The organism is Hymenobacter sp. YIM 151858-1 (assembly GCF_025979705.1).
Lineage (GTDB): Bacteria > Bacteroidota > Bacteroidia > Cytophagales > Hymenobacteraceae > Solirubrum.
Genome location: NZ_CP110136.1, coordinates 857,964 through 914,823, shown reverse-complemented (window position 1 = coordinate 914,823; position 56,860 = coordinate 857,964). Strand labels below are relative to the sequence as shown.

General features: G+C 62.3%; 51 protein-coding genes (2 of these 51 only partly in view). 37 read left to right on the top strand and 14 right to left on the bottom strand.

The window, feature by feature from the left end; genetic code table 11:
* On the top strand, positions 1-604 hold the 3' portion of the coding sequence (locus tag OIS50_RS03845; protein ID WP_264693010.1) for a cyanophycinase. It extends 320 nt beyond the left edge of the window; 604 of the gene's 924 nt are visible here — the last part of the coding sequence; its start codon lies beyond the left edge, outside the window; its stop codon occupies positions 602-604.
* 120 nt (positions 605-724) lie between these two features.
* Here the strand turns inward: OIS50_RS03845 and OIS50_RS03840 are convergent, their stop codons facing one another.
* Positions 725-1,696, bottom strand: coding sequence for an isoaspartyl peptidase/L-asparaginase family protein (locus OIS50_RS03840; protein WP_264693009.1), 972 nt, complete (start codon positions 1,694-1,696; stop codon positions 725-727).
* Positions 1,697-1,892: 196 nt separating this feature from the next.
* On the opposite strand from OIS50_RS03840, the gene OIS50_RS03835 reads away from it, so the two are divergent.
* The 5 genes from OIS50_RS03835 to OIS50_RS03815 all read left to right on the top strand — a co-directional run bounded on the left by OIS50_RS03835 (position 1,893) and on the right by OIS50_RS03815 (position 8,147).
* Positions 1,893-2,315: a DUF3127 domain-containing protein gene (locus OIS50_RS03835; RefSeq protein ID WP_264693008.1), complete on the top strand. Its 423-nt coding sequence runs from the start codon at positions 1,893-1,895 to the stop codon at positions 2,313-2,315.
* A gap of 107 nt (positions 2,316-2,422) precedes the next feature.
* Entirely contained in the window at positions 2,423-3,307 is an 885-nt protein-coding gene (locus OIS50_RS03830) for an SDR family NAD(P)-dependent oxidoreductase (protein ID WP_264693007.1), read from the top strand.
* A 268-nt stretch (positions 3,308-3,575) separates the two neighbouring features.
* Entirely contained in the window at positions 3,576-3,836 is a 261-nt protein-coding gene (locus tag OIS50_RS03825) for a hypothetical protein (protein WP_264693006.1), read from the top strand.
* Positions 3,837-4,279: 443 nt separating this feature from the next.
* Entirely contained in the window at positions 4,280-4,921 is a 642-nt protein-coding gene (locus OIS50_RS03820) for an AlbA family DNA-binding domain-containing protein (RefSeq protein WP_264693005.1), read from the top strand.
* 229 nt (positions 4,922-5,150) lie between these two features.
* A complete protein-coding gene (locus tag OIS50_RS03815) occupies positions 5,151-8,147 on the top strand; it encodes a T9SS type A sorting domain-containing protein (RefSeq protein ID WP_264693004.1) in 2,997 nt (998 codons plus the stop codon).
* A 64-nt stretch (positions 8,148-8,211) separates the two neighbouring features.
* Here the strand turns inward: OIS50_RS03815 and OIS50_RS03810 are convergent, their stop codons facing one another.
* Complete coding sequence (locus tag OIS50_RS03810; protein WP_264693003.1) at positions 8,212-8,634, bottom strand: hypothetical protein; 423 nt, start codon at positions 8,632-8,634, stop codon at positions 8,212-8,214.
* 355 nt (positions 8,635-8,989) lie between these two features.
* On the opposite strand from OIS50_RS03810, the gene OIS50_RS20580 reads away from it, so the two are divergent.
* The gene (locus tag OIS50_RS20580; RefSeq protein WP_413617039.1) at positions 8,990-9,505 is read left to right on the top strand and encodes a YkvA family protein; all 516 of its coding nucleotides are present in this window, start codon (positions 8,990-8,992) and stop codon (positions 9,503-9,505) included.
* On the opposite strand, the gene OIS50_RS03800 is transcribed toward OIS50_RS20580, so the two are convergent.
* Positions 9,456-10,298: a DUF4184 family protein gene (locus OIS50_RS03800; RefSeq protein WP_264693002.1), complete on the bottom strand. Its 843-nt coding sequence runs from the start codon at positions 10,296-10,298 to the stop codon at positions 9,456-9,458. The two genes, OIS50_RS20580 and OIS50_RS03800, sit on opposite strands and share 50 nt — an antisense overlap.
* Before the next feature lie 134 nt (positions 10,299-10,432).
* Between OIS50_RS03800 and OIS50_RS03795 the strand changes: the two genes are divergently transcribed.
* Both OIS50_RS03795 and OIS50_RS03790 read left to right on the top strand, forming a co-directional pair.
* A complete protein-coding gene (locus OIS50_RS03795; RefSeq protein ID WP_264693001.1) occupies positions 10,433-12,712 on the top strand; it encodes a S46 family peptidase in 2,280 nt (759 codons plus the stop codon).
* A gap of 82 nt (positions 12,713-12,794) precedes the next feature.
* Positions 12,795-13,640, top strand: coding sequence for a hypothetical protein (locus tag OIS50_RS03790; protein WP_264693000.1), 846 nt, complete (start codon positions 12,795-12,797; stop codon positions 13,638-13,640).
* A gap of 77 nt (positions 13,641-13,717) precedes the next feature.
* Here the strand turns inward: OIS50_RS03790 and OIS50_RS03785 are convergent, their stop codons facing one another.
* Positions 13,718-15,151 carry a metallophosphoesterase gene (locus OIS50_RS03785; RefSeq protein ID WP_264692999.1) on the bottom strand — a complete coding sequence of 478 codons (1,434 nt, stop codon included), beginning with the start codon at positions 15,149-15,151 and terminating at the stop codon, positions 13,718-13,720.
* 170 nt (positions 15,152-15,321) lie between these two features.
* Here OIS50_RS03785 and OIS50_RS03780 point away from each other — a divergent pair, with 170 nt between their 5' ends.
* Together OIS50_RS03780 and OIS50_RS03775 are read left to right on the top strand one after the other, a co-directional pair.
* On the top strand, positions 15,322-16,617 hold the full coding sequence (locus OIS50_RS03780) for a metal-dependent hydrolase family protein (RefSeq protein WP_264692997.1): 1,296 nt from the start codon (positions 15,322-15,324) through the stop codon (positions 16,615-16,617).
* Positions 16,618-16,686: 69 nt separating this feature from the next.
* Positions 16,687-17,535 carry a hypothetical protein gene (locus OIS50_RS03775; RefSeq protein ID WP_264692996.1) on the top strand — a complete coding sequence of 283 codons (849 nt, stop codon included), beginning with the start codon at positions 16,687-16,689 and terminating at the stop codon, positions 17,533-17,535.
* Positions 17,536-17,547: 12 nt separating this feature from the next.
* Here OIS50_RS03775 and OIS50_RS03770 read toward each other — a convergent pair whose 3' ends face one another.
* Positions 17,548-18,315, bottom strand: a complete 768-nt coding sequence (locus tag OIS50_RS03770; protein ID WP_264692995.1) for a glycosyltransferase family 2 protein — start codon at positions 18,313-18,315, stop codon at positions 17,548-17,550.
* A gap of 112 nt (positions 18,316-18,427) precedes the next feature.
* Between OIS50_RS03770 and OIS50_RS03765 the strand changes: the two genes are divergently transcribed.
* The gene (locus OIS50_RS03765) at positions 18,428-18,727 is read left to right on the top strand and encodes a YciI family protein (RefSeq protein ID WP_264692994.1); all 300 of its coding nucleotides are present in this window, start codon (positions 18,428-18,430) and stop codon (positions 18,725-18,727) included.
* Positions 18,728-18,792: 65 nt separating this feature from the next.
* The gene (locus tag OIS50_RS03760; RefSeq protein WP_264692993.1) at positions 18,793-19,665 is read left to right on the top strand and encodes a LysM peptidoglycan-binding domain-containing protein; all 873 of its coding nucleotides are present in this window, start codon (positions 18,793-18,795) and stop codon (positions 19,663-19,665) included.
* A 237-nt stretch (positions 19,666-19,902) separates the two neighbouring features.
* Here OIS50_RS03760 and OIS50_RS03755 read toward each other — a convergent pair whose 3' ends face one another.
* A complete protein-coding gene (locus tag OIS50_RS03755) occupies positions 19,903-20,775 on the bottom strand; it encodes an SDR family oxidoreductase (protein ID WP_264692992.1) in 873 nt (290 codons plus the stop codon).
* A gap of 134 nt (positions 20,776-20,909) precedes the next feature.
* On the opposite strand from OIS50_RS03755, the gene OIS50_RS03750 reads away from it, so the two are divergent.
* The 3 genes from OIS50_RS03750 to OIS50_RS03740 all read left to right on the top strand — a co-directional run bounded on the left by OIS50_RS03750 (position 20,910) and on the right by OIS50_RS03740 (position 23,680).
* Complete coding sequence (locus OIS50_RS03750) at positions 20,910-21,746, top strand: SDR family oxidoreductase (RefSeq protein ID WP_264692991.1); 837 nt, start codon at positions 20,910-20,912, stop codon at positions 21,744-21,746.
* 57 nt (positions 21,747-21,803) lie between these two features.
* Positions 21,804-23,045 carry a BaiN/RdsA family NAD(P)/FAD-dependent oxidoreductase gene (locus OIS50_RS03745; RefSeq protein ID WP_264692990.1) on the top strand — a complete coding sequence of 414 codons (1,242 nt, stop codon included), beginning with the start codon at positions 21,804-21,806 and terminating at the stop codon, positions 23,043-23,045.
* A 161-nt stretch (positions 23,046-23,206) separates the two neighbouring features.
* Positions 23,207-23,680: a PA2169 family four-helix-bundle protein gene (locus OIS50_RS03740; protein WP_264692989.1), complete on the top strand. Its 474-nt coding sequence runs from the start codon at positions 23,207-23,209 to the stop codon at positions 23,678-23,680.
* 122 nt (positions 23,681-23,802) lie between these two features.
* Here OIS50_RS03740 and OIS50_RS03735 read toward each other — a convergent pair whose 3' ends face one another.
* The 3 genes from OIS50_RS03735 to OIS50_RS03725 form a co-directional block, all read right to left on the bottom strand.
* Complete coding sequence (locus OIS50_RS03735) at positions 23,803-25,701, bottom strand: DEAD/DEAH box helicase (RefSeq protein WP_264692988.1); 1,899 nt, start codon at positions 25,699-25,701, stop codon at positions 23,803-23,805.
* Positions 25,702-26,041: 340 nt separating this feature from the next.
* Positions 26,042-26,233: a cold-shock protein gene (locus OIS50_RS03730; RefSeq protein ID WP_059070568.1), complete on the bottom strand. Its 192-nt coding sequence runs from the start codon at positions 26,231-26,233 to the stop codon at positions 26,042-26,044.
* Between the two features lie 530 nt (positions 26,234-26,763).
* The gene (locus OIS50_RS03725; RefSeq protein ID WP_264692987.1) at positions 26,764-27,504 is read right to left on the bottom strand and encodes a chromosomal replication initiator protein DnaA; all 741 of its coding nucleotides are present in this window, start codon (positions 27,502-27,504) and stop codon (positions 26,764-26,766) included.
* A gap of 89 nt (positions 27,505-27,593) precedes the next feature.
* Here OIS50_RS03725 and OIS50_RS03720 point away from each other — a divergent pair, with 89 nt between their 5' ends.
* From OIS50_RS03720 to OIS50_RS03710, 3 genes are read left to right on the top strand one after another with little or no spacing between them, the layout of a single operon-like run.
* Positions 27,594-28,022, top strand: a complete 429-nt coding sequence (locus tag OIS50_RS03720; protein WP_264692986.1) for an acyl-CoA thioesterase — start codon at positions 27,594-27,596, stop codon at positions 28,020-28,022.
* A 41-nt stretch (positions 28,023-28,063) separates the two neighbouring features.
* Positions 28,064-28,801 carry a hypothetical protein gene (locus tag OIS50_RS03715; RefSeq protein WP_264692985.1) on the top strand — a complete coding sequence of 246 codons (738 nt, stop codon included), beginning with the start codon at positions 28,064-28,066 and terminating at the stop codon, positions 28,799-28,801.
* 48 nt (positions 28,802-28,849) lie between these two features.
* Positions 28,850-32,809: a UvrD-helicase domain-containing protein gene (locus OIS50_RS03710; protein WP_264692984.1), complete on the top strand. Its 3,960-nt coding sequence runs from the start codon at positions 28,850-28,852 to the stop codon at positions 32,807-32,809.
* 196 nt (positions 32,810-33,005) lie between these two features.
* On the opposite strand, the gene OIS50_RS03705 is transcribed toward OIS50_RS03710, so the two are convergent.
* The 3 genes from OIS50_RS03705 to OIS50_RS03695 all read right to left on the bottom strand — a co-directional run bounded on the left by OIS50_RS03705 (position 33,006) and on the right by OIS50_RS03695 (position 35,216).
* The gene (locus OIS50_RS03705) at positions 33,006-33,533 is read right to left on the bottom strand and encodes a vitamin K epoxide reductase family protein (RefSeq protein ID WP_264692983.1); all 528 of its coding nucleotides are present in this window, start codon (positions 33,531-33,533) and stop codon (positions 33,006-33,008) included.
* Between the two features lie 196 nt (positions 33,534-33,729).
* A complete protein-coding gene (locus tag OIS50_RS03700) occupies positions 33,730-34,830 on the bottom strand; it encodes an outer membrane protein assembly factor (protein WP_264692982.1) in 1,101 nt (366 codons plus the stop codon).
* A gap of 11 nt (positions 34,831-34,841) precedes the next feature.
* Entirely contained in the window at positions 34,842-35,216 is a 375-nt protein-coding gene (locus OIS50_RS03695) for a transmembrane 220 family protein (RefSeq protein ID WP_264692981.1), read from the bottom strand.
* A gap of 142 nt (positions 35,217-35,358) precedes the next feature.
* Between OIS50_RS03695 and OIS50_RS03690 the strand changes: the two genes are divergently transcribed.
* The 11 genes from OIS50_RS03690 to OIS50_RS03640 all read left to right on the top strand — a co-directional run bounded on the left by OIS50_RS03690 (position 35,359) and on the right by OIS50_RS03640 (position 49,211).
* Positions 35,359-36,825, top strand: coding sequence for a PQQ-dependent sugar dehydrogenase (locus OIS50_RS03690; RefSeq protein ID WP_264692980.1), 1,467 nt, complete (start codon positions 35,359-35,361; stop codon positions 36,823-36,825).
* Positions 36,826-36,864: 39 nt separating this feature from the next.
* Positions 36,865-37,278 carry a c-type cytochrome gene (locus OIS50_RS03685; RefSeq protein ID WP_264692979.1) on the top strand — a complete coding sequence of 138 codons (414 nt, stop codon included), beginning with the start codon at positions 36,865-36,867 and terminating at the stop codon, positions 37,276-37,278.
* A gap of 35 nt (positions 37,279-37,313) precedes the next feature.
* Entirely contained in the window at positions 37,314-37,832 is a 519-nt protein-coding gene (locus tag OIS50_RS03680) for a GNAT family N-acetyltransferase (RefSeq protein WP_264692978.1), read from the top strand.
* 15 nt (positions 37,833-37,847) lie between these two features.
* Positions 37,848-38,168: a hypothetical protein gene (locus tag OIS50_RS03675; protein WP_264692977.1), complete on the top strand. Its 321-nt coding sequence runs from the start codon at positions 37,848-37,850 to the stop codon at positions 38,166-38,168.
* A gap of 11 nt (positions 38,169-38,179) precedes the next feature.
* Positions 38,180-38,719: a GNAT family N-acetyltransferase gene (locus OIS50_RS03670; RefSeq protein WP_264692976.1), complete on the top strand. Its 540-nt coding sequence runs from the start codon at positions 38,180-38,182 to the stop codon at positions 38,717-38,719.
* Positions 38,720-38,834: 115 nt separating this feature from the next.
* Positions 38,835-41,501 carry a gliding motility-associated C-terminal domain-containing protein gene (locus OIS50_RS03665; protein WP_264692975.1) on the top strand — a complete coding sequence of 889 codons (2,667 nt, stop codon included), beginning with the start codon at positions 38,835-38,837 and terminating at the stop codon, positions 41,499-41,501.
* 220 nt (positions 41,502-41,721) lie between these two features.
* On the top strand, positions 41,722-44,838 hold the full coding sequence (locus tag OIS50_RS03660) for a PD-(D/E)XK nuclease family protein (protein ID WP_264692974.1): 3,117 nt from the start codon (positions 41,722-41,724) through the stop codon (positions 44,836-44,838).
* 389 nt (positions 44,839-45,227) lie between these two features.
* Positions 45,228-45,596, top strand: coding sequence for a SpoIIAA family protein (locus tag OIS50_RS03655; protein WP_264692973.1), 369 nt, complete (start codon positions 45,228-45,230; stop codon positions 45,594-45,596).
* Positions 45,597-45,723: 127 nt separating this feature from the next.
* Positions 45,724-46,155: a nucleoside deaminase gene (locus tag OIS50_RS03650; protein WP_264692972.1), complete on the top strand. Its 432-nt coding sequence runs from the start codon at positions 45,724-45,726 to the stop codon at positions 46,153-46,155.
* Between the two features lie 191 nt (positions 46,156-46,346).
* Entirely contained in the window at positions 46,347-47,186 is an 840-nt protein-coding gene (locus OIS50_RS03645; protein ID WP_264692971.1) for a mechanosensitive ion channel family protein, read from the top strand.
* A 246-nt stretch (positions 47,187-47,432) separates the two neighbouring features.
* The gene (locus OIS50_RS03640) at positions 47,433-49,211 is read left to right on the top strand and encodes a chloride channel protein (RefSeq protein ID WP_264692970.1); all 1,779 of its coding nucleotides are present in this window, start codon (positions 47,433-47,435) and stop codon (positions 49,209-49,211) included.
* 359 nt (positions 49,212-49,570) lie between these two features.
* Here the strand turns inward: OIS50_RS03640 and OIS50_RS03635 are convergent, their stop codons facing one another.
* Positions 49,571-50,761, bottom strand: a complete 1,191-nt coding sequence (locus OIS50_RS03635) for a cation:proton antiporter (RefSeq protein ID WP_264692969.1) — start codon at positions 50,759-50,761, stop codon at positions 49,571-49,573.
* A gap of 51 nt (positions 50,762-50,812) precedes the next feature.
* Between OIS50_RS03635 and OIS50_RS03630 the strand changes: the two genes are divergently transcribed.
* Positions 50,813-52,078: a BaiN/RdsA family NAD(P)/FAD-dependent oxidoreductase gene (locus OIS50_RS03630; RefSeq protein ID WP_264692968.1), complete on the top strand. Its 1,266-nt coding sequence runs from the start codon at positions 50,813-50,815 to the stop codon at positions 52,076-52,078.
* Between the two features lie 40 nt (positions 52,079-52,118).
* On the opposite strand, the gene OIS50_RS03625 is transcribed toward OIS50_RS03630, so the two are convergent.
* The gene (locus OIS50_RS03625) at positions 52,119-52,370 is read right to left on the bottom strand and encodes a bacteriorhodopsin (protein ID WP_264692967.1); all 252 of its coding nucleotides are present in this window, start codon (positions 52,368-52,370) and stop codon (positions 52,119-52,121) included.
* Between the two features lie 199 nt (positions 52,371-52,569).
* Between OIS50_RS03625 and OIS50_RS03620 the strand changes: the two genes are divergently transcribed.
* The 6 genes from OIS50_RS03620 to OIS50_RS03595 form a co-directional block, all read left to right on the top strand.
* On the top strand, positions 52,570-54,075 hold the full coding sequence (locus OIS50_RS03620; protein WP_264692966.1) for a diadenylate cyclase: 1,506 nt from the start codon (positions 52,570-52,572) through the stop codon (positions 54,073-54,075).
* A gap of 375 nt (positions 54,076-54,450) precedes the next feature.
* On the top strand, positions 54,451-54,981 hold the full coding sequence (locus OIS50_RS03615; RefSeq protein WP_264692965.1) for a DUF4112 domain-containing protein: 531 nt from the start codon (positions 54,451-54,453) through the stop codon (positions 54,979-54,981).
* An 84-nt stretch (positions 54,982-55,065) separates the two neighbouring features.
* Positions 55,066-55,500 (top strand): hypothetical protein, encoded by a 435-nt coding sequence (locus tag OIS50_RS03610; protein WP_264692964.1) that lies wholly within the window; start codon positions 55,066-55,068, stop codon positions 55,498-55,500.
* Positions 55,500-56,177 carry an SCO family protein gene (locus tag OIS50_RS03605; protein ID WP_264692963.1) on the top strand — a complete coding sequence of 226 codons (678 nt, stop codon included), beginning with the start codon at positions 55,500-55,502 and terminating at the stop codon, positions 56,175-56,177. Before OIS50_RS03610 ends, OIS50_RS03605 begins: the two co-directional genes overlap by 1 nt.
* Positions 56,178-56,282: 105 nt before the next feature.
* Positions 56,283-56,714: a c-type cytochrome gene (locus OIS50_RS03600; protein WP_264692962.1), complete on the top strand. Its 432-nt coding sequence runs from the start codon at positions 56,283-56,285 to the stop codon at positions 56,712-56,714.
* A gap of 131 nt (positions 56,715-56,845) precedes the next feature.
* On the top strand, positions 56,846-56,860 hold the start of the coding sequence (locus OIS50_RS03595; protein ID WP_264692961.1) for an enhanced serine sensitivity protein SseB C-terminal domain-containing protein. 978 nt of this gene lie beyond the right edge of the window; only the first 15 of its 993 coding nucleotides appear in the window; it begins with the start codon at positions 56,846-56,848; the stop codon falls past the right edge of the window.

Sequence of the window (56,860 nt, the reverse complement as noted above, 5' to 3'; positions counted from 1 at the left end):
CGACCTGGTGATGTTTTCGGGCGGCGACCAGTCGCGGCTCAGGGAAATGTTTTGCGGCACGCGCTTTCTGGAAATCCTGACGCAGCGCTACTTTGCCGAGCCCGATTTTGTAATTGCGGGCACCAGCGCCGGCGCCATGGCCATGTCGCACATCATGATCCGGGGCGGCTCGGTACCGGAGTCGCTGATGAAGGGCGCCGTGAAAATGGGCACGGGCCTGAGCCTGATTCCGAACGTTATCATCGACTCGCACTTTGTAAAGCGCGGCCGTTTTGGTCGCCTGATTGAATCGGTGGGTTTGCATCCCACGTTCATCGGCATTGGCTTGGGCGAGGACACAGGCGTGCTTATCCGCAACGGCAACCTCATCGAAACCATCGGCTCCAATCTGGTCATCATTATCGATGGCCACCACATCCGGCACAACAACACGGCCGCTGCTCCCAAGGGCACGGCCCTCTCGATTGAGAACATTACCATGCACGTGCTGGCGAAAGGCAACGTGTACGATATTCAGGAACGCAGATTTTTTGTCGACAAGGCAACCCACGATGCTGCAGTGGAAGCGCATCGGCCAGCCGTTGAAGTACGCCCGGCGTCGTAAGCCTGCTACTCCTTAATATATATGGAGCGGCCCCGGTAGTCATGGCACTACCGGGGCCGCTGCTCTTTGCCACCTGCCTAGGTGCTGCCAGCGCCAAAGGCCCAGAACACCTAGGGGTTGTTATTCGTCGTGGTAGATGCCCACAAACAAGGGCGCGTAGCTGCTGATGCTGGCCCGGTACATGCCTTCGGAGTTGAAGGGCAAGGCGATGTTGCCGGCGGCATCCACGGCTACCAGTCCGCCTTCGCCGCCAACGGGGGCCAGTTTATCGTGCACCACCACGTGGCAGGCTTCGGCCAGGCTCAGGCCCCGGTACTCCATCAGGCAGGCAATATCATGCGCCACCACAGCCCGGATAAAAAACTCGCCGTGGCCGGTGCAGCTGATGGCGCACGTACGGTTGTCGGCCCAGGTGCCCGCCCCGATAATGGGCGAGTCGCCCACGCGCGAAAACCGCTTGTTCGTCATGCCGCCCGTGCTGGTGGCCGCCGCCAGGTTTCCGTATTGGTCGCAGGCCACGGCTCCAACCGTTCCCATCTTGCGCTTCGGGTCTTCGTCGAATTTATTGGGCTCGTCGAGCGGGGCGTCGTGGCTGTGGTCGAGACGGATGCGGCCGCTCGCCAGCGCCTCCTGCAGTTGCGCATAGCGGTGCTCGGTAAAGAAATACGCAGGCGGCTGCATGGCCAACCCTTGCTGGCGGGCAAACTCCTCGGCGCCGGGCCAGGCCAACAGCACGTGCTCGGAGCGCTCCATCACCAGGCGCGCCGCCCTGATGGGGTTTTGCACCGCCCGCACACCCGTTACGGCTCCGGCCTGCTTGGTGCGGCCGTCCATGATAGAAGCATCGAGCTCGTGGTGGCCCTCGTGGGTGAACACGGCACCGCGGCCGGCATTAAACAACGGGTTGTTTTCGAGCTGCACCACGGTGTGCTCCACCGCATCGAGGGCCGGCGCGCCCTGCCGCAGCAAATCGTAGCCGGCGAGCAAGGCATGCTGCAAAGCCTGGCGGTATTCGTATTCGGCCTCGGGGAGCAGCTGGTTGCGGGCAATGGTGCCGGCGCCGCCGTGCAGGGCAAGGGCAATGTGCGACATGCAGTAAGATTGAGTTGCTGAGCCACAAGTACGGCAACGGCGGTGGGCGGTTTGCCCACCGCCGCCGGGTGGGCTACTCCTTATTATATATAGGAGTGCAAAAGTGAGCCACCAACCACGGCCCGGCACCACCCATCCGGAATTATTTTTCGTAGATTTGGCTTATAAATTTTCAACATCCCTCCTTTCATTGACTATGGCTTACGAAGCTACCGGCCGCCTGCACGACATCATGGACGAGCAACAGGTGAGCGAGAAATTCCGCAAGCGCGAGTTCGTGCTGGAAGTCGTAGACGGCCAGTATCCCGAGCATATCAAATTTCAGCTGGTACAAGACAAAACCGCACTGATCGACCAATACAAAATCGGCGACGAGGTACGCGTTCAGTTCAACCTGCGTGGCCGCGGCTTCAACAAAAACGGCCAGATGCTGTACTTCACCAACCTCGAAGCCTGGCGCATTGAGCCGTCGGCGGGTGGTGGTGCCAGCGCGGGCGCTCAGCAGAGCGGCGGTTACTCGGCTCCGGCTGCCAACAACAACCCCGGCCTGCGCCGCGATGCCCAGCCGCAGCGCCCGGCCCCCATTGCTTCGGACGACGACAACGACCTGCCTTTCTAAGCAGCCGCTGCAAATGATACTGCAAATGCCGCTTCCGGTTACCGGAAGCGGCATTTTTGCGTATGCACCCAAGCCAGAGGCCTCCAGCTATTTCCGGCTTCTCCACCATGCCTACTACTACTGCCAAACGGCCGCTGCACGGCCGCACAATTTTACTCACGGGCGCATCGGCGGGCATTGGCCTTGCCGCCGCCAAACTCCTAGCCGCCCTAGGTGCGCACCTGCTGCTGGTGTGCCGCAACCAGGCCCGTGGCCAACAGGCCCTGGCCGAGGTGCAGGCCGCAGCCGCGCCCAACACGCCCGCCCCCGAGCTGTTGCTCTGCGACCTGGCCATACTGGCCGAGGTGCATCAGCTGTGCGATGAGATTCTGGACCGCTACCCCAAGCTCGATGTGCTGATTAACAACGCCGGCGTGTTGCCCGATAAGCTTATCGCAACCGACGAAGGCCACGAACTTTGCTGGGTTACCAACCACCTGGCTCCGTTTGTAATCACTAACCGTTTGCTGCCGCTGCTGGAGCAGGCCGGCGCTGGTGCCCGCATAATCACGGTGGCATCCGAGGCGCACTGGCTGGGCGAAATTGAAAGCACCATCGAGGCGCGCATCGACCCCAACCGCAGTAGCGCATTTACGGCTTATTGCGATTCGAAACTGGCTAATATTTTGTTTACCAAAGCACTGGCCGAGCGCTTGGAGCTCACCCCTATTACGGCCCACTGCTTACACCCCGGTTTGGTGCGTTCTAATTTGTGGTTGCACAGCTCGTGGTTAATGCGCGCCATGGTGTTGCTGGCGCTGCCGTTTGCCCGATCAAATGAAAAAGCAGCCGAAACAATTGTGTGCCTGGTAACCGAAACCGACCCGATGAAATTTAACGGTGCATACCTCAAAAATTGCCATCCGGCCCGGGTTTCGAGCAAGGCGGCAAGCCGCGCGGAGGCATTCCGGCTGTGGCGTATTTCGGCCGACGAAACGGGCGTTGGTGAATAAATATTCCGGTGCCAATAGCTGTATTACGAGCGTTTGCACCTAGGACAAGGCTATAAATACGGGCGGCAGGCTAGCAAAAACGGAGGAGTGCACCAAAGCCGAACTGCGGCCGAATTTCGCCTTTACCTCTGCACGTATTTCAAATTTACGCCGGCATGGTCAGGCATTATTTTGGTATTTCGCCAGAAAAAAAATACCTAGGCCGATACTTTATTTCTTTATTCTCGTTTCTTTGTTCAGAATTTGAACCATTAACCACTGATATAAAATGGCCGAACTAAACCTTCAGCACCTGCAGAAAGTATTGGAAGATGCGGGTCGCAACGAAAATTTGGTGCGGGAAATTCGTCGTGCTCACGGCAAGGTGCAATCTGCCCTGAACGAGCTGGCCGAATTGCTCGACCCTGCTTACGAGCCAACCCAGCGTAAGAAACCAGGCCGCAAACCCACCGCCGAAGGCGGGGAGGCCGGTGAAGGCCGCCGCCGCGGTCCGGGCCGTCCGCCCAAAAACGCTGCTAACAACGCATAAGCTTAGCACCGCTGATTTTGTAAGCCCAGTGGCCTAACGGCCGCTGGGCTTTTTTACTGCCTGATTTTTTACAGCGCCGCTTCAATTCGTAACAGCTTCCCCGAACAAGACTCTGCCATTTAAGCTTACAGCATATAAGCACGGTTGCGTATGGCCCGAACTGATTGTGAAATCCTTTCCTCCAATCATCACGCCCCTGCGAAAGGCAAACCAATGCACCTAATAATCTGCTCCCAAACCCTAACAGCCGGGAAGCTGTGCTTGATGCAAATGAAAGCGAAAACCTGAATTCCAAGGTGCTAAATCGAATATGACCTGCAGGATGTTTGGAAATTTTTCAGGCTCCCGACCTAGGCTACCGACTGGTAGGAAACTACTATGCTTGCAGCCTTTTTACCGAGTACTCGTATAGGTTAGATTTTTATGTAACTGCCTTTCGGAACATGGCATTTACGGCACAGCGGCTGCGCGAATTAATCGCACGCGGCGAGGGCGATACGCTCGAATTTAAAAAGCGCACTACGCACCCCACACGTATCTCGCGCACCCTGGCCTCGTTTGCCAATAGCCGGGGTGGCAGAATCCTGATTGGTGTGGAAGACAACGGCCGGATTGTGGGCGTGCGCGACGCCGAAGAAGAAATATATTTGCTTAGGCAGGCCGCGGAGCAATATGTAATGCCGCCGCTGCCATTTCGTGTGGAGGAAGTAGAAGACGACGAACGAATAATATTGGTGGTAACCGTAGCCGAAAGCCAACGCAAACCACACAAAGCACTAGTGGCCGACGACGATTGGCGGGGTTACGTACGGGTGGGGGCCGAAAGCGTGCAAACCAGCCAGCTCACGGAGAAGGTGCCAACCAACGAACAGCCCGAAAGCCGGTTCGAGAGAATACCGCTGAGCCGGCACGAAGAGGCAGCCCTGGATTACGTGCGGAAAAACCCGCGCATGACTCTGGATCAGTACACCAAGCTGATCAACGTTTCGAAGCGCCGCGCCCACCGCATGCTGATTAAGCTGGTGCTGCACGGCTACCTGCGCTACCACGACAAGGAAAAGGAACCCTACTACACAAAAGCGTAAGCAGCGCCGCAGCACGCGGAACTGCCCTAGGTAGATGGGCGAACCAGGAACAGAGCACCTGGCAAGCAAAGCGCCAGATGAGGGAGGTGTAGACAAATTTCTGCTGGCAGAATTTGGTAACATTCTGATAACATTGACTTTCTTGTAGGCGAGTACTTTTGCTTTCCACCACCACTTACGACATCTGTCGATGAAATCACCTTTACTTCTTGGTTTGTTAGGCGCCGGGATGCTCACGTTTGCATCGCCGCATGCTTGGGCACAGGTTACCCTAGGCACCAGCCCCTACATTCAAGACTTTAACGCGTTGGCCTCCGGCTTGCCCACGGGTTTTACCGTGCGCTCGGCCGCCACGGCTACTGCTCTTGGCACCACCCAAACGCTTACCACCACCCCTACGGAATGGAACTTCGCCACTTCCGTAGGCTTTAGAAACTACGCTTCGGCCACGGGCCTGACGGCAACCACCAGCACAGCCGATCAGGCCGCGGCTACCAACCGCGCCCTTGGCGTGCGCCAGACCAGCTCCACGGGATATGACCCCGGTTCGGCCTTTGTTTTCCAGGCCGCCAACACCACGGGCCGCTACGAGCTGCAGCTTAGCTTCAAGCTGCAGTCGCTCGATGCCAGCTCGCCGCGCACAACTACCTGGCGCGTCGACTACGCGGTAGGTGCCACTCCTACCTCCTTTACCGCCCTGCCTACTTCGGCCGTTACAGGCAACAGCACCTTCAGCAACACCACGGTTAACGTAGACTTCGGCAACGCCCTCGACGACAAGAACGAACCCGTATGGATTCGCATCGTGGCCTTGTCGGCTAGCGCGGGCTCGGGCAACCGCCCTACTTCGGCCATCGATGATTTTAACCTGTCGTGGAAAACTGCTTCGGATGCACGCCTGATCAGCAGCGTAACCGACCTAGGCTTCGGCACGCAGACCATCGGCGCAACGGGCAGCCAAACCTTTACCCTAGGTGGCGCCAACCTCACGGCCAATACCACCCTCACGGCTACGGGCCCTTACCAGCTTTCGAAGGACAACACCACGTTTGCCTCCTCGATTAGTTTTACGCCGGCCGAGCTGGCCACCAACCAAACCGTACACGTACGCTTTGCCCCAACGGCCGGCGGCCTGGCTACGGGCAGCATTGCCATTGCCAGCCAGGGCGCAGCCTCCAAAACGGTAAACCTGCGCGGCACCGGCTTCGACCCGGCAAATCCCACCTACTCGTTTAACGACTGCGGCACCAACCTGGCCGATGGCTGGACGCAGGTAAGCGTAACGGGCGCGCAGGTATGGGCCTGCACCGCGTTTGGCCGCGATGCTGCCGACGCTTCAGGCAAGGCCACATCGCCCAACGCCGTGCAAATCAACGGCTTTGCGGGCTCTGCGCAGACAAACGAAGACTGGCTGATTTCGCCGGCGCTCAATATTTCGTCGATGAATGTGCCGCTGCTCTCGTTCTGGTCGCGCACCCGTTTCAACGGGCCGGCCGTGCAGCTGCGGGTTTCAACGAATTACTCGGGCACCGGCTCCCCCACGGCTGCAGGCGTTACCTGGACGACCATTGACGTGGATTTGCCCGCCGCCAACTCCGATACCTGGACGCGCACCTCGAACGTAGACCTGAGCTCGTACAAAGCAAGCCCGGTATACGTAGCTTTCGTGTACACCTCGTCGGCAGCCAGCGGTGCCGCCCAGTGGACCGTAGACGACATTCAGGTTACGAACTCGAGCACCCCGGCTCCGGTAGCGGTGCGTGCCGTGCCCAGCCGCCTCAACTTCGACTATGTAAAGGAGAACGAGAAGGCTACGCGCAAGTTCCTGACCACCTCGCGCAACGTAACTGGCGACGTAACCATCACTTCGCCGAGCGCTGCTTTTAAGGTTTCGAAAGATGGCACCACCTTCAGCAACTCCGTAACCTTTACGGCGGCCGAAGCCCTGGCAGCCCCCAAGGAAGTAACGGTAGAGTTTGCCCCCACCGCGGCCAGCACCAACTATACCGCCTCGCTGAGCATTACTACCCCAGGTGCTACTGCCGTGCCGGTGGCGCTGGCCGGCAACACGTACGTGCCCAACGCTACGCTCGACGTAGTGAACTGGAACATTGAGTGGTTTGGCTCGACCGGCAACGGCCCCACCGACGAGGCCCTGCAGGAAACCAACGCCAGAAAAGTATTGACCGACCTGAACGCCGACGTGTATGGCCTGGCCGAAATTGTGGACACGGCTAAGCTAGGCGCCATTGTGCGGCAGCTGCCGGGTGGCTACCGCTATAGCGTATCCACGGGCGTATCGGGTTCGTCGTTCGGCTCGGCCCAGAAACTGGTATTCGTGTACCGCGCCACGTCGTTCAGCAACGCAACCTTCACTACTCTTTCTGCCTGCACCAGCTGCACCGACCCGAATAACTGGTCGACGAACTGGTCGACGGGCCGCGTGCCGTACATGATGGAGGCCGATGTGAAGCTGGTGAACGGCCAGACGCGCCGCGTTGCGTTCGTGCTGATTCATGCCAAGGCCAACGAAAGCAACGACGGCGGCGACTCGTACAACCGCCGCAAGGCCGGTGCCGAAGCGCTGAAGGCCGAGCTGGATGCCCGCTACGCCACCAGCAATGTGCTGATTATGGGCGACTTCAACGACGACCTCGACGTTACCATCGCCAACATTCCGAACGTAACGGCGTCGTCGTACCAGGCCTTTACGGCCGATGCTGCGCAGTACTCGGCCCTTACGCTGCCGCTGAGCCAGGCCGGCCTGAAATCGACGGTGGGCTTCAACGACGTGATTGACCACGTGGTGGTTTCGAACGAACTGAACACGCTTTACCTCGATGGTTCGGCGAACATTCGGACGGACATTGCCGGCACCATTGCCAACTACGGCAACACCACCTCCGACCACTACCCCATCCAGACGCGCTTTATCCTGGGTGCCAACGTGGTAACCAACAACAAGGCTGGCGTGGCCGCTGCCAAGCTGGGCCTCTACCCCAACCCGGTAAGCAAAACGGTGCGCGTAGAGGTGCCCGAGCGTGGCCAGCACCTGCAGCTGCAGGTACTCACCGCCGACGGCCGGGTAGCCATCAGCGCCAAGGGCTCGGTGGAGCAGCTCAACCAGCAGCTGAACCAGAAAGTAGGCAACCTGAACGCCGGTATGTACACCGTACGCATCGTGGGCGAGCAGCAAACCTACGTGGAGCGCTTCGTGAAGCAATAGCCCAGCACGCAGCCCGAATAAGAAAGCCCGGCCAGGTTGGCCGGGCTTTTTTTTGTGCGGCCGCCTAGGTGCCGGGGGGGTCTTCAATCACAAAGGAGCGGCCGGCATGTTCGCCTTCGAGGCGCAGCCAGTGCCGCTCGGCGGGGCGGCCGGTGGGCAGCCAACCCCGGCCCTGCTCCGTGAGGATAAGCAGCCCTTCGTCGGTACCCAGGGCGGCAAAATTGGGCAGCTTGGGCCCCCGGGCAAAATCGGGAATGCCGTACCGGGCAGCTAACTCGGCGGCCAGGGCCGGTACGTTGGCCGCCACAATACCCGCTTCGCTCAGCCCCAGAAACTGCTTGGCGCCAAAGGGCTCGGTGGTGGCATTGGGCAACTCGAAGCGGGCAATGCATTCGAGAATGTTGCCGGCCGGGTCGTGAAAGTAGAACGCCTGAGCGCGCCAGTTCGGGAAGTCGGCAATAGCCTCGCCGTGCACGAAGGGCAGCAAAGGCGTGCGGGCAGCCAGCCGTGCGCCGCAACCAGCTGGTTGTGCGGCACCGAAACGGCGAAGTGGTAAAAAGGCTCAGTACCCCCATCGGCCTGCCGAAACACCAGCCGCGAAAACCCTAGGTGCACCACCAGCTCGTGCGGCGTGGGCAGCTGCGCGGGCAGGCCCAGCACCTCGGCATAAAAATGCCGCTGCCGGGGCAAATCGGGGGCTAACAGGTGCAGGGTTTGCAGGAGCATGGCGGTTGGGGCTGGTGGCTGAATATGATACATTATCGGTGCGCCGCCCGCATGTGGGGCAACAACGCCTGCCCGGGCGTGTGCGTACACGGGGCACACTCAACTCATTTTTGCATATGTCTTCACTTGCTGATAAAGGCCTTCAGATTTCGAAAAACGCAATTTTTAGCTTGTTTATGAGCCGCGCCGGCAAGCTGCTGGGCAAGCCGTTTAAGGTGGTATTGGTGCTCAACGAAGTAGCCGATAAATTATCCAGCGCCGAAAGCAAAGACAACAAATTCAAGCAGTTGCTCGATGCCGGCCGTTCGCTGGTGCGCCTGGTGCAGGCCTACGTAAACGGCTCGTACCGGCAAATCGAAACCGGCACCATTGTATCGGGTTTGGCGGTGCTGCTCTACACGTTGTCGCCCATCGATTTGGTGCCCGACTTTATTCCGGTGCTGGGTTTCTTGGATGATTTGAGCCTGCTGAGCTGGTTTATCGGCAAGTTTCAGAGCGAAATCCGCCGTTTCCGCGAGTGGGAAGCTACTGGCGCTACCGCCACGGAAGCACCCGCTGCCGGTTTGCCTTTGGAAGCTTCGGCTACTTCGGCGCAGAATGCCGCGGCCGTTTCGGAGCTGGGCCACTCGTAGGCGCGGGCACCGGATGCCCTAGGTGCGGCTGGTACCGCCAACGGTACCAGCCGGCAAAGGCCAGCAGGCCCAGCCAAAAGGCCGTGCAGGTAGTAATGATGATGCGCAACGTAAACACGCGCAGCTCGGGGTAAGCCATCAGCGGCGCGGCGTGCGAGCGGGCGTAGAGCACGCCCGCGGCGGCAGCCGCAAGCACCAAACCAGCCAGCCATGCCCGCCGGTGCCGCAGCTTAGGCACCGCAATGCTGTGCGCGGGCTGCTGGCCTAGCCATTGCCGGGCCCACCACGCCAGCAAGGCCGCCCCCACCGCCGTGCTGAGCAGCTGCGCCAGCTTGTATACGGGCATGCTGCCAAACCCCGGGAACGGCAGCAACTGCTGAAACAAAGGCACGCGCTCGGCCACCCAGCCATCGACGTGCGTAAAGGCATCCCAGGCAATATGTGTAAGAGCACCTAGCAAAATGGCCGCGGCCACTTGCACCAGGCGCCGCCCCGGCCCAAACCGAAAGGGCTGATGCGCCACGTGCAGCGTGCGCGCCCGCACCCACGGCGGCAGCAACGCCACGGCCGCCAGCTTGGCTACCTCGTGCCACAGCCACAGCGCCGCCAGGCCCACGGGCAGGCAAAAAACGAACAGCCCCGGCAACGTGTGGCCGATGTTGCCGCTGGCTTTCAGCTGCATAAAGTAAATCAGATCGGGGCTGAGGCTGCCCACCACCAGGGCCGAGAGCGGCAAACGCACCCAACGCGCCAAGGGTACCACAGCGGCTGCATGACTGAAGGTGAAGGGCATAGCACAAGCAATTTGGTGCCACAACCAGGGCACCCAACCCCAACGTACGGCGTTTGCGGCCCTAGGTAGGGCAACGCGGGCTTTGGGCCGGGGCACCTACTTTTGCACCATCACTCACCTAAGGCTCCTGCTTAGTGGCAAAACGTTTCGTATCTGGTTCCTGGTTGCGCCGCCTGGCGGCGTTTTGGCTGTTGTTGTTGCCCGCCGCGGCCCGCGCCGACGAAGGCATGTGGCTGCCTATGCTGCTGAAGCAGCTTAACGAGGCCGACATGCAGCAAAAAGGGCTAAAGCTCTCGGCCGAAGATATTTACTCCGTCAACCGCGGCTCGCTGAAGGATGCCGTGGTGCAGTTTGGGGGCGGCTGCACCGGCGAAATCATCAGCAACGAAGGCCTGCTGCTCACCAACCACCACTGCGGCTACGGCCAGATTCAGCAGCACTCGTCGGTTGAGAAAGACTACCTCACCAACGGCTACTGGGCCATGTCGCGCGAGCAGGAGCTGCCCAACCCCGGCCTCACCGCCACTTTCATCGTGCGGATGGAGGACGTAACGGGGCCGATTTTGCAGGGCTTGCCGGCCAACATGCCCGAGGCCGAGCGCGAGCAGGCGGTGCAGCAGCGCAGCGCCCAGGTGGCGCACAAAGCCACCGAAGGCACGCACTACAAAGCCTTTGTGCGCCCCATGTTTGGCGGCGGCGAGTACTACTTGTTCGTAACGGAAGTATTTGAGGACGTGCGCCTCGTGGGGGCGCCGCCGAGCAGCATCGGCAAGTTTGGCGGCGACACCGACAACTGGATGTGGCCCCGCCACACCGGCGACTTCAGCATCTTCCGGATTTACGCCGGCCCCGACAACAAACCGGCCCCCTACTCGCCGCAGAACAAGCCCTTCCGGCCCCGCCACGCGCTGCCCATTTCGCTTAGCGGCGTACGACCCGGCGACTTTACGCTGGTGTTCGGCTTTCCGGGCCGTACCAACGAGTACCTCACCTCGTGGGGCGTTGATGAGGTCTATTCCGTATCGGACCCGGCGAGGGTGAAAATCCGCGACACGAAGCTGCGCCTGCTCGACCAGGACATGAAGGCCTCCGACAAGGTGCGCATTCAGTACGCGGCCAAGTACGCCTCGCTGGCCAACTACTGGAAAAAGTGGCAGGGCGAAATGCGCGGCCTGAAACGCCTCGATGCCGTGCGCCGCAAGCAGCAGCAGGAGCAGCAATTTGGCCAATGGGTGCAGCAAGGCGACGCTACGCGCCAAGCCGCCTACGGCCAGATCCTGAGCCAGCTGGAGCAACAGTACAAGTTGGCGCGGCCCTACGTGGTAGCCCGCGACTACGCCACCGAAGCCGCCCTGGGCATCGAACTGATTGCTTACGCTAACAGCCTGCAAAACCTCGTCGACCTGATCCAGGCCAAGGCCCCGCAAGCCGAGCTGCAGGCGGCCATCGAGAAGGCCCGCAAGGGCACCAGCAACTTCTTCCGGAACTACTCGGCCCCTACCGACCGCAAAGTGGCCGCTGCGCTGCTGCCGCTCTACGCCGAGGGCACGCCCACCGAGCTGCTGCCAGCTTACGTGAAGCAGCTGCGCGCGCAGCATACCTCGCCCGAGGCCTGGCAGCGTTACGTCGGCGCGTTGTTCGCCCGCAGCAAGCTGACCGCTGATTCCGACGCCCAACGCGTACTCGATGAGCTGGCCAAAGGCAATGCCGCCGCCTTGCTCACCGACCCCGCCTACCAGCTGGCCGCGCCCATTGTGGCTACGTACCGCCAGCAGGTGCTGCCCACCTACACCCAAACCCAGGACCAGATTACCCTGCTGCAGCGCACCTACATTGCCGGCTTGCGCCAGTGGCAGCCCGAGCGCAAGTTTTACCCCGATGCCAACTCCACCCTGCGCGTAGCCTACGGCCAGGTGGCCGGCTACCAACCCGCCGACGGCGTGCAGTACGAATACTACACCACCCTCGACGGCATCATGGAAAAAGCCGCCCCCCTGAACCCCGACTTTGAAGTGCCCAAGCGCCTGGCCGAGCTGTATCAGCAAAAAGACTACGGCCCCTACGCCGTAAATGGCACTGTGCCGGTGGCCTTTACGGCCACCAACCACACCACCGGCGGCAACAGCGGCTCGCCCGTCATCAACGGCCGCGGCGAGCTGATCGGCATCAACTTCGACCGCAACTGGGAGGGCACCATGTCGGACATCATGTACGACCCCGAGCGCGTGCGCAACATTACCTTGGATGTTCGCTACATGCTGTTCGTGGTGGATAAATACGCCGGAGCCTCGCACCTTATCAAGGAAATGAACCTGGTGGGCGGTGCCGACCAGAACCAGCCCGCCGAGGCCGGCTCCGACAAAAAAGCCAGGAAGCAGAAGGTGAAAGTTAAGCGCGAAAAAGCCACTTCCTGACTCTTGCTATACGAGTGACCACGACGCCCGCCGGAATACTTAACTTCCGGCGGGCGTCGATTTATACCCCCCCATTATTTGCATGAAGCATACTTTACTCCATGGCTGCTTGCTAACGGTGCTAGCGCAGTTTTCTGCCGAAGCCCAATCCCGCTTTGCTAAACAAGAAGAAGCCGTTCTGAAAGAAGGGCTTGCGCTTTACCAATCTGAACGCGCCTCGTGGGTTGCCACCGACTTGCTCGTGGCTCGGCAAACCGACATGTCAACCCTAGGTGGTTACATTACCTACGCCGACGGCGACTCTGTGCGCACCGTGTTCGTGGCCCGCGGAGCGGCCGCCGAACCACTGGCAGTCAGCCACGCCTTCAGCTTTCCGCGCAACTTCGAGATTACGCCAAGCTCCGGCCGAATATGCGCGGCGCGGCCAACCTCCGAGCGCGAACGGCGCTTGTTTGCCATTCGCAAGCAGGTGTTTGAAGAGTTGGTGCAGCCCACAAAGAGCAAAGCCTACACTTTTCCGGACCGAACCCGGCCTAATGTGATACTGCTCGACGATGGCCCCAAGCCGCGTGCTTACGTACTGGTTGGGCCGCAGGAAGAAGGCGTTTTGCCCATCGGCAACGATTTGCTAATGACGTTTTCGGCAAAGGGCCAGTTAGAAACGGTAGAGCGCCTGCACAACACGTACATCGCCATGCGCATGCCCGAAAAGGCGAAAACCGTTGAGGCCGCCATGCATTCGCATTTGCCCGCGCACCCCTACATCACCCCAACCGACATTTGCTCCCTGTTGCTCTACCGCAACACCTTGCCTGTTGACACCCATCTTGTGATTGGCCAGAAGTACGTTTCCATTTTCAATGTGGCCCAAAAACACGTGTTGATTATGGAAAAGAAGGCTTTCGACAAAATGATGGATAGCCGTTAATAGCGCGCTTGTTTCGCGCCTCTTAACCGCCTTTACTCCCTGCCGATGGCAACGGCCGTTCTTGTTGCCGAATTGTTTTACTGCTTCACCAGCCGCTGGCTCAGCACCTTGCCGTTGAGCAGCACGGTGGCCTGGTACAAGCCCTTGCTCAGCCCTGGCACCAGCTGCACGCGGTTGGCGCCGGGCTGCACCGCCCGGGCAGCCTGCCACACCACCCGCCCTAGGTTGTCGGTTAGGGTAATGGTGGCGGCAGCGGTGGTTTCGGCCAATATTTCCAGGGTTAGCTCTTCCTCGAAAGGATTTGGGTAGGTGCTCAGGGCCACGGCCATGGGGTCGAAGCGCACGGGCACGGGGCCAAAGTAGTTTTGTTTGCCGTCTTCGTCTTCCTGCCGCAAGCGGTAGTAGCGCATGTCGCTTTTGTTGGGCTCGGTGTCGCGGTAGGTGTAGTGCTGGGGCTGTTGCGTGGTACGGCCAGTAGCCGGCACAAACGCCAGCGTGCGGTAGGCGGTACCGTCGGTCGAGACTTCGATGCCGAAACCGCGGTTGCGCAGTTCGTTGGCCGTCGACCAGGCCAGTACGGCCTCGGAGCCGCGCCGCGTGGCCTGAAACGCGGTGAGCGTAACGGGCAGGGGCGCACCCACGCGCACCAGCGTGGCCGCGTCAATCTCAATGCCCGTGCGGGTTATAAATTTCATGCTCAGGGTATTGGCTGAGGCTTCCAGCAGCATGGCGCCGTAGTCGCCGGCGTACAACGCCTGCGTAAAGCTTTTTTTGGCCCCGATGCCGTACAGGCTTCGGCCGCCCAGGCCGTTCACGATGTACGTGAGGCCGTCCACCGTAAGCCGCTCGTAGTGGTGGTTGTGCCCGGCCATCACCAACGAAGCCCCCCACGCCTTAAACGGCCACTGCATGTACTCGATGTTGCCGTAGTGGCCCGAGGAGTACGGCGCGTGGTGAAAGTACACCACCTTCCAGGGCTTGTTTGAGGCGGCCAGTTGTTGCTTCAGCCACTGGGCCTGCACCGAGCTGCTGCTGGTGCCGTCCGGTTCGCTCGGGTCGCTGTTGACGACGAAGAAATGCAGGTTGCCGCGCGTAAACTCGTAGTACCGCTCGTTGCCGGGCAGGGAAAAAAAATCCCGGTAGGGTTTGCCGCTTTCGGTATACACATCGTGGTTGCCGATGCTCGGGAAAAAGCGGTTTTCGGCTTTGGGCGACGCCGCGCCGTAGGTTCCGGAGTACGGGTAGATGTAATCGTGGAAGTACTGGCCGATGTTCCGGTCGATGGTTTCCTTCGCTCCGAAATCGTAGTTGTTGTCGCCCGTCGTGATGATGAACTCGGGGTTCCAGGTTTTAATCAGCCCCGCTACCTGCTGCAAATTCGGCCCCTCGAAGCCGTAGTCGCCGATGCACGCAAAACGTTGGCCGCAACTGATGGGCGATGTAATCACCCAAAGCAACAAGGCCAACCCGGTGCCCCGGCAAAGGGGGCGCAAAGCGTGTGCATCGTCCATGATCCAGAGCGATAGGGTGCGCTGTATAAGTTATAATATTTTGATTATTTCTTATCCTTATCCACGAAGAACCAGCAAATAAATCCGTGCGCTATCAGTTTGCCCGAACCGGCATAACTTTCCGGGCCGGCTCCGCCACTGAAGCCTGCTGCTGAGTTCCGATCTGATTGATGACGCTTTTATCGCGCGTGGGTAAGCTGGCCCTGGCCGGTGCCCTGTTGTGGCGCAGCGGCCAGCTCGCTGCCCAAACGCCCGCCCCTGCCCCGGCTGCCATGCTGCTGCAACCGGCAGCCGTTTTCGATGGCGAAACGCTGCACCCCGGCTGGGCCGTGCTGGTTGAAGGCGACCGAATAAAGTCGGTGGGCCCGGCCAGCCAGCTGCAAGCTCCGGCGGCAGCGCGCACGGTGCCGCTGCCCGGCCTCACCTTGCTGCCTGGCCTGATCGAAGGGCACTCGCACCTGCTGCTGCACCCCTACAACGAAACCTCCTGGAACGACCAGGTGCTGCTCGAATCGCAGGCCCTGCGCGTGGCCCGCGCTACCGTGCACGCCCGCCAAACCTTGCAAGCCGGCTTTACCACCGCCCGCGACCTGGGCACCGAAGGCGCCGGGTACGCCGATGTGGGCCTGAAGCAAGCCATCGACCAGGGCCTGATACCCGGCCCTAGGTTGCTGATTGCCACCCGAGCCCTGGTGGCCACGGGTTGCTACGGCCCCAAGCTTTCGGCCGATGTGGAGGTGCCCCAAGGAGCGCAGGAAGTTAGCGGCGCCGATGAAATTGTGCGGGCCGTGCGCGAGCAAATCGGCAAGGGCGCCGACGTAGTAAAGGTGTATGCCGATTACCGCCTTTCGGCCGCCGGCCCTTCGGTACCCACGTTCTCGCAGGACGAGCTGAACCTGCTGGTAACCACGGCCCGCTCCCTGGGCCGGCCGGTGGTGGCGCACGCCTCCACGCCCGAGGGCATGCGCCGCGCCACGCTGGCCGGCGTCGAAACCATTGAGCACGGCGACGGCGGCACCGCCGAGGTGTTTAAGCTGATGCGGCAGCGCGGGGTAGCCTTATGCCCCACCGTAGCCGCCGGCGACGCCATTTCGCAGTACCGCGGGTGGCGCCGGGGCCAAAAGCCCGAGCCCGAGCGCATTGTGCAAAAGCGCCAGAGCATGCAAGCCGCCCGCAAAGCCGGCGTAACCCTGGCCATTGGCGGCGACGTAGGCGTATTTACCCACGGCGACAACGTGCGCGAGCTGGAGTTGCTGGTGCAAGAGTTTGGCTTGACGCCGTTGGAGGTGCTGCGCGGTGCTACCAGCGGCAACGCCCGGCTGTTTCACCTGCCCGATAGGGGCCGCGTGGCGCCCAACCTGCTGGCCGACCTGGTAGCCGTGCAAGGCGACCCCACCACCGATGTGCAGGCCCTAAGGCACGTGCAATGGGTGATGAAGGGCGGCGCCGTATACCGGCAGCCCTAGGTGCGGCCGGCCGCTCAGCCACAAGGCAGCCGTTTACGTACCGCGCTTTAGCCAACCACCTGTTGCCTTATGCTACTGTTTCGCCCTTTGTTTTCGGGTTTCATGGCCCTGGCGGGCTTGCTCGTTCCTGCCCACGTGGGTTTACCTCCCGATGCCGAAGCGGCGCGTCAGCAAGCACTGCGCGATGGGCTGGCGCTTTACGAGGTAGAGCGGGCCTCCTGGGTTTCGGATGACGTGCTGCGCGCGCAGCCCAGCCTGCCGCTGCAGCCCGTCACGTTTCTCTCCTACGCCACGCCCGATTCGGTGCGCACGGTGTTTATCGGCGTGGTGGCCAACCAGCCCACGGTGGTGCTGCAAGTAAGCTACGGCAAGGGCCAGCTGCAGCCCAGCCAGGCCCGGGTGCAGCCAACCGGCCGCCCCCTGGCCGACAACGAGGAAAAGCTGTTTCTCATTCAGCAAGACGTACTTAAGCGCCAGCGCAAGCTCACCGGGGGCCAAAGCCCCGCCGGCACCACCTACAACGTATCGGTAATCGAGCAAGGCACCACCTACAAAGCCTACCTGCTGCTGGGCGCCACCACCGCCGGCGTGGTGCCCCTAGGTGCCGATTGGTGCCTTACCTACGGGCCCGATGGCAAGCTGCAGCGCACCCAGCGGCTGCACCAAAGCTACGTGCCCATTACGCCGCCGCCCGCCGGCACCACCGTGCAAGCCAGCGTGCACACGCACCTGCCCGGCTACCCCGCCCTGATTACCCCCACCGACATTTGCACCTTGCTGCTCTACCGCGAGGCACTGCCCCCGTCGCACAGCCGGCACGTGGTGCTGGGTGCCGAGCTGGCTTCGGTGTTCGAGCTGAACACCCAGGAGCTGCGCGTGCTGCCGCGCCGGGAGTTCGAAAGCAGCCTCGCGCACTAAGTGCCCTAGGTGCTACTGCGGCGCCGCCACGCCCAGGGCCTTCAGCGGCGCGGCGTACTTATCGTAAATCACCTGCAGATCGGCGCCGTGGCGGGCCGCATCAACCCCGATGCTCACGTTGGAGCGATGGAAGCGATGCAGGTGGCTGATGTGCGGGCACAACACGGGCAGGTGCCCCGCCAGCAGGAAGCGCACGTACAGGTCCAGGTCTTCGGCCATGCGCAGCTGCTCGTCGTAGCCGCCCACCTCGCGGTACAGCGCGTGGCTAAAGCACACGTTGCCCTGAATGAAGTGCTCGGCCTTGAAAATGGCGCGCAGCATGTCGGCGGGCGTATCGAAGCGCCAGGTGTAATAATCCTCGCCGGGCATGTAGCGCCGCTCCTCATCAACCCGCAGAAAATCGGCCACAAACCACTGCTTGCCCGGGTGGGCGCCCATTTGGGCCCCGTAGTGGTAGAGTGTGCGCTGCAGCAGGAGGTCGTCGTCGTCGAGGGGCACCAACCAGCTCTCGGGTTGGGCATGGCCGATGAGCAGGTGCCGCGCTGCGCCGGGCGCCATAGGCTCGGGGCCGGCGTGCTGCCAGCTCCGGATGGGCGGGCCCTCCCAGCCGGTGGCTTCGTTCAGAAAACCGGCGGTATCGTCGGCGCAGGCGTTGTCGAGGATGAGGTGCTCGTAGCTGGCCTCGGGCAGCGGGGCCAGCACGCTGGCGCGCACGCTCTGCACGGCTTCGGGCAGGTAGGCGGCGCGGTTGTGCGTTGGGGTGATGATAGCAAAATGCATAGTGCCCGCTTGTTCGGCTGCTGACGAAAAAAGTTACCTCCCGGGCTCAATTAGCCCAACTTTCCCCTTCGCAGCGGCGTTTAGGCGGCAAGGCTCCGTTGCCGTTCTACCCATGAGCATGTACGTAGTGTCGTTGCGCTTACCCGACTACTTCGACGAGGAATTCGTTGCCTTAATCCCGCGCCATCGGGCATTCATCAACAGCCTCATCGAAGACAACGTGGTGGTGTCGTACGCCATCAGCGCCGATCGTTCGCGCGGCTGGGTTACCATGCAAGGGCCCAACGCCGAAAGCGTGCGGGCCGTGGTAGAGCAGTTTCCGCTGTACCGGTTTCTGAAGCACGTCGAAATCGACGAGTTGTTTGTGTTCGACAGCTCGGCTTCGCGCCTGCCCAAAATCAGCCTTAATTAGCCGATATCCGCTTCGGGGCCGCTGCGCCCTTGCGCTCCACCCGCTGTTTACCTTGCCGTTACCTTATGTTGTTTTCGCTGAACTGGCTCCCGGTTGTGGTTTCGCTCCTTGCTCCTGCTGCCCCTGCGGCTGCCGATGCCCGGGCACCTGGGAACACCGCCGCCGAGGCACCTTCCGTCGATAACCTGCTCTCGCGCTTGTCAGCGGCCATCAGCCGGCTGCAAACCCTGCGCTGCACCGTGAAAGCCAGCGAGCGGCACGACGGCGCTTACCAGCAGGCCCTCACGCAAATGAAGGTAAGCAGCTCGCCGCTGCGCGTGTATTTGCGCACCAACAAGGGCATTGAGGTGCTGTGGGTGCAAGGCCAGAACGACGGCGACGCCTGGGTGTACCCCAACAAGTTTCCGTACGTAACGCTCAGCCTCGACCCCAACGGCTCGCTGATGCGCCGCACGCAGCACCATTCGGTAACCGATGCCGGCTACGGCACCATTGCCGACCTCATCCGGATGGCCCCGCAACGCTCCGAGGCCTACCGCCGCTCGTTCCGCTACGCCGGCGACACCACCGTGCAGGGCCGCCTGTGCTACCTGCTGCGCTCCGATTTTCCGCAGTTCCGCTACATCAGCCACAAAACTACCGCCGGCGAAACCGTGGGCAAAATTGCCGAGCGCTACGGCTGCGGCGAGTACCGCATTGCCGAGCGCAACAACGTAGACTACACCTCGCCGCTGCCCGCGGGCCGCGTGCTGCAAGTGCCCAACGCCTACGGCCGCCGCACCATTTTGTGCGTGGAGCAAAAAAGCATGCTGCCGCTGGCCGTGGCCGTGTGGGACGACAAAGGCCTGTTTGAGTCGTTCGAGTTTTCGCAGGTAGTGGCCAACCAGCCCATCGCCGCCGCCGAGTTCACGAAGGATTACAAAGGCTACAAGTTTTAACGGCCGCTCCCCTAGCTGTCATTGCGAGCCAAGCGAAGCAATCCGTCCTGGTCAGGGTACAACCTGTTACTTAGTACCAACCGAAAACCGCACCGCCCGAATTCTGGAATCAGGATTCGGGCGGTGCGGTTTTTTAGCGCGGATGATTTTCCGGTTGCTGCCTGCTGAACGGTGGTGCCGCGAGAGGAAGGATTGCTTCGCTTGGCTCGCAATGATACCGGACAGGGTGGTGGCAGTTTAGCGGCGCATGGTTTTCTCGATCTGGTCCCACATCTGCGGGGTTAGCAGCTCCAGCTTGTTGAACTCGCCGGCGCCGTTCAGCCACTCGCCGCCGTCGATGGTGATGACTTCGCCGTTGACGTACGCTGCAAAATCGGACACCAGGTAAGCAGCCAGATTGGCCAGCTCCTGATGCTCGCCTACGCGCTTAAGCGGCACCGACGCAGCCGGATCGAGCTTGGAGGCCAGCGGCTCGGGGAAGAGGCGGCTCCAGGCGCCTTCCGTCGGGAACGGGCCGGGGGCAATGGCCACCGAGCGAATGCCGTACTTGGCCCACTCCACCGCCAGCGAGCGGGTAATGGCCAGTACGCCTGCTTTGGCCGCCGCCGAGGGCACCACGTATGCCGAACCCACCGAGGCATAAGTAGTTACGATGTTCAGAATGGTACCAGCCTGCTGCTGCGCAATCCAATGCTTGCCGATGGCCAGGGTGCAATTGTAGGTGCCCTTCAGCACAATATCCACGATGACATCGAAGGCCTTGTGGGTAAGGCGCTCGGTGGGGCTGATGAAGTTGCCGGCGGCGTTGTTGACCAGCACATCCACGCGGCCGAATTCCTCCACGGTGCGCGCAATCATGGCCTCCACTTCGTCGTACTTGCGCACATCGCACTGCACGGCCAGCACTTTGCCATGCGTTTTTTCGCGCAGCTCGTTGGCGGTGGTTTCCAGCACATCGAGTTTGCGCGAGCTGATGACTACGTTGGCCCCGAGCTGCAGGAAATACGTCGTCATGGCCCGGCCCAAGCCGGTGCCGCCGCCGGTTACAATGATGGTTTTTCCTTCGAGGGCGCCGTCGCGCAGCATGGGTTGGGCGTAGGGTGAGGGCATGGTGAAATACGTTGGGGTGGCAAATGCAATGCTGCAAGAAAGGCAATTGCCGGGTTTTGTATGCATGCCGCCTAGTTTTCCGCCGAAAATCCTGCTAGGCTACTCGCGCCCTAGGTTGTTACTTGCCGCTGCTTATGAACACGAACTCCATTGCCGTGCTCGGCTGCGGCTGGTTGGGCCTGCCCCTGGGCAGCGCTCTGGCCCAGACGGGCTACCCGGTTGCCGGCAGCACCACCACGCCCGAAAAACTTGCCAGCCTGAAAGCCAGCGGCATACAACCGCACCTGCTGCGCCTGAGCCCCGATACCCGGCCCAGCGAAATAGCCCCGTTGCTGGCCGGTGCGCAGGTGCTGGTGCTGAATGTACCGCCCTCGCGCACCGCCCCCTCCGCCGACCGCGCCGCGTACACGGCGGCCCTGGCGCCCGTAGTAGTAGCCCTAGGTGCATCTTCGGTAAAGCACGTGGTATTCGTCAGCTCAACCGGCGTGTACCCCGACGAGCCTCGCCCCATGACAGAAGCCGACGCCCTGGCCACTCCCGATGCGGAAAGCCACCTGCTCCGGGCCGAAGCGCTATTTCAGGAGGCTGGCCAGGCATGGCAAACCACCGTGCTGCGCTTGGGTGGCCTAATGGGCCCGGGCCGTGCGCCGGGTCGCTTTCTGGCCGCTCGTACCGATGTGCCCCAGCCCAACGCCCCCGTCAACATGCTGCACCTGGCCGATGCCGTGGGCGTAATCATGGCGGTGATCGGGCAAAACACCTGGGGTGCCACCCTGAATGTTTGCGCCCCCGAGCACCCCTCGCGCCTGGCTTTCTACAGCGCAGCGGCTACGCACCTAGGGCTGCATCCGCCCGTATTCAGCCCCGGCGACGAGCGCAGCGGCAAACGCATCGACACCACGCTGCTGCAGCAAACCCTGCCCTACTCGTTTCGGCACCCCGAGCCCATTGCGGCCCTGAACTTTTGCTGACGCCCGGGGCTTAACATGCCTCCTAACCAAACCTAGGTCAGGCGTACCTTTGCACTCGTGAAAAATTCTTTTGCTGCCGATGTAGCCGTGCTGGGGGGCGGTGCGGCCGGCTTTTTTGGGGCCATTGCCTGCGCCGAAGCCAACCCTGCCCTCAACGTAATACTGCTCGAAAAAACCACCAAGCTGCTGAGCAAGGTGCGGGTTTCGGGCGGCGGGCGCTGCAACGTAACGCACCACTGCTTTTCGCCGGCGCAGCTGGTGCAGTTTTACCCGCGGGGCGGCAAGCACCTCAAAGAGCCGTTCAAGCAGTTTGGCGCCCAGGACACGGTGCAGTGGTTTGAGCGCCGCGGCGTACGGTTGAAGACCGAACCCGACGGCCGCATGTTCCCCGTCACCGATTCGTCGGAAACCGTGGCGCGGTGCCTCGAGCAAGCCGCCCAGCGGGCCGGGGTGCGCGTGCTCACCGGCACGGCCGCCGAGCGCATCGAGCCGCTCGCGGGCGGCGGCTTCTGCTTGCATTTAAGTGGCAACCAGGAGCTGCGCGTGCAAAGGTTGCTGGTAGCCACCGGCGGCAACGCCAAGTCGGCGGCCTATGATTGGCTGCGGCACCTAGGGCACAGCATTTGCGAGCCGGTGCCGTCGTTGTTCACCTTCAACGTGCCCAACTCGCCGCTTAAGGAGCTGATGGGCGTAAGCGTGCCGCATGCGCGCGTGCTGCTGGCCGGCGAAAAGCTCGAATACGAAGGCCCGCTGCTGGTTACGCACTGGGGCGTGAGCGGCCCGTCGGTGCTGAAATTGTCGGCTTGGGGCGCGCGCCGCCTGCACGAGCTGCAGTACACCGGCACGGCCTTGGTTAGCTGGGTGCCCACCTACACCGAGGAAAGCATGCGCCAGTGGCTGCAAACGTTCCGCACCGAAAACGGCAAAAAAATAGTAGCGGCCAACCCGTTGTTCGGCTTGCCCCAACGCCTGTGGCGCACCCTGGTGGAGCAGGCCGGCATCGGGGCTGAAGTGCGCTGGAGCGAATTGGCGGGCAAGCTGCAAAACCGTTTGCTGGAGCTGCTGCTGCGTACCCCGCTGCAGGTGCGCGGCAAAACCACCTTTAAAGAGGAATTTGTGACGTGCGGCGGCGTGCCCCTAGGTGAAATAGACCTGAAAACGATGGAGAGCCGCCAGGTGCCCGGCCTGTACTTTGCCGGCGAGGTGCTCGACATCGACGGCATCACCGGGGGTTTCAACTTTCAGGCCGCCTGGACAACCGGGTACCTCGCGGGCCGTGCCATGGCCGCAACCACCTAGGGTTCAGCCACCGGCGGCCAGAACGACTCACAACCCGCTGATCAACAGAACTTCCTGCAAGCCACAGTAGCCGCAGCCCAGGGCCAAAGCGCAACCTTAGGCGCACGGGGTCAGTAGAGAGATACTCCCGCATCTGCTCTAACCCTAACATCCCAAACATCATGGCTACTGACAACCAAAACAGCGCCCTCCACAGCGTTCTGAACGAACTAGTTGAAACCCTGAAAGACGGTGAGCGTGGCTATTCCGAAGCCCTTACCGATGTTAAAGATCAGGACCTGAAGCAGGTATTCAAGCAATACGCCGTGCAGCGCGACAGCTACCTCACGGAGCTGGAAAACGCCATGCACAACCTGAACATGCGCCCCGCCGAAGCCAAGGAAGGCAAGCTCGACTCGGTGGTTGGCACCGCGCACCGCGCCTGGATCAACATTAAATCGGTAGTAACCGGCAACGACCGCAAAGCCATTCTGGACGAATGCGAGCGTGGCGAGGACTACGCCGTAAAGGCCTTCCAGAAAGCCGTTCAGTCGGAAAGCCTGCCCCACGAAATCAAGTCGATTGTTGAAAAGCAATACAACGGCATCAAGCAGGCCCACGATCAAATTCGCAGCCTGCGCGACTCGTCGAAGTAATGCGCTAAAGCTTCATCGGGCTTTATGGCAGCTCGAATCTGCCCGTTGTAATTAAAAGCCCGATAAACAGAAAGGCCGCCTCAGCTGAGGCGGCCTTTCTGTTTTATACGTCTAAACTTGGACTAGTCGTCGAAGCCTTCGCTACGGTCGCGACGCGGGCGGTAGCCGCCCTCGTTGTCGCGGCGGCCGCGGTAGCCACCGCCCCCGCCGAAACCACCCTCGCGGCGCTGGCCGCCGCCGTAGCCGCCCTCGCGACGCTGACCACCGCCGTAACCACCACGGTTACCGCCGTAGCCGCCTTCGCGGTTGCCGCCCCCAAAACCGCCTTCGCGGCGCTGGTAGCCGCCTTCGCGGTTGCCGCCAAAGCCACCTACGCCACCCGAACGACGCGGACGACGCTCGTCGCCGCCTTCGGCTGCTGCGGCACCGGCTTCGCGCTGGGTAGCCAGGCTAAACGATACCGGACGCCCGTACAGCGAGGTGCGGCCCAGTTGCTCAATTACGTCGTTGGCGTCTTCGGTGGGTACTTCCACGAAGCTGAACTTGTCGTACAGCTCGATGTCGCCCACGCGGCCCGGGGCAATGTTCGACGAGGATACGATCAGGTCAACGAGGTCGCGCGGATGCAAGCGGTCCTTCTTGCCCATCGTCACGAACAGGCGGGTGTAACCCTCGCGCGGCGTGCCCTTCTGGCGGTCGGCCTCCAGGCCTTTTTCGGCCTGCTTGCTTTCCTTCATCACCATCTTCAGCAAGGCAGCGGCAATGTCGAGCGACGTTACTTCTTCCTCCTGATCGATCAGGCGCTGCACGCGGCCGATGTATTTCTCGAGGTTGCCCTTTTCGATAACTTCCTTGATCTGACCTAGGAGAACGGTGGTTTTCACCTCCGATACGTCCTCGAACGACGGGATGCGCTCCTGCTTGATCTGCGCTTTGGTGAAGCGCATGATGTCGCGGAGCTTGTAAATGTCGCGGCCGCTCACGAAGGTGAAAGCTTTGCCCGATTTACCAGCGCGGCCCGTACGGCCGATGCGGTGCACGTAGTATTCCTCGTCGGTGGGCAGGTCGTAGTTTACTACCGCCTCTACGTTGTCCACGTCGATGCCGCGGGCAGCTACGTCGGTAGCCACCAGGATTTCGAGCGTGCCTTTGCGGAATTTGTCGAGGGTGTTCTGGCGGGCCTGCTGGCTCATGTCGCCGTGCAAACCATCGGCAAAGTAGCCGCGGGCCTGCAGGTCGCTCACGATGTCGTCGACCATGCGCTTGGTGTTAGCAAACACAATCACCGACTTCAGGCTGTACATGTCGATTACGCGCGACAGTACGTCCTTTTTCTGCGGACCACGCACCTCGTAGTATGCCTGCTCGATGTTCGAAACAGTCATCTCCTGGTGGTTCACCTTCACGATCTGGGGCTCGCGCTGGTACTTGCGCGTCAGATCCATGATGGGCTTGCTCATCGTGGCCGAGAAGAACACCGTCTGGCGTTGCTCGGGCATCTGGCTCAGCACCGTCTCGATGTCGTCGCGGAAGCCCATGTCGAGCATTTCGTCGGCCTCATCGAGGATGATCATTTTGCAGTTGTCCAGCTTCAGGGTGCCACGCTCCAGGTGGTCCATCACGCGGCCGGGGGTACCGATTACGATCTGCACGCCACGCTCCAGGGCCTTAAACTGACGGTCGTACGACGAGCCGCCGTAAATCGGCACTACGGAGAGGCCGCGCTTGTATTTGCCCAGCTTCTGGATTTCGCCCGAAACCTGCACGGCCAGTTCGCGCGTGGGGCAGAGCACCAACGCCTGTACTTCGCGCGAGTTCAGGTCGAGCGCTTCGATTGCCGGAATGCTGAACGCAGCCGTCTTGCCGGTGCCTGTTTGGGCCTGGCCAATAACGTCTTTGCCTTCGAGCAGTACCGGAATGGCGGCGGTTTGAATGGGCGAGGCTTCCTCAAAGCCCATTTCGGTAATAGCACGCTGCAGCTCTTCCGAGAGCTGTAGCTCTTCAAATTTTACTTTCTCCATGTCTTAGTAGGGAGTGATAGAAACGGCAATCGAAACCAGCGCGTTCCTTTCCCTACGCAACACGAGAGGACAACGGACGACGACAGCAGACGAACTTCTTATTCTTATTTGAAAGCGGCAGACAACACTAACCGCCACGGCCGGGACGCGGACCGATTTACAATTGCGGGTGCAAAGATACTTAAATTATAATACAATTCAGAGCCACCCGCAAACGCAGGGCGCTTTATTTACGATGCGCAAGCCCGCTTTTCGCCTTGGCCGGTAAAAACAAAGCGACCTGCCCCAAAGGAGCAGGCCGCTTTGATCACGCTATATCCTTGTAGGATACGTCGGCTAACTAGGCGCGACGCACCTGCACGGCATTCAGCCCTTTGCGGCCTTCGGCCACTTCGAACTGCACTTTGTCGTTTTCGCGGATTTCGTCGATGAGACCAGTTACGTGGACGAAAATGTCCTGGCCGGTTGCATCGTTTTTGATGAAACCAAATCCTTTGGTCTCGTTGAAGAATTTTACCGTTCCTGTCTGCATGGTAAGGAGGTGATGAATAAATTATTTAAGCCGAATGGCAACAGCAGCCTGTGAAAGCAAAGAAAGGCAACACAGAGAAACGGAAGCAATTATTCTTAAACGCTGGTAAAGATATGCTTATTTATTTTTTGACAAAGCGGAGGCGTGTCACTTGTGCGGGGCTCCGCAAGCTGCCTAAGCGCTTGCAAGGCTTCATACATTCAGATTACCAATATCTTACAAACAAAATTAAAGCAATCTGACACGCCTCAAAAACCGAATTCTGTACCGAATTCATCCGTTTCATCGGTCTTCTACCGCTTGGTTTCCTGGTTCAGCGCACACCGACTAGCCAAGCCCTTAGCGCCAAAGTGGCTCGCCCCTGAACGTAGCGTTCATCTGTAATGGCGCAGCAGCCCAGCCAGACCTAATAAGTGATGCGCTGCGCCCGCCGCCCTCCCCTGCCCGGAGCCAAGCCCACACACGGTACCTAGGGCGGTAAATATAATCGGCGCCGGGGATGCCCCGGCGCCGATTGCGCATGGTTGGTATTAGCGCCGGCGGTGGTTGCCGCGGTCGTTGTCGTCGTCGTAGTGGTAGCGGCCGTCGCGGTCGTCGCGGGCCCGGTCGCGGCCGGGGTAGTCGTCGTTGGTTCGGCGATTATCGTCGCGGTAGCGGCCGCTTTGGCTGCTGCCGTCGTAGCTGTCGTGGCCGTACTGGTCGTTTATCTGCCGTACCCGCTCGCCGGGCGCCCCGTAGCCCGAGGGCCGTTCGCGGGCCGGGCGGTCGTCGCGGTCGTACGGGTCCTGGAAGCGGCGGCTATCGGGGCGGTCGGCTTCGTGGCCCCGCCGCCAGCGCTGGTCTTCGTCGAAGTAGTGGCCGCGGCCGCCGCGGTAGTCGCCTTCGTAGCGGTTAGAGCCCGGACCTAGGCCGCCCTGAAACGCGCTGGGGTTTTGCCGCTCGCGCGAGGTGCTAAACGAAGAGCGGTCGGCGCGGCCGTCGTAATATTCCGATTGCCGGCCGTAGCTAAAGGTGCCTGGGTCGCGGCCGTAGTCGCCGCGCGGCTGGCTGCGGTCGTAGTCGTTGTGCCGGTCGCCGCGGTCTTGGTAGTCGTGGTCGTAGCGGCTGCCTTCGGGGCCACGGTGCTGGCGCGGCTCGTAGCCGTCCCACCGGTCGTTGCCGTTGCGGCGGTTATCCTGCTGGCGGCGCTCGTTGTTGTTCCGGTTTTCGTTGCGGGGCTGATCACGCTCGCCGCGCGTCGGCCGATAATCGAAGTTCTGTTCGTAAGGCATGAACGTGAGGTGCATTGGTTGGTGCCTAGGTTTACTGCCCTGCCAAAGCGAAGGTTTCTGCGTAGAGTGTTCTTCCTTTGCTTACAACAATGCAACCAACGCCCTCCCCTTCGTCGGCTTTCCGCTTTTCGCGGCCCGTTACGGTTGTCGAATCGCACATTGACGCGCTTAACCACGTGAACAACGTGCAGTACGTGCAATGGATACAGGACATTGCCGGCTGGCACTGGCTTACGGCCTACCCCGCGGGCGAGCGGGAGCAGTACATTTGGGTAGTGATGGAGCACCACGTACGCTACCACAAACCCGCGCTCCTAGGTGATGAACTCCTACTGACCACTTGGGTAGGCGAAATGAAAGGCGCTACCTCGCAGCGCTTTACCCGCATTGAGCGCGTGGCCGACGGCGCCTTGCTGTGCGAAGCCGAAACCAAATGGGTGCTGCTCGATCCGCTGACACAACGGCCCAAACGCATCGAGCCGAGCGTGGTGGAAAGGATGCAGGGGCCGGTAGGATAAAGCCGTTTTCAGGCCTTACCTTTCGGGCTTTCGACAGCCTTATGTTAACTGCCCGCCGCGTCCGCAACCTCGCCCAAGCTCTGTCAGCTGCCGCTATCCTCTCGGGGTGCAGCTACGCCAAATCCAACCAGCAAGTGCTCATATCATCCGACTGCGGCATGAAATGGGAACGGGTGCCCGCTGGCGAGGCCGTACCCAAAGGCACCATGAACCCCTGCCACATGAAGGTGGTAATTCCGAACTTCCCCATGCAGGGCGACAGCCGGTTTATCACGAACCTGAAAGACCGGGTGCGGGCTTCGGTGCAGGTAGATTACGACTACACCATTGTCGATCCGCTGGCGTTCATCAGGCAGGCCAAGTACCTGGGCAAGGCCAACGCCCACGCCGACAGCCAGGAGGCGCTGCAACCTTCGGCCTTCGAAGGCGCCGAGAACATGGTGATTGATAAGCGCATCCGCGACGTGAGCAAGGCGCTGTTTCTGAACGAAGACATTGTGGAGCTGGATCAGGCCGAATTGGAAAGTCAATTACTGGTGCTCTCCAACAAAGCCCTGGAGCCCCTGGGCGTGCAGCTCAATTTCATTACGCTCACCTTCGACCTCGATGAGCAGACGCGCCAGGCCATCGACATCTCGACGGCCATGAAAATTTACGAAAGCCGCAACCTGGCCGAGTTGGGCAAGCAAGTGATGGTGCAGCGGGCCGGGGCTTCGCGCATTGTGGTGGAGCAAGCAAAACCCGCTTCGGCCACAACAACCGAGGATCAGGAGGAATAACGGATACCTCGGCCAGCCGACCTTCTACCAAGCATACCCCATCCTGCCATGCCCGCCACCTTCCGCATTTATTCCGCTTCTGCCGGCTCCGGCAAAACGTATCAGCTTACCAAGGAATACCTGCGGTTGGCCCTAGGTTCGGAAGACCCCGGGTACTACAAGACCATTCTGGCCATCACCTTCACCAACGCCGCCGCGGCCGAAATGAAGGAGCGTATTGTAGGCGCACTGCGCGGCTTTGCCTACCCCGGCACCGATGCCAAGGCCGACGGCATGCTGGCGGAGCTGGCCGAAGAGCTGGCCGCCGAGGGCCTGCTGCCGCGCGTGCTCGATACGCCCGAGCAGCGCCAGAACCTGCTGCGCAGCCGCGCCCAGCGCACCTTTAAGCTGGTGCTCTACCACTACGCCGATTTCGCCGTGAGCACCATCGACTCGTTTGTGCAGCGGGTGGTGCAGTCGTTTACGCGCGAGCTGGGCCTGCCCGCGGCGTTTGAGGTGGAGATGGACGACGAATCGGTGCTGCACGCGGCGGTGGCGCTCTTGCTCGACAAGGTAAACCGCGGCCCAGGCCACGAGCTGCTCACGCGCACCCTGCAGGATTACGCCCTCAGCAAAGCCGAAGAAGGCCGCAGCTGGAACACCCTGCCCGACGAGCTGATGCGCTTCGGCAAGTTTCTGCTGAACGAATCGGTGCACGAGGCCGTGGCGCAGCTGCAGAAAATGGAGCTGAAGGAATTCCGGACGCTGCACAAAACCCTGCGCCAACGCCGCGACGAACTCGAGAACCTGGTAAAAACCACCGCTGAGCGCGCCCTTGCGGCCCTGGAGCAGCACGGCGTAACGCCTGATTTGCTGGCCGGCGGCGAACGGGGCGTGTACACGCATTTCAAAAACTGGCGCCGCTGGCTCGAAGACGGCGACACCCCTACCGCCACCGCGCAAAAAGTGGCCGAAAGCGGCGTGTGGAGCAGCACTACCGGCAAGAAGGAGCCCAACAAAAGCCGGGTCGATGCCGTGCAGCCCGTTCTGCAGGAAGTGTTCGAGGAGCTGACCCTCATCCGGTTGCGCTACCTCAGCCAGTTTCTGCTGATGGAAGGCTTGTTGCCGCACCTTTTCCATGTGTCGCTCCTGAGCGAGCTAAGCAAAGCGGTGCAGCAGGTAAGCCAGGAGCGCAACGTGGTGCTCATCAGCGAGTTCAACCGCCGGTTGGCCAGCATTGTGCTGCGCGAGCCGGTGCCGTTTTTGTACGAGCGCCTGGGCGAGCGGTACCAGCATTTGCTGATCGACGAGTTTCAGGACACCTCGGAGCTGCAATGGAACAACCTGCTGCCCCTGGTCGAAAACGCCGTGGCCAACGGCTTTTTGTCGCTGGCCGTGGGCGATGCCAAACAAGCCATTTACCGCTGGCGCGGCGGCGAAATGGAGCAGATTCTGCGCTTGTACCAAGGCCAGACCGGGGCCCTCGTCGACAAAGCCCAGGACGAAGAAACCCGCGACTTGCTGGCCGGGCGCTACTTCACGCTGGAGCACGCGCTGGAGCCGGCTTCGCTGCAAACCAACTACCGCTCGGGCCCGCAGATCATCCAGTTCAACAACGATTTCTTCGCGCACGTCAGCCAGGGGCATCCGCAGTTTGGGCTGGTGCAGTCGATTTACGACGAGGGCGCTAAGCAGGTGGCGCCGGGTGAGGCCTCACCCCCCGGCCCCCTCTCCCGCGGAGAGGGGGAGCCAGCCATCAGCAAAGAAGCAGCCGCTGCGGCTCGCGCCTCCGCGGCTGAGCAGGAGGGCGCAGTTGGCGAATTTGTGATGACAGCCGACGTGAACAGCTGGGAACAAACGTCGTCGTTCGCCAAAACCATGCGCCGCGAACCCACGCCTGCCGAAGAAGCTCTTTGGCAGCAGCTGCGCGGCGGCAACCTAGGGGCAAAATTCCGTCGCCAACACGTTATCGGCCATTTCATTGTCGACTTCGTTTGCGTGTCGGCAATGCTGATCGTTGAGGTAGACGGTGCCGTGCACGGCGACCCGGAACAGGCTGATTACGACACTGGGCGCAGCTACGAATTGCAGGAACTGGGTTACCGGGTGCTGCGCTTCACCAATGAGCAGGTGCTGAACGATATGCCCAAGGTACTGGTCCAAATAAGCGAAGCCCTCAAGGCGGCGGAGGCGCTAGCCGAAGCCGCCGCCCCCGCCAGAACGGAATCGTCAGGCTCCCCCCTCTCCGCGGGAGAGGGGGGCCGGGGGGGTGAGGCCCACGTTGAGCTGCTCTTCACCCAGCCCGATGCCCCGGCGCGCATCTACAACCCCCGGGCCGGCGCTTACACCGAGGCGCCTTTGCCCGGCCACGCTGCCACCGATGCCCTCGACTACGAAGAAAGCACGCTGTACCTTACGCTGGCCTTGGTGGAGCAGGCGCTGGCCGATGGCTTCCGGCCCCAAGACGTTGCCGTGCTATGTCGCCGCCGCGACCAGTCGCGCCGCGTGGCTAAGTTTCTGAAAGAGCGCGGCTACGACATCATTTCGGCCGATTCGCTGTCGCTGGAGTTTGCCGAAGTGGTAAACCTGCTGGTGGCCATTTTGCGGGTGCTGCATCAGCCCGCCGACTCTTTGTCGCGGGTGGAGGCGCTGCTGCTCGTGGACAAAGTGGTGCGCGGCCTGCCGCCCACCCCCGACCGCGCCCGCATGATTGCCGACCTAGCAAAGCAGGACCGCTCTTTGCCCTTCTTCGACGAGCTGCGCCGCCTGGGGTATGATGTGCAGGAACGCCAAACCGGCAACCTCGATTTGTACGAGCTTAGCGAGAAGCTCATGGGTTTGTTTGGCCTGTTGCACCGCCGCGAAGAAAGCGAGTACCTGTTCCGTTTCCTCGACCTCACGCTGGAATACTCGCTGCGCTTCGGCAACAACCTGGGTAATTTCCTGGCTTACTGGGATCAGCGCAAGAGCAACCTGAGCATCAACGCCCCGGCCGGCCGCGACGCCATAACCATCACCACCGTGCACAAGGCCAAAGGCCTGGCCTACGGCGTGGTAATCGTTCCGTTTGCTGATTGGAGCCTGGAGCCCCGCCGCGGCGAGTACCTGTGGGGCCGACTCCCCGACGTCGACGACCGCCCCATTGCCGACATGCCGCCCGTGGCCGTGGTAACGCAGCGCGAAGCCCTGTACCAAACCGCCCTAGGTGAGCAATACTCCGTGGAGCGCGAGAAGACGTTTGTCGAGGCCCTGAACCTGCTGTACGTCGCCTTCACCCGTCCGCGCAACCGCCTCTACATCATCAGCCGCCGGCCCGATGGCGGCAAAACCTCCAAGGCCGACCTAGGGCCTGCTACCAATATAGCCCAGCTGCTGCACCGCTACCTGCTCGACCTGGGCCAGTGGAACGAGGAGCAGCTTGCCTACGTGCTCAGCCAAGGCGCTTTAGCAATTAATAACTATCAATTAGTAATTAATAATTATTTCCCGCTGCTCAACCTGGCCACGGCCGACTGGGAGCAGCGCCTGCGCCTGCGCCGCCACGCCACCACGGTATTCGACTTTTCGGAGCAGGAAAAGCAGCGCGACTGGAACCGCAAACTGCACTTTGCCCTGCGCCGCGTGCTTTCGGCGCAGGATGTGGAGCGCGTGGCGGGCCAACTCACGGCCGAGGGCCTGGTCAGCCGCCGCGAGCAACCCGAGCTGCTGCAGCGCTTGCACCGGCTGGTGCAGCGCCCCGCGCTGGTGCCGTACTTCCGCCCGGGCGTAGCCGCCGAAACCGAGCGCGAAATCCTCGTCGGCGGTGCCCCCCGCGAAGACTACAAACCCGACCGCGTGGTGTTTCAGCCCGAAATAGGCCCGGCGCCCGGCCGCGTCACGCTTATCGACTTCCGCCTGCCCCCGCCCGAAGACCGCCATCAGTACCTGCTGAAGCAGTACGGCCAGCTGTTTAAGCGCCTCGGCTACACCGATGTGCAGGGCTTGGTTTACTACTTTGAGACGGAGGAAGCGGTGGAATTTGCGTGCTGAGTTGCGGGTAGACTCGCAGGGTCAGCCCAGCGCTGTTTCTTTCTCATATTCTTTTCATCAGGCGCTGTATTGGCCCGTCCAGCATTGATTTTTAATCAGGGCACCGGATTCAGGCCCTGCCTTAAACCCAAACAAACACCCCGGCCCGGAAAGTTACTGCCTCCGGGCCGGGGTTTATTCTGCTATCAGCTTGTAGCTACACCTGCGCCACGCTGTTGGGGCCGGTGCCTTTCTGCAGGTTTTTTACTGACCGAATTACCTCGGGCACCGCTAAGGCCAACGACGCGAGCGAGGCTACGTTGGCCAGCTGGCAATAGAAGCACAGCTTTTTGTTTTCGGCCCATTCCTCTTGCGCCAGTTTCATGTTCGTCAGCACGTCGCTCAGGATTTTGGTGCCCATCATCAGTGGCAGCCAGGGCTTATTGAGGGCGCGGCTTTTGCCCCCGGCCGAGGCCAGGGCCGTGGTGATGCCGTAAGTCACGATCATGCCGGCGGCGTCGGGCGTATCGAGGCGCTTGTAGGCGTAGTTGGAGGCATCAACTTTATCGGAATCAAACACATCGAGGGGCGGATCGGGCAAGTGCCGGATGATGCCTGTTTGGTACAGCGTCACGATCTGACCTAGGGCCGCACCCAGCAACGACAAGCCGATAATCCAGCGGCGGCGCGTGAGGTCGGGCGTTTTTTCGAGGCGTAATTCCTGGCTGAGTTGCTGCGGATTCATGTAGCCGGCGGTTTAAGTTGAAACGATAACGTGCTTGCAGGGCGTACGCACCTGCCCCGCGTAGGTTGGCTGAGCATTAGGCTTTTGGATGATCGGGTGCGGCAGCACGAGCGAAAACCCTAGGTAGCGCCGGCCCCAGGGAGCGGCACGGGCTGGCGCCACCTAGGGCCGCAACGCGTAGCTGCTTGGTCAAGCCTCAAAACGCCTCGCCAAAAGCAATGTAAAAGCCGCTGCTGCCGTCCTGCCCGATGGCGTAATCGAGGCGGAGGTTGATGTTTTCGCGCCGATCCATCAGAAAGCGCAGGCCGGCCCCGGCGGTTGGTTTCAGCGCGTTCGGGCCGAAGCCGCCGAGGTTGCGGGCTACCTGCCCGCCGCCAGCGAAGGCCACCGCACCTAGGCGCTTGTACACCGGAAAGCGCAGTTCGGCCTGCGCAGCGGCGTACTGCCGGTCGCGGAAACGGCCGCGGTAGTAGCCGCGCATATCGGCCTCCGAGCCGAGCAGCGCCAGCATCCGGAAGGGTGGCTCGCCCGAGTGGAACACGCCCGTAACCTGCCCGGCCAGCACCACCCGCTTGCCCAGGCGCTGGTACCGGCGCACATCCAGCTCGTAGCGGGTAAAGCGGAAGTCGCTGCCCAGCCATCCGCCAAAAAACGTTTGCGCCAGGCGGGCGTAGCCGCGCCGTTGGGGATTTAGCAGGTTGTCACGGCCATCGTACACCAGCTCGTAGCCCGCCCCGCTCGAGGTGCCGCCGCGGCTGCCCACGGGTTGGCCGCCCTCCAGCAAGCCCCCGGCGGCCGGGCGCACGCCGTACAGGTGCTGCAACTGCACGCGTGGGCCCGCAAACACGTAGGGCCGCAGCTTGCGGAGGGCGGTGGCGCGCACCTCCACGCGGCGGCTATCTACCAGTTCCTTAGCCGATTCGGGCGACTGGTTGCCCACACCCCAGAAATACTCCGGAAAGCGCAGGTACGCCACCTGCCCCTGGCTTAGGTACTGCTCGCGGCGCAACAGCACCGTCCACTCGCCGCTGAAAATGCGTTGCCGGTTTTGCGTGAAATTGACCTCGAGCTTGGCGTTGGAGGTGCGCGTGAGGCTATCGTTCGGGTACAAGCGTAACGTAAACAACGCCACGGCCCCCAGGTAGCCGCGCGTTTCGGGCGCGTAGCCGATGGCCGGCACCGGTAGCACCCCCACCCGCCGCACTTTCGCCGAATCGGGGGCCCACGCGGGCGCCGTGGTGGCCGCGTGGGCCAGCAGCGGGCAGCCCAGCGTAAGGACCAGGGCTGCCAATTGCACAAACCGCCGCATTAGCCCTGAGACTCCAAACGGGCCACGAAGCTGCCGCGGCGTGCTTGCCCGAGCCAGCCCGCCACTGCCAGGCAGCCTGCGCAAATAAACAAGCCCAGGGCCTCGCGCGCATCCTCTATGGTGGTGCCGGGGTTCATCGGTCCGGTTACGCCATCGAACCGGGTAGGCCACCACCAGGCGCCCAGCCCTAGGTAGGCCACGGCCAGCAGGCCTGGCAGCCAGCGCGGCAACGGGCGGCGGGCGGCCCAGGCCAGGGTGGCGGCCGGCAGCAGGTACAGCGTAACCCACAGCAGCGGGTCGGGGTCGTTGAGCTGCAAGGCGGCAAACACCACCAGTAGCAGGCTGAGGGTGCCAAATAAGTAGCGGTAGCGCATAGCGGGCCGGGGTTGGTACAGCGGCAGTACGCTTGCCGCCAAAGCAAGGATGCAATTGCCGGCCACCGGGCACAACATCGGCCGCCCCCGGGCAGTATAGCTACCAATTGCCCTGTCGTATCAACCCTGTGAAGCGCTGACTATGAACGATTTTACGCCAACCCCGCGGGTGTTTCTGCCGCTGGCTCTTTTGCTCGCCACGGCCCTCAGCGGCTGCTACAAGCTGCGCGGCCACTACGGCGGCACGCAAACCTTCGAGCCGCTGGCCCGGCGCGTGGAGGCAACCGATGTGGCCGTGCCCGCCGGCTACCGCGTAGAGGCCGTAGCGCAGGGGCTCACCTACCCCACGGGCATTGCGTTTGACGAGCGCGGCACGCCCTACGTGCTCGAGGCCGGCTACTCGTACGGCGAGGTATGGACGGCCCCGCGCCTGCTGCGACTGGAGGCCGGCGGCCGCACCAGCGAGGTGTACGTAGGCGGCAAAAACGGCCCCTGGACAGGCGTAACCTACCACGACGGCAACTTCTACATTTCGGAAGGCGGCCAGCTGGAGGGCGGGCGCATTCTGCGCGTGTCGCCGCAGGGCCAAATGAGCGTGGTGGTGGATAAGCTGCCCAGCTACGGCGACCACCACACCAACATGCCCTTGGTGGGCCCCGATGGCTACCTGTACTTCGGGCAGGGCACAGCCACAAATTCGGGCGTGGTGGGCCCCGATAATGCCGACTACGGCTGGCTTACGCGCCGCCGCGAGTTCCACGACATTCCGTGCCAGGACATTACCCTCACGGGCGAAAACTTTCAGTCCGACAACCCGCTTACCGAGGCCAAAGACGACAAGATTACCACCGGCGCCTACGTGCCCTTTGGCACGGCCACTACCCAGGGGCAGGTTATTAAAGGCCAGCTACCCTGCACCGGCGCCATTATGCGCGTTTCGTTGCGCGGCGGCACGCCCGAGCTGGTGGCCTGGGGCCTGCGCAACCCCTTCGGCTTGGCTTACTCGCCCGACGGCCGCCTCTTCACCACCGAAAACGCCTACGATACCCGCGGCTCGCGGCCCGGCTACGGCTGCGGCGACGTGCTCTGGGAAATCAAGCCCGGCGCGTGGTACGGCTTCCCCGATTACTCGGCCGGCCAGCCCATGAACACCTCCGACTACGAAACGCCTAAGCGCGACCCCAAATTTTTGCTGGCCAAGCACCCGCAGCAGCCGCCTAAGCCTGCGGCCATCCTGGGCGTGCATTCGTCGTCGAACGGCTTCGATTTCTCGCGCGCGGCGGCCTTTGGGCATGTGGGCGAGGCGTTTGTGGCGCAGTTCGGCGACATGGCCCCCGAAGTTGGCCGCGTATACGGGCCCGTAGGCTACAAAGTGGTGCGCGTGAACCCCGCCACCGGGGCCGTGGAGGATTTTGTGGTGAACAAGGGCCGCACCAACGGCCCGGCCTCCGAAATTGGCAGCGCCGGCCTGGAGCGCCCCGTAGCAGCCCGCTTCGACCCCACCGGCTCGGCCCTGTACGTGGTCGATTTTGGCGTGATGCCCATGACGGAGCAAGGCCCCAGCCCCCGCAAGCAAACCGGCGTGGTCTGGAAGATTACCAAGCAGTAAAAGTTGGTTTCCGCAACGCACCCAACCCGCCCCAAAGCCATGAAGCAAGTTGTAAGCAAATTATGGGCCCCGGCCCTGCTCGGGCTGGCGCTGGCCGCCTGCTCCACCGCCCGCCGCAGCGAGCCCCTAGGTGGCAGCCTCAGCGTGGGCGGCAACGAGCAAGTGCAGCGGGGCCACCAGGTGTTTATGCTGAACTGCCAGAAGTGCCACCCCGGCGGCGAGGCCGGTGCCGGCCCGGCCCTCAACAACGTGCCGCTGCCCGGCGCCGCCCTGCGGTTTCGCATCCGCAGCCGGGCGTTTTTTGCGGGCGTAGGGCGCATGCCCTCGTTTAAGCAGCACGAAATCTCGGCCGAACAGCTCGACGACCTGGTAGCGTACATGAAGGCCCTGCGCCGCACCGCACCCGACAAAGCCCTGACCAGCGGCCCCGTACGTGCGCCCAAGAGCAAATAATCGGCACAATGGCGCCGCAAGGCTAACTTGCCCCCATGCTTACACTACCTGAAACCCGAAATTTAACACTCCGGCGCATCACGCCCGACGATTTTGATATTTACTACCTGCTGAATACCGAGCCGCAGATCATGGCGACAATCGGCCCCCCGAAAAGCGCGGAGGTAGTGCGTCAGTACTTGGATAACATGGCCGCCGATTACGAGCGTTGGCCCAACATGGGCCGTTTTCTCACGATCGAAAAGGCCTCGGGTGAAGTAGTAGGCCTGCATCTGCTGAAGCCCCTGGATCAGACGGAGCTTATCGAGGTAGGCTACCGCCTGCTGCCTGCTTTCTGGGGACGCGGCTACGCAACCGAAATGGCTAAAGCGCTGGTGCAGTACGGCTTTGAGCAGTTGAATTTGCCACAGGTGGTGGGCATCACTACCGATGCTAACATTGCCTCGCAGCACGTACTCGAAAAATGCGGTCTGCGCTTTCAGGGCATGGCCTACTACTACGGGGCTGAGCAGCGCTTCTACTCCGCCGACAACCCCAACCTTCCCGCCCAATAACAATTGCCGCCAGCCATGCCCAGCCAATTGCTGATGGTTGTTGAAAACAGTTTGCACCTGCCAGGGCTGGGCATGCTGGCCATGTCGGAGCAGCACCAGCAAAGCCTGCGGCGGTTTCCCATCCATGCCAACCTGGAGGTGGAGCTGCGTTTTGGCAACGGCCATACACTCACGGTGCCCGCTTCGGTGGAGGAGCTGCAACGCCCCGCCGACGACCTAGGGCCCGAGCAAGCGGCCGACTACGTGCTGCTCATCGAGTCGGATGGCGTGGGGGCGCTGCCCGGCGGCACGGCCGTGTGGCTGAGCGACACCTGTGCCGAAATCTACCACCTCTAGCTGCGCGTGCCTTGCCCACCATTCCGCTGCCCGAAACCGAGCGCCTGGCTCTGCGCCAGCTTACCCCGGCCGACCTCGATACCCTGCACCGCCTCGACTCCGACCCCGAGGTGATGCGCTACATCATTCCGCCGCGCACCTACGATGGCACCCGTGCTTACCTCGAGGAGCTGATAGCCAATTACCCGAAGTTTCCGGGCCTGGGGCGCTGGGCCGTAATCGAGAAAACCACCGGCGCGTTTGTGGGCGTGCACGTGCTCAAGCACCTCGAAGCCTCGGGCCACATCGAGGTGGGCTACCGCTTCTTCCCCGAGTATTGGGGCCGCGGCTACGCTACCGAAATGACCAAGGCCCTGCTGCGCTACGGCTTCGAGAACCTAGGGCTGCAGCAAATTGTGGGCGTTACCAACCCCGAAAACCGGGCATCGCAGCACGTGCTCGAAAAGTGCGGCCTGCGCTACCGGCACATGGCCGAATTTTACGGCGGGCCCGTGCGGTTTTACACCATCGACAATCCACTGCCAACAGCCCCCTCTGGCCCGCTAAGCTAGCGGACGAGCTTGCTGGTGCAGCGCGCAAAAAGGGGGCGGCCCTAGGTCTTCGGGGGCCGTTGGCAAGCTACCTTTGGGCAACCAATTGCTTTTTGTTGCTCCTATTCCTACCCCGGTGATCTTCTTTACTGATTTGCAGCTGCGCTGGCAAGGCGGGCTGCTGGTTTTGTGGTTGCTTATTGCTTATAGTGCACCCGCCCAAAACACCCCACCCACCAAACGCTGGGACATAACCCTGGGTGGCGCCGAACACGAATCACTCGAGCAGGTGCAGCAAACCCTCGACGGGGGATACTTGCTTGGCGGTACCTCTTCCTCCGGCTTATCGGCCGATAAAACACAGGCGCGCCCCGGTCTTTGGCTTGTCAAGCTTAACGAAAACGGCCAGAAACAGTGGGACTGGGTTTTCGGGCCTGCTGGCGGTGCCTCGCTCGACGACATGCAGCAAACCGCCGACGGCGGGTACGTGCTGGCAGGCACCTCCAACGCCGGCGTGAGCGGCGACAAATCGGAGCCCGGCCGCGGTGGCTACGATTACTGGATTATTCGGCTCGACGCGCAGGGCCGCAAGCTCTGGGACCGTACCCTGGGCGGCGACGATTACGACGTGCTTATGGCCATGCGCCAAACTTCCGACGGCGGTTTTGTGCTTGGGGGCCGCTCGTACTCGGGCCAATCGGGCGACAAGAGTGAGCCCGGCCGCGGCTCCTTGGATTACTGGGTAGTGAAACTCGACGCGCAAGGCCGCAAGCAGTGGGACCGCACCCTGGGCGGCGCCCAGCGCGAAGAATTTACCTGTCTGGAAGTTACCACCGACGGCGGCTGTATCGTGGGCGGCTTTTCGTTATCGGGCGTGGGAGCTGATAAAAGCCAGCCCATCCGCGGCTCCGTCGATTATTGGGTGGTGAAGCTCAGCGCCTCGGGTACCAAGCAGTGGGACCGTACCGTGGGCGGTGACCTTACCGACGTGCTCACCAAAATGCGCCAAACGCCCGACGGCGGCTACCTGCTGGCCGGCTTTTCCGAATCCAAGCGCTCGGGCGAGCGTACCGAGCCCAAGCTCGGCTGGGGCAGCGACTACTGGATTGTGAAGCTTGACGCCACCGGGGCCAAGCAGTGGGACTCGACCATTGGGAGCAGCGGCCACGACGAACTGCGCGCCCTGGCCCTCACGGCCGACGGCGGCTACTTGCTCGGCGGTGCCTCCGTGGGCAACGTATCGGGCCACAAAACGCAGCCCGCGATGGGGTTTCAGGATTGGTGGGTGGTAAAGCTCGACGGCCGCGGGCGCAAACAATGGGACCGCACCTACGGCGGCACCAGAGCCGATGAACTATACAGCATGCAGCAAACCGCCGACCTAGGATTTATCCTGGCCGGCTCGTCCGATTCGGGTATCTCGGCCGATAAGTCGCAGCCTGGCCGGGGCGGCTTCGATTTCTGGGCCCTGCGGCTGAACCCCACGCCCCCTGCCAGCGGCGCGCCCCGGGCCGAAATTCGGGGCGACTCGGTGCTGTGCCAGGAGCCGCTGCTGCTTACGGCCACCAGCAGCGTGCCCGCCGTCGGCTACCGCTGGAGCACGGGCGCTACCACGGCTAGCATCCGCCCCACGCAGCAGGGCACGTACTCGGTTGAGGTAAGATTTGCCGATGGCCGCACCGCCACCGATCAGCAGCTGGTATCGCTGCTGACTGCCGACGTACGCATTACAGGCGACACCACGCTTTGCCCCGGCACGCGGGCCCAACTCGTGGCAGCCGCCCCATATGCCACCGGCTACTACTGGAGCACCGGCGACAGCACGGCGCGCATCAGCATCAATCAGCCCGGCAACTACACTGTTACGGCTTATTTCGGTACTACTTGCTCGGCCAGCCGACAGGTGGTGGTACGAGGCCCCTCGGCGGCTATTGCGGGGCCCACTTTGCTGTGCCCAGGCACCAGCGCTACGCTTACGGCCGTGGCCCCGGGCGCCAGCGCCTTGCGGTGGAGCACCGGCGTCACCGCCCCCACCCTCACGATTACGCAGGCCGGCACCTACCGCCTCGAGGCGAGCTTTGCCAACGGCTGCGTGCTCACCAGCACGCACACCGTAGCGGCGGGCGCTACGGTGGCAGCCATCAGCGGCGACTCGCTGTTTTGCCCTGGCGGCAGTGTGCAGCTCACGGCCGTGGCCGCCGGGGCCACCGGCTACCGCTGGAGCACGGGTGCTACCACGCCCACGCTTACCGTAACCCAGCCGGGCTGGTACGCCGTGGAGGCTAGCTACAGCAACGGGTGCCGCACCACGGCCCGCATGCGCGTGCGCCAACTGCCGCCGCCCGTGGCTTTCGGCCTAGGTCGGGATACCACCATTTGCGCCGATGAGCCGCTTACCTTGCGGGCGCCCACGCATTTTGGCCCCGATGCGGCATACCTGTGGTCGGATGGCTCGCGGGGGCCGGAGTTGCGCGTAACCCAAAGCGGCGCCTACACCTTGCAAGTAACCACAGCCTGCGGCACGGTTAGCGCCTCGCGCAAAATAACCGTAACCGACTGCGCCCTGCTAGCAAACGTAATCACCCCGAACGGCGACCAGCACAACGATCGGTGGGTGCTGCACCACCTGCCACCGGGCCGCTACATCCTGGAGGTATTCAACCGCTGGGGCCAGCGCGTGTATCATTCCGCCGATTACCGCAACGACTGGGGCCCGGAGGCAGCAGCGGGCACCTACTACTACAAACTGCGCCACACCATCACCCAACAGGTGTACCAGGGCTGGGTAGAAGTGCTGCGGTAGGCAGCGGCCGGAACAGCCGGTGGGCAGGGCGAAATCAGGCGGAGGCGACTAATTTCGGCTATTACTGGCTGCGAATAGCAGCTTATCGGGCGTGCTGCCTCGCCCCTGCAGGCACGCGGCAGCACGCCCGCCGGTATTGGCTCAACGCGCTCCATCCAGGTCCAACAAACTTACGACCCGACCGGGCCGCACTTGGCCCCCGGCTGTATCTTTACCTGACATGACGCCCTCCGTATTGCCCGCCGCCTCGACGTTCTCACCTTCCGCCCCCGATGCCGCTGCGCTCCAACCGTTTCTGCGCCAGGCCGCGCAGGATTTGCTTAGCCGCTTTTCGGGCAGCGAACTGTCGGACCTAGTGGTGGTAGTGCCTACCCGCCGTGCGGTGGTGTACCTGAAAAACGAGCTGGCGCTGGCGGCCCCCAAGGGCGAGGCCATCTGGAGCCCTAGGGTAGCCTCCATGGAGGACTACATGGTGGAGCTGGCCGGCGTGCAGGTAGAAGAGCCCATTGCCTTGCAGCTCATGCTGTTCGACATTCTGCGGGAGCTCGACCCCAAGCTGGATTTCGACCTGTTCACGGGCTGGTCACGGCTGCTGCTCGACGACTTTTCGGCTCTCGACCAGAACCTCGCGGACCCCGCCGGTTTGTTCGAGTACCTCTCCGAAGCCAAGGCCCTGGAGCGCTGGGACCTAACCGACACGCCCACCCCGGCCTCGGCCACGGCGGCGTGGTTCCGTTTCTGGGACGACCTCGAGAAAGTCTACCGCCGCTTGCGCCGTCGCCTCAAAGACCAGGCCCTGGCCTACCCTGGCCTGGCATACCGCCTGGCCGTCGACCGCATGCAGAAGCGCCTGCAGGACGATGCGGCGCAGGTGCCGCAGCACATCTTCCTGGGCCTGGGCACGTTGTCGCGGGCCGAGCAGTACCTCATCCGTTTGCTGCTCAAGCAGGCCAAGGCCGAAGTACGCTTCGATACCGACCGGTTTTACCTCGATGGCGAGTCGCCGAATCGGGCCGGTTTGCCCTTCCGGCGCATTGCCGAGTACCTCGACCTAGGGCCCGCGGCCTTTGGCTTTGCCGAAACCGGCCCCGAGGATTTGCTGCGCACGTTGCCCCGCCAGATTCGCATGATTGGCGTGGCCAACAACTCGATGCAGGGCAAAGTAGCCGGGCAGCTGGTGGCCGAAGGGCTGCAAACCGCGCCCAACGCCTCGGTGGCCGTGGTGCTGCCCGACGAAACCTTGCTGCTGCCCGTGCTGCACGGCTTGCCGCCCGAGCAGGTGCCGCAGTTCAACGTAACCATGGGCCTAAGCTTCCGCAGCACGCCCCTGTTCAACCTCATCGACTTGCTGTTTGAGGTGCACCTCACGGGCGTGCGCGAAGGCGAAACCGGCCCCGATTACGGCGTGCGACGCTACCACCACCTCACGGTAACCAAGCTGCTGGCGCACCCCTTTTTGCGCCGCTACGAGCAATGGCTCGACCACCAGCCCGAGCAGCAGCCCTACCACGGCGTGCTCGACGACATCTGCCGCCAAATCGTGAAGCGCAATTCTGTGTTGCTTTCCGAAGATGAGCTGCGCGACCTAGGCCGGCACCACCCGCTGGTGGAGGCGCTGTTCCGCCCGTGGCGCAACTGCGACGACGTGGTGCGTGCCTGCTACGAAGTAATTGATTTGCTGCGCGATGTGTACCGCCAGGAGCACACCGCCATCGAGGCCGAGTACCTGTATCTGTTCTACACCCTCGTCCGTCAGCTCGATTCGGCTTTCGACTGCCGCGAGCAGCGCCCTTCGGTGCGCTCGTTCCGCCGCTTTTTGTACGAGCAGATGGGCCGCACGCGCCTGCCCTTTTCGGGCGAGCCGATCGCGCAGGTGCAGGTAATGGGTTTGCTCGAAACCCGCGCCCTGGATTTCGACCACATCATCATCCTGAGCTGCAACGAGAACATCCTGCCCGCGCCCAAGCGCAACACCTCGTTGTTCCCCTACGACGTGCTCACCAAGTACGGCATGCCCACCTACGCCGAGCACGAGGCCGCTACTTCGCACCAGTTCTGGCGCCTGTTGCAGCGGGCCCGGCGCGTCGATCTGGTGCATATTCTGCCGGGCTCGGAGGGCGTGCAGGCCGGCGAGCGGAGCCGCTTTTTGCTGCAGATCGAAAACGACTTAAGGATTCAGAACCCCAACCTCGAAGTGCTCGACCTGACCGCCTCGGCCACGGTTACGCCCGAAGGGTTTGAAGTAGGCGGCGAAGTAGCCCGCGGCTCGGCCACTGCCCCCGCAAACCAGTTGCCACTCGACCAGCACCTGACAACTGGCAACCGACAACTGACAACTCAAAAATACGAGGGCGACCTGGTGCTCGAGAAGGATTGGGAAATGCTGGGGGCCATTCGGGGGCTGCTCGAGCGGGGCTTGTCGGCCTCGGGCCTGAATCAGTTTCTCACCTGCTCGCTGCAGTTTTATTTCTCGCGGGTGGCCAAGTTTCAGGAGCAGGAAACCGTGGCCGAAGACCTAGGGGCCGACGTGTTTGGCACGGCCGTCCACTACGTGCTGGAGGAGCTGATGCGGCCCTACGTAACGGCCGGCCACGCCATCGGGGCCGACGACGTTGAATCGTGGAAGCCGCGCGTGGCCGATTTGCTGGAGCGTGGCCTCGCCCTCGACGACGGCAACGAAACCACCACCCCCCGCCAGCAACTGCCCGACGAAGGCCTGAACCACGTGCTGCGCGGCGTGGGCCGCCACCTGGTGCAGCGCTATTTGGATTCGCTGATTGCGCAAATCCAGGCCGATGGCCCCCTGAAAGTGGTTGGCCTGGAAGAACAGCTGCACGGCACCGTGTTTGTTGAAACCAAAGCCGGCGACCGGGTGGCGGTGCGCCTCATCGGTTTTGCCGACCGCATCGACGAGCTACCCGACGGCCGCCGCCGCATCATCGACTACAAAACCGGCTCGGTGCACGGCGCTTCGCTCAACCTGATGGGCGGCAGCCGCAGCAAACGCACCCCCCAGGAGGCCATCGAGCGCATGGTAACCGAAGCCGGCGGCGGAGCCGATAAAGTGCGGCAGCTCTGGCTTTACCGCCTGATGCTGGCCCAGCGCGGCTATGCCGCTGCCGATGCCGCCATCGTGCCCCTGCGCAGCCCCGACCCTGCCCCGCTCTCCGCCGACCTAGGGTTTCTGACGGCCGACGGCCAGCTGTTCGAGGAAACCAGCCAGCAGGTGCTCACCCGCCTCGTCGACCGCATGCTCGACCCCCAGGAGCCCATCCGCAAAACCGACGACCTGAACGTGTGCCAGTGGTGCCCCTACAAGGGCATCTGCGCTAGGTAGGAAAGGATGCTAGCGGCGCTTCAGCAATACGCATTGCTTTACTTGTGCCCAGGACTTATTGGCCTGTTGGCAACAGCTTGCTTAGCCGGTTTCTTAAGGAGGAGTGCTACACCTGCTAAACGCAAACGCCCATATTCGTCCTTTTTTGCGGCGACAGGTAGCGCAACCTTGGCTGTTCAGACTGTGCTGTACCTAGGCATGTGCTTTTCCTCGGTTGCTCACCACGATCAGCTCCCAGCAATACTATACGGCTGCCTGATTGTCAGCCCATTCGTATTTCCGCTCCTTTGGGGTTGGGTGTTCTGGTCGCGCTACTTCCTCTCGTAGCGAAGAATCAACCCTGTGGCCACCAACGCGTAACCAATGCAGTACTAATAATTGCCAAGGCCATGCTCCGAGCCGTTGATCATCCCGACCACAACCTCCTCACGTTCATCATCAACGGGCCCATTTCGCGGGCCGATTACGACCAGGTGGTGCCCGTGCTGGAGCAGAAAATTGCCCGCTGGAACAAGGTGAACGTGTGCGTGGAAGTGCGCCATTTCGACGGCATTTCGCTGCGGGCGCTGTGGGAGGAAATCCGGCAGGACATCAAGCACTACAAAGATTTTAACCGCGTGGCCGTGATTACCGAAGATAGCGCCCTGGTAAACGCCGCCGTGGGGTTGGGCACCAGCCTCACGCCGGCCCTCATCAAGCACTTTACCCCGCAGCAAAAGCAGTCGGCCGAAGACTGGGCCCGCGGGCAGGCATTTTAGCCCAGCTGCTTACTGCGCTTCTGCCGTTGCTCCCGGCCGGCTACTCGGCCGGCATCACCTAGGGCTGTCGGCCGCGCAACGGTGGGCTAGCTGCTACCTTTGCGGCCACAAAACCTATTTCTTTCCCATGGACGAATTCATGCAAGCCGCCATCGACGAAGCCCGCCTGGGCCGCTCCGAGGGTGGTATTCCGATTGGCTCGGTGCTGGTACGCAACGGCCAGATAGTAGCCAAAGGCCACAACAAGCGCGTGCAGGAAGGCTCCGCCATCAAGCACGGCGAAATGGACTGCCTCACCAACGCCGGCCGCCAAAGTACCTACCGCGACACCGTGATTTACAGCACCCTGATGCCTTGCTACATGTGCGCCGGCACCATCGTGCAGTTCAAAATTCCGAAGGTGATTGTGGGCGAATCGCGCACCTTCGACGGGGCCCGCGAGTTTATGGAAAGCCACGGCGTGGAAGTTATCGACCTCGACCTGCCCGAGTGCGTGCAGATGATGGAAGACTTCATCGCCGCCGAGCCCACGCTCTGGAACGAAGACATCGCCGAGTAACCCAGGAACCGGTTTGCTCACCGCAGCGCCCGCGCCGGCTTACAACAGTAGGCCGCGCGGGCGCTGCGTTTGCGGGCGGGCCAGCCCCACCGCTCAACCAGCCCAAAAACCCTGCGGACAGGTTGATGCGTAGGTTCAGCTGCCAGCGCCCGGCTACCAGCCAGCCGCTTTCTTCCACCGAACTCCGTTTTATGCTTCTCGACGATATCAACCGCGTCTTTGTTCATTACTGGGAACACCTCATCGAGCTGCTGCCCAAGGCCGTGGTGGCCATTGTGCTGCTGATTATTGCCCTTTTTCTGTCGAACCGCATCAGCCGCCTGGTGGGCGGCCGCCTGCACGCCCGCTCCCACGACCCGCTGCTGGCCGAGTTCCTCACGCGCCTCACCCGTTGGGCTCTTATCCTGCTGGGCCTCACGGTGGTGCTGCAGGTACTGGGCATGACGGGCTTGGTGGGCGGCATGGTGGCCGGTGCCGGCCTCACGGCTTTTGTGGTGGGCTTTGCCCTGAAAGACATTGCCGAAAATTTCCTTGCCGGCGTGGTGCTGGCATTCAACCGACCGTTTCGCATTTACGACACCATCCAGATTCGCGATAACAAGGAGCTGATGGGCCGCGTGGAAGCACTGAACCTACGCACCACCCTCATCAAAACCTTCGACGGCAAGCACATTTACCTGCCCAACGCCATGGTGCTGCGCGAGCCGCTCATCAATTACACCCGCGACGGGCACATCCGCCAGGACTTCCAGGTAACCGTTGACGTGGGCCAGGACCCCGGCCCGGAGCGCGTACGCGAAATGCTGCTGGTATTTGTGCGCGGTTTCAAAGACGTGGAGCGCGACGAGCCGCACACGCCCTACATCATCCTGGAAAAAACAGAAGGCCCGAAGGCCACCTTCCACATCTATTTCTGGACCTTTTCGGAGGATTACCGCCGCGGCACGCAAGAGCTGAAAAGCGAGCTGATGCAGGCTATTCGGCAGCAGCTGGTGCAGCAGGGCTACCCCGAGCCGGCGGCCGTGCAGTAGAGGTGAACGAGTGGATGGGCGGATGGGCGGATGAGTGGATGAGTAGCTGAGTAGAGCTGGATTGATGCCGCTTCTGCACCCGCAGTTGTCTACTCAGCCATTCATCCTCTCATCTACTCATCCAAGTCATCCAATCATCTGCTCATCTACTTAGCTACTCATTGATTTTTATCCGTATCATGCGAGTAGCCAAAACGGCCGGATGTTTGCGGCGTGCTCAGCCCGCTGCCAAGTACCGCCTCCTGCATGCCCAAAAACGTTGTTCACCGTCTGCTTAGCCCGCTGCTGCTCTGGCGCCTGCGCCACGTAAGCGACCGGCTATACCTGATTATGGTGAGCATTTTGGTAGGTGCGCTGGCCGGCCTGGCGGCCGTGCTGCTCAAAAACAGTGTGCACTGGGGCCAGGAGCTGCTCTACGGCTGGGTACCCGAGCAAAAGCGGGTATTCGCGCTGTTTCTGTACCCCATCATCGGCATTGCCCTAACGGTGCTCTTTACGCGCTACGTGCTGGGCGGGCAATTGGGGCGCGGCATCGGGCCCATCATCTACTCGGTGGCGCGCCAAGGCTCGGTGGTACCCCGCTCGCGCATGTACTCGCAGTGGGTCAGTTCGTTCCTGACGGTTACGTTTGGCGGGTCGGCGGGTTTGGAGGCGCCCATTTCGGTTACGGGTTCGGCCATTGGCTCCAACCTGGCCCGCGTGCTGCGCGTGAGCCGGCGCGAGCGGCGCCTGCTGGTGGGCTGCGGCGCCGCGGCCGGCGTGGCGGCCATCTTTAACTCGCCCATTGCGGGGGTGCTGTTTGCGGTGGAGGTAGTGCTGAGCGAGCTGTCGGCGCCGTTTTTCATTCCGCTGCTCATCTCCTCGGCCACGGCCACGCTGGTGTCCAAGCTGCTGTTTTCGGGCCAGCCCTTCGTGCTGATTACCACCAGTTGGTCCGTCGATACGGTGCCGTTTTACCTGCTGCTGGGCCTGGGCGCGGCCCTGCTTTCGGTCTACATGATCCGCATTTACTTCGCGGCCGAAAAGTGGTTTGAGCGGTGGCGCGGCTCGTACCGCAAGGTGCTGCTCGGCGGCACGGCCCTGGGCGTGCTGGTATTTTTGTTCCCGACGCTTTACGGCGAGGGCTACAACATTGTGCAGTCGTTGCTGAGCGGCGAGCCCAGCCACTTGCTCGATGCGAGTATTTTCTCGGTGTACCGCGACGAAAATGTGTGGATTCTGCTGCTGGTGGCCGGCAGCTCCATGCTCCTGAAGGTGTTTGCCACGTGCATTACCATTGGCGCGGGCGGCAACGGCGGCATGTTCGGCTCGTCGTTGTTTTCGGGGGCCTTGCTGGGTTTTGTCATTGCCCGGCTGATCAACCTGAGCGGCCTGTTTGTGGTGCCCGAGGTGCACTTTGTGGTGCTGGGCATGGCCGGCACGCTGGCCGGCGTGGTGCACGCGCCGCTCACGGCCATCTTCCTAATCGCCGAAATCACGGGCGGGTACGCGCTGTTTGTGCCGCTGATGTTCGTAACGAGCTGCTCCTACATCATCACCCGCTACTTCGAGCCGTACTCGGTGTACACGCGCAAGCTGGTGCAGCGCGGCGTGTATGTGCACCAAGACCGCGACCGGGGCCTGCTCGCCCAGCTCGATTTGCCGCGAATGGTGGAAACCGATTTCGAGCCCATTCAGCCCGATGCAACCCTAGGTGAACTGGTAGACATTTTCCGCCATGCCACCCGCAACCTCTTTCCGGTGGTGGATAACGACGGGGCCCTGGTCGGCATCATTTCCCTCGATCAGGTGCGCGACGCCCTGTTCGACGAGGAGCACTACAACACCACCCGCGTAAGCGACCTGATGACCGAGCCCCCCGCCACCATCAACGTCGACGATACCCTGCTCGACATTTTGCGGTGCATGGAGCAGCTCAACGTATGGGCGCTGCCGGTGCTCAAAAACGGCCGTTACGTTGGCTTCCTGCTCAAATCGGCCATCCTGGCCGGCTACCGCAAACAGCTCATCAAGGAAAGCGAGTAAGTGCAGTTGGTGAGTTTGCGAGTTTTGAGTTCAGGAGTCGGTAGGTTTTGAGAGTTAAGCTGATGAGTAGTTGGAATAGGAGCCAACTACATCCAGGCCTGACCGTTCCTACCTGTCATCCTGAGCCAAGCGAAGAGCTCTACCGGGACCCCACCCCCCGGCCCCCTCTCCAAAAGAGAGGGGGAGTGTATGCTAACGGACGACAGCACGCCAGATGTCTCGCTTCGCTCGACATGACAGCCGGGCCCTAGGTCGCCTGGCTCCCCTCTCCTTGGGAGAGGGAGTTGGGGGTGAGGTTCCTCGTCAGGATAACAAGCCTGCCCAACTCCTAAACGCAAAACTCTTTAACTCCCAAGCTCCTAATATTCCCCCAACTGGGCGGGCTCTTTGCTGGGCAGCTGAAGCCCGACGAGCATCAGCAGGCCGGTGAGCAGGATTACCACGAACAGGATGTTTTCGCTGACGCCCTCGATGAGGTGTTTCTCGGGAATACTGTAAAACAACAAAATGGTAATGAGGCCTTTGGGCGCGATAAACACCTCCGGCACCAGGCTGGAGCGCGATACGTAGCGCAGGTACACATAGCGAATGGCCGTGAGCACGCCCACAATCAGCGCCCCTTGCAGCAGCAGGCGCGCATCGAGCACGTTGCTGAGCGTGATGGAGAAGCCGAAAAGCAAAAAGAAGAACGTGCGGATGAGGAAAGCCGACTCGGCCGTGATGCTTTGCAGCTGATGCAGCTCCTCCTGCAGGCGCTCGAGGCGGAGCCAACGGCGCACCGGCCCGCGCAAAAACAGCTCGGCATTGCTAACCGTGAGGCCGAACACCAGCACCACCAGCAACGACGACAAGTGCAGCTTTTTGGCCAGCGAGTAAATCAGAATCAGGAATGCCAGAATCAGGAAGAACTTGACGTGCAGGCGAATCCGATCGAGCAGAAAGGCCAGCACCACCGTACTCAGCACCGATACCAGCACCACCGCGATGATGTCGCGGCCGAAGGTGAGCACCGACACGCCCTGCGCGAAGTTGTCCTGCGCCACGAAGTTGAAAAACATGATGCCCAGGATGTCGGAAAACGTGCTTTCGTACACGATAAACTCCTGCTTTTCGCCCCCGAGGCCCGCCACGCTGGGTATGGCCACGGCACTGCTGATAACGGCCAGCGGCACGGCGTTGAGCAGGCACGTCTGGAACGGCATCCCTAGGTACAACTGCAGCAGCCAACCAATGGTCAGGGCCTGCACCAGCAGCATCACGGCGGCGGCCACAAACGCGCGCCGGATCAGCGGGCCTTTTTCGGGGTTTATTTTGAGGTTGAGCGACTCCTCGAGCACGATCATGATCAGGCCCACAATGCCGAGCAGCTGCAATGTAACCTGGGGCAGCACCACGGCCGTCCCGGCGTAGTCGACGGCTTGCTTAATGGCTATGCCCGTGAGCAATAGCATCAGCACCGACGGTATTTTGGTAGCCCGCGCGGCCATGTCGAACAGGTACGACAGGATGATGGCAACGCTCAGGTAAATGAGGATGGAGTACGGTCCCATGCGCTCAACATACGCAGCCCGGCCGGGTTTGGCGGGTTATAAGGCCCCGGCATGGTTAAGTTTGCAGCCCATACGCCCATGCAGCAGCACCCCACAGTAGCCATTATTGGCGGCGGCCCGGCCGGGCTGGTGGCCGCCCAACACCTGGCCGAGGCCGGGGTGCAAGGCGTAGCCGTGTACGAGGCGCAGGCCACGCCGGGGCGGAAGTTTCTGGTGGCCGGCCACGGCGGTTTCAACCTCACCAACGGCGAGCCGGTGGCCGCTTTCGGTCCGCGCTACGGTCATCGGCGGCAAGCCTTCGAGCAGTACCTAGGGCACTTTGGGCCCGCCGAGCTGCGCCGCTGGGCTGCCCAATTGGGCATTGCCACGTACGTGGGCAGCAGCGGGCGCGTGTTTCCGCTTGAGGAGCACAAGCCGGCCCACCTGCTGCGGGCCTGGCTGCAGCGCCTCGAGCACCTGGGCGTGCAGCTGCACACCCGCCACCGCTGGCTGGGTTTTGGCCCCGGCGGCGGGCTGCTGATGCGCAACGAGCGTACCGGCACCGAGTTTTCGGTGGCGCCCAGGGCTACGCTGCTGGCTTTGGGCGGCGCCAGTTGGGCCAAAACCGGCTCCGATGGCCAGTGGCTGCCGGTACTCGAGCAGGCCCTGGGTTTGCAAAGCGTGCCCTTCAGGCCCAGCAACTGCGGGGTAGAGGTGGCCTGGTCGGCTTTTTTTCGGGAGAAGGTGGGCCGCACGCCGCTGAAAAACGTGCTTTTGCGCTGCGGCCAACACGAGGCGCGCGGCGAGGTAATGCTGACGGAATACGGCCTCGAGGGCACCCCGGTGTACGCCCTTACGCCCGCCATTCGGGAGGCCCTGCAAGCCCAAGTGCCGGCCCAGCTGCTGCTCAACCTCAAACCCGACCTAGGGCCTGCCGAGGTACTGCAACGGCTGCAGCAAGCCCGCCGCGGCCGCTCGTTGCCCGATGTGCTGCGCCAACACCTGAAGCTGGGCCCACCCATTCCTACGCTGCTGCGCGAGGTGGCCCCCGCGGCCACCCTGGCCGATACTGCCCGGCTAGCCAAACTATTGCAGGCCCTGCCCCTACCCATTACGGCCCTGCGCCCCCTCGACGAAGCCATCAGCACGGCCGGCGGCGTACCCTTCGAGGAAGTAAACGAGCACCTGATGCTGCTGCGCCGCCCCGGCGTGTTTGTGGCCGGCGAAATGCTGGATTGGGAAGCGCCCACGGGCGGCTACCTGCTGCAGGGGTGCTTTAGCACCGGGGCCTGGGCTGCCCGGGGCATGGCGCAATGGCTGCAGCACACGGCCACCTAGGCCGCGGCAAGCGGCCCGCAGGTGCGCCGGAAAGGTGTGGTTATTCGCCCAGGGGCTCCACTTCGTGGGCTTCGGCTTCGGCCAAAATGCGGCGTGCTTCTTCCAGCAAATGGTTGCCCGGGTCGCGCTCGGAGCGGTAGATCAGCCCGAAAAGCACGAAGAAGGAAACGATTGGGAAACAGCAGCCCAGCGCAAACCACAACCAGAACGAGCGGCCGTAGCTTTGGGCACAATAACCCGTAACCAGCGGCAGCCACATCAACGCACAAATCCCACCAAGAAGTAGATCCACCAGCATACCAACGCAGGGCCAAAAAATGAAGGCCGGAGCCTGTTACCCAAGTTAAAGCAATTCCCCGGGGCGCGCAATACTTCTTGGTTCCCGGGTAGTGCTTCAACCTGCCTGCAGCCAAATTGTTACGGGCTTTGCCGGCGGGCTGGCAAGCCCGGCGGCCGGGCTTTCGTATACCTCGGGCCGCTTTGCACGTACCATGCCTCATGTTGGAGGCCGTGCTGCGGCCAGCCTGCTTTATTACCTCCTGATGTGGGAATACCAAAGTTTGTTCCGGGTATCGGCGCAGCTGTTCGCCGAGGGCATATTTAACCTGCTCGATCGTACGCTGCGGCCCGATGTGTTTTTGGTGGGCCTGGCGGTGTCGCGGGGCAGCGAATCGCCCGATGCCGTGCGCCTCGAGGCCGGCTCGCACGACTACACCTCCGCCGATTTCGCCCACGTAAAGGAGCGCGCCAACTCGCTGGAGCGCGAGGGCACCTACGAGCCCGTGTACCACCTGTACCACGAGGAGCAGGACCGCCTCGAAAAGCAACGCTGGTACCTGCTGCTGCGCCGCGCCGTGGAGTTGGAGCTCGAAAGCAAAGCCACGGGCCTGGGCCGCCGCGTGTTCTGCTCGATGCCGGTGCTGCTGAACGGCTACCTCATCATGGCGGTGCTGCAGCTTTCGGCCGAGCCTTTTGCCAGCTATTACGCCCTGCCCGCCAACCCCAAAACGCCCGATGCCCGCCCGGTGTCGCTGCTGCACGCGGTAGTGCGCGAGTTTCTGCTCGACTGCAGCAAGGCCCTGCGCGGCACCGACCTCGACCAGGAAGAAGACCGCCCCATTCTCGACCGCGACTACAACGAGCTGCTGCGCGCCGCCGGCCGGCGCTTTATGCACGCCCCCTCCAGCGGCAACCACGGCCTCTACGACGCCTGCAACGGCGTGGCCGCCCTGCGCCACGAGGGCATCGAGGGCAAAGGCACCATGCTCATTGCCCGCCGCAACCACCCCGCTGTGGTACCCGTGCTCACGCTCGAAACCCCGGTGCCCCTGCGCGACCACCGCTCCGTGCGCAAGCTGCTCGAAATGAGCGAAGGCCGCACTTCGCTTATCTCCGATGGCACCCAGGTATTTGGCCTGGGGCACTTGGCCGAACCGGCCGACGAGCAGTACGAGCCGCTGTTTATGGTGCGCTTCACCACCCACCACAACTGGGAGCTCAGCCACGACAAGGAGCTGATGATGCGCGTGGTATCGGGCACGCCCCGGCTGCCGCAGGCGCGCATCAACGAGCAGTTTTTTGCGGCCACCATTCAGCGCCTCTGGCCTGCCCTCGACGCCAGCACCGTGGAAAACCTCTGGGAGCTGACCATGAAGGCCACCACGCAGCGCACCGGCACCATTCTGGTTATTTCGGAAAACGCGGCGGCCGAGGCCAAGCGCCTCACGCGGCAGAGCTTCCGGGTGGCCCCTAGGTTTATCACGCCCTCGGTGCTGTGCCTCGTCACCAACATCGACGGCGCCGTGCTCATCGATCCGCAAGGCACATGCTTTGCCATTGGGGCCATTCTCGACGGGCTGGCCACCGAAAAAGGCGACTCCTCGCGCGGCTCGCGCTACAACTCGGCCGTGCGCTACGTCGAAAGTGCCCGCTACCCCACGCTGGCGGTGGTAGTAAGCGAAGACGGCTGGATCGACTTGCTCTCGTCGAAGAAGTAAACATCCGGGCCGTGGTTGCCGGTACCAGCGGGCCAGCTACCTTGGCGCGATTATTCAGCCCTGCCTGGCTGCACTGGTTACTGACAAATAGCTTGTTATGCCACTCGTTATCAGCTACCCAACCCGCCACCGCCTGCTATGGCTGCTCGTGCTGTTGCCGGCCGCCTGCCGGGCTTTGGCGGCCCTGGTGATCGGCGCCTAGGTGCCGCCGCACGCGCCTGCCCGGCGGGAGCGGCGCCGCGGCGGGGCAGGCCTGCTCGCCGCCCCTAACCCACCGAAGCTGTGCCCAGCGGCTGCCCGCGCCGCATGTTTATCCGAGCACCTAGGGTTTGCGTACAAGTAAACTGCTGAGCTCCTTGGCTCGCCCCTGCGCCCATGGCTACTTCCGCTTCCGTGCCCAACCGCTACGCCCACACCCGCACCGGCTCGCCGCCCGATACCGACGCCCGCCTGCGCTGGGTCGACCACGTAGCCCACCTCATGGACAGCCAGTTTCGGTTGCCCGGCACTAACTTTCGCTTCGGCCTCGATCCGCTCCTGGGCCTCATTCCCGTCGTGGGCGACCTAGGCTCCTTTGCCGTGTCGGCCACGCTCATCATGACGATGGTACGCCACGGCGCCTCGCGCAAGGTTATCGTGCTCATGGTGCTCAACGTGCTGCTCGATACCCTCATCGGCAGCATCCCCATCATCGGCAACGTGTTCGATTTCGCCTACAAGAGCAACGAACGCAACGTGCGCCTGCTGCGCCGCCACTACGCCGAGGGGCGCTACCAGGGCCGCGGCACCGGCATTATCGCAGCCGTGGCCGTAGGCTTGCTGCTGATGTTCGGGTTGGTGGCTTGGGGCCTCTGGCACGTGGCCGCCTGGCTGTGGCAGTACGGCGAGCAACACTGGAACTTTTAACCCTTTGGCGGGGCTGGGCGGTGCTCAGCCCCGCTTTGCTTGGCGGGCACACCAAATAATCAATGGCGGGCTACCTTTGCACCCGTGAACACCCGACGTAGCACCCCAGGCTGGCTGCGGGCCTTGCCGCTGCTGGCCGTTGCGGCCTCGAGCTGCCTGCAGCTTCAGAGCGACGAAGAGAAACAGGCCTATGCCGAGCAGCAGCTAATGGCCCGCCACGATGCCCTGATGGCCCGCATGAGCGAGCTGTACCAGCTGCGCCAGCAGCTGGCCACCGTGCCCGATACCGCGGCGGCCGGCCGGCAGCGCCGCTCGCTCCTGGCCGCCGACCAGGCCATGATGAGCTGGATGCACCAGTACCGCAAGCCAGCCGACACCGTGCGGCACGAGCGCGTGCTGGCATATTTTCAGCGTCAGCAGCACCAGATCGACTCCGTGGGTGTTTTAATGCAACAGAGTATCGACTCGGCCCGAGCCCTGCTGGGTACGGCGCCCAAGCCCGCTGCTTCTTCCCACTGATGATGTTTCGCACCCCGATTTTCCGCTCGCTGCTGGGCCTGGCTACGGCCGCCCTGCTACTGCCCGCCTGCCGCTTTAACTCTGCCGACACCCCCACTACCGCCCGCCTGCCCATGCTGGGCGAGCCGGAAGTAGTGGCCCCCGGCGACACGGTGTATCCGCGCATTCCGCGTTTCACGCTGCTCAACCAGGACAGCGTAACCGTTACGCCCGCCACCTTTGCCGGCAAGGTGTATGTGGCCGACTTCTTCTTTACTACCTGCCCCAGCATCTGCCCCAAAATGTCGAGCGAGATGCTGCGCGTGTACGAGAAGTACAAAAACGACCCGCGCGTGAGCTTCGTGTCGCACACCATCGACCCCGAGCACGATACCCTGCCCGTATTGCGCGACTACGCCCAGCGCCTGGGCGTGCAAAATGCCCGGCAGTGGCACTTCGTAACGGCCCCGCGCGACACCATTTACCGCCTGGCGGGCAATTATATGGCCGCCGTGGAGCGCGACAAAACCGCCCCCGGCGGCGCTGTGCACAACGGCGCCTTCGCCCTCGTCGACCCGCAGGGCCACGTGCGCGGCCTCTACGACGGCATCAACCCGCAGGAAGTCGACCGGTTGTTGAAGGATCTGCCCGTGCTGCTCAACGAGCTGGCGCCGGCCAAGGCCACCGCGGCTAAGTAAACGCGGCAACGCCGCTCCCATGCTTTTGGCAGCAGGCCCTAGGTGCATTACCACCCAGGGCCCGCTGCAAGGCAATGGTCATCACCCGTACCCACTCCTACCCCGATGGCTACTCGCCCCATGTCTGCTTTTCGGCGCTCGGCAGTGTTGCTGCTAGCCGTTGCATTGGCTTTGCCCAGCTGCTTCACCGACCGCCAGAACGAGGGCCAGAAGCTGTACGCCAACCACTGCGCCAGCTGCCACGGCGACCAGGGCCAGGGCCTGCGCCGCCTCATTCCGCCCGTAGCCGGCGCCGATTACCTCACCAAGTACCGCGCCGAGTTGCCTTGCCTTATCCGGCGCGGGCAGCAAGGGCCCATCGTGGTGAATGGCGTGCACTACAACCAGGTGATGCCTGGCCACGAAGACCTCACCGATTCGCAGATTACCAACCTGCTGAACTACGTGCAATCGGCGTGGGGCAACCAGGGCGAAAAGTATACCATCCGGGAAGTAAGCGAACTGCTCGACCGTTGCCAGGGCTCCGACGGCCAGTAGCCCCCCTGCCTATCCCGTTAGGGCTGAACCACCTAGGCCCGCCGCACCCAGCTTTTCGGCCGATTAGCGGCTCGGCAGCTGGTTGTTCGGCCAAACCTCATTAGTTTGCATCTTCATCCGCATACCGAATTATGGGTCTGTTTGAC

Excerpts from the sequence above, each read along its gene's own strand:
- OIS50_RS03840 (WP_264693009.1), bottom strand. The coding sequence starts at position 1,696 with ATGTCGCACATTGCCCTTGCCCTGCACGGCGGCGCCGGCACCATTGCC.
- OIS50_RS03835 (WP_264693008.1), top strand. The coding sequence starts at position 1,893 with ATGGCTTACGAAGCTACCGGCCGCCTGCACGACATCATGGACGAGCAA.
- OIS50_RS03830 (WP_264693007.1), top strand. The coding sequence starts at position 2,423 with ATGCCTACTACTACTGCCAAACGGCCGCTGCACGGCCGCACAATTTTA.
- OIS50_RS03825 (WP_264693006.1), top strand. The coding sequence starts at position 3,576 with ATGGCCGAACTAAACCTTCAGCACCTGCAGAAAGTATTGGAAGATGCG.
- OIS50_RS03820 (WP_264693005.1), top strand. The coding sequence starts at position 4,280 with ATGGCATTTACGGCACAGCGGCTGCGCGAATTAATCGCACGCGGCGAG.
- OIS50_RS03815 (WP_264693004.1), top strand. The coding sequence starts at position 5,151 with ATGCTCACGTTTGCATCGCCGCATGCTTGGGCACAGGTTACCCTAGGC.
- OIS50_RS20580 (WP_413617039.1), top strand. The coding sequence starts at position 8,990 with ATGTCTTCACTTGCTGATAAAGGCCTTCAGATTTCGAAAAACGCAATT.
- OIS50_RS03800 (WP_264693002.1), bottom strand. The coding sequence starts at position 10,298 with ATGCCCTTCACCTTCAGTCATGCAGCCGCTGTGGTACCCTTGGCGCGT.
- OIS50_RS03790 (WP_264693000.1), top strand. The coding sequence starts at position 12,795 with ATGAAGCATACTTTACTCCATGGCTGCTTGCTAACGGTGCTAGCGCAG.
- OIS50_RS03785 (WP_264692999.1), bottom strand. The coding sequence starts at position 15,151 with ATGGACGATGCACACGCTTTGCGCCCCCTTTGCCGGGGCACCGGGTTG.
- OIS50_RS03780 (WP_264692997.1), top strand. The coding sequence starts at position 15,322 with ATGACGCTTTTATCGCGCGTGGGTAAGCTGGCCCTGGCCGGTGCCCTG.
- OIS50_RS03775 (WP_264692996.1), top strand. The coding sequence starts at position 16,687 with ATGCTACTGTTTCGCCCTTTGTTTTCGGGTTTCATGGCCCTGGCGGGC.
- OIS50_RS03770 (WP_264692995.1), bottom strand. The coding sequence starts at position 18,315 with ATGCATTTTGCTATCATCACCCCAACGCACAACCGCGCCGCCTACCTG.
- OIS50_RS03765 (WP_264692994.1), top strand. The coding sequence starts at position 18,428 with ATGAGCATGTACGTAGTGTCGTTGCGCTTACCCGACTACTTCGACGAG.
- OIS50_RS03760 (WP_264692993.1), top strand. The coding sequence starts at position 18,793 with ATGTTGTTTTCGCTGAACTGGCTCCCGGTTGTGGTTTCGCTCCTTGCT.
- OIS50_RS03755 (WP_264692992.1), bottom strand. The coding sequence starts at position 20,775 with ATGCCCTCACCCTACGCCCAACCCATGCTGCGCGACGGCGCCCTCGAA.
- OIS50_RS03750 (WP_264692991.1), top strand. The coding sequence starts at position 20,910 with ATGAACACGAACTCCATTGCCGTGCTCGGCTGCGGCTGGTTGGGCCTG.
- OIS50_RS03740 (WP_264692989.1), top strand. The coding sequence starts at position 23,207 with ATGGCTACTGACAACCAAAACAGCGCCCTCCACAGCGTTCTGAACGAA.
- OIS50_RS03735 (WP_264692988.1), bottom strand. The coding sequence starts at position 25,701 with ATGGAGAAAGTAAAATTTGAAGAGCTACAGCTCTCGGAAGAGCTGCAG.
- OIS50_RS03730 (WP_059070568.1), bottom strand. The coding sequence starts at position 26,233 with ATGCAGACAGGAACGGTAAAATTCTTCAACGAGACCAAAGGATTTGGT.
- OIS50_RS03725 (WP_264692987.1), bottom strand. The coding sequence starts at position 27,504 with ATGCCTTACGAACAGAACTTCGATTATCGGCCGACGCGCGGCGAGCGT.
- OIS50_RS03720 (WP_264692986.1), top strand. The coding sequence starts at position 27,594 with ATGCAACCAACGCCCTCCCCTTCGTCGGCTTTCCGCTTTTCGCGGCCC.
- OIS50_RS03715 (WP_264692985.1), top strand. The coding sequence starts at position 28,064 with ATGTTAACTGCCCGCCGCGTCCGCAACCTCGCCCAAGCTCTGTCAGCT.
- OIS50_RS03710 (WP_264692984.1), top strand. The coding sequence starts at position 28,850 with ATGCCCGCCACCTTCCGCATTTATTCCGCTTCTGCCGGCTCCGGCAAA.
- OIS50_RS03705 (WP_264692983.1), bottom strand. The coding sequence starts at position 33,533 with ATGAATCCGCAGCAACTCAGCCAGGAATTACGCCTCGAAAAAACGCCC.
- OIS50_RS03695 (WP_264692981.1), bottom strand. The coding sequence starts at position 35,216 with ATGCGCTACCGCTACTTATTTGGCACCCTCAGCCTGCTACTGGTGGTG.
- OIS50_RS03690 (WP_264692980.1), top strand. The coding sequence starts at position 35,359 with ATGAACGATTTTACGCCAACCCCGCGGGTGTTTCTGCCGCTGGCTCTT.
- OIS50_RS03685 (WP_264692979.1), top strand. The coding sequence starts at position 36,865 with ATGAAGCAAGTTGTAAGCAAATTATGGGCCCCGGCCCTGCTCGGGCTG.
- OIS50_RS03680 (WP_264692978.1), top strand. The coding sequence starts at position 37,314 with ATGCTTACACTACCTGAAACCCGAAATTTAACACTCCGGCGCATCACG.
- OIS50_RS03675 (WP_264692977.1), top strand. The coding sequence starts at position 37,848 with ATGCCCAGCCAATTGCTGATGGTTGTTGAAAACAGTTTGCACCTGCCA.
- OIS50_RS03660 (WP_264692974.1), top strand. The coding sequence starts at position 41,722 with ATGACGCCCTCCGTATTGCCCGCCGCCTCGACGTTCTCACCTTCCGCC.
- OIS50_RS03655 (WP_264692973.1), top strand. The coding sequence starts at position 45,228 with ATGCTCCGAGCCGTTGATCATCCCGACCACAACCTCCTCACGTTCATC.
- OIS50_RS03650 (WP_264692972.1), top strand. The coding sequence starts at position 45,724 with ATGGACGAATTCATGCAAGCCGCCATCGACGAAGCCCGCCTGGGCCGC.
- OIS50_RS03645 (WP_264692971.1), top strand. The coding sequence starts at position 46,347 with ATGCTTCTCGACGATATCAACCGCGTCTTTGTTCATTACTGGGAACAC.
- OIS50_RS03640 (WP_264692970.1), top strand. The coding sequence starts at position 47,433 with ATGCCCAAAAACGTTGTTCACCGTCTGCTTAGCCCGCTGCTGCTCTGG.
- OIS50_RS03635 (WP_264692969.1), bottom strand. The coding sequence starts at position 50,761 with ATGGGACCGTACTCCATCCTCATTTACCTGAGCGTTGCCATCATCCTG.
- OIS50_RS03630 (WP_264692968.1), top strand. The coding sequence starts at position 50,813 with ATGGTTAAGTTTGCAGCCCATACGCCCATGCAGCAGCACCCCACAGTA.
- OIS50_RS03620 (WP_264692966.1), top strand. The coding sequence starts at position 52,570 with ATGCCTCATGTTGGAGGCCGTGCTGCGGCCAGCCTGCTTTATTACCTC.
- OIS50_RS03615 (WP_264692965.1), top strand. The coding sequence starts at position 54,451 with ATGGCTACTTCCGCTTCCGTGCCCAACCGCTACGCCCACACCCGCACC.
- OIS50_RS03605 (WP_264692963.1), top strand. The coding sequence starts at position 55,500 with ATGATGTTTCGCACCCCGATTTTCCGCTCGCTGCTGGGCCTGGCTACG.
- OIS50_RS03600 (WP_264692962.1), top strand. The coding sequence starts at position 56,283 with ATGGCTACTCGCCCCATGTCTGCTTTTCGGCGCTCGGCAGTGTTGCTG.